Genomic DNA, 42,069 nt, shown 5'->3' on the forward strand with positions numbered 1-42,069 from the left:
AGGATCAAACTCTCAAATTAATATTTGAAAATTTAATTAGCTCTTAAATTACTTACTAGCTTTTTATAAAGTTCGCAAGTTACTCAATTAAAATTAACGAGTTTCTTTCGTCTTTTTACACTGTTTACTTTTCAAAGTCCATTGCTGCGTTCGAAGCAGCTTATACATACTATCACAATCTTGTTTTGCTGTCAACACTTTTTTATATTTCTTTTTTGCTGCTTTATTTTCAGCAGTTTTTTGGCGACAGCTTATTAAATATACCATCTTCTACGACTTATCTCAACACCATAAAAGATTATTATATGCACTTTAACTTAATTTATTCTTTTTATTCTTATTAATCCTTCAATATAATCCTTCTAAGTTAAAATTACTTTGGATTCATTATTTATTTTTAAGTATGCCTTTAAGTTTTGTGATATCCTCCATATATACGTCCTGCAGACTGGCATTATAGATTATACTGGCAGGGTGATATAAAGGATAAATGGAGTATTCCTTATCAAGTATCTGAATCTTTTTAAGTTCACCATGGACACTTCCAATGTTTATGCCTTTGTCTCCAGTGACCATCTTTAGCGGTACGTTTCCTAATGTCACTATAATCTCTGGTGATATGATTTCAATTTCCTTTAAAATGTACCTTTGATTTTTTTCTATTTCCTCCTTTGTAGGAGGTCTGTTAACTATACGTCCTGATTTGGGGTTTACCTTGGAAAGCCTGTACTTTATAGAGTTTGCAACGAAAATGCTTTCTCTCTCCAAACCAATTACATCAAGAAACTTGTTCAAATTTTTACCGGCTGCACCTACAAAAGGCTTGGACAGCTTTACTTCATCCTTTCCCGGTGCTTCCCCTATCAGTATTATACGGGAGTCTATATTACCGCAATCCAATACAATTTCTTCCCCCTGGAACTCTTTTTTGTATTCTTCAAATAAAGTATTTATCCTATCTTGTTTTGACATATCTCATCCAACCTTTGTTTTACTTTTTTCATATCCTGCCACATCAGAATTTTCTTTGATTCATCACGCAAGAGTGCTGCCGGATGAAACGTTGGCATTATCCAATAGCCCTTTCTTTCGATCCAAGTTCCTCTTATCTGCGTAATTCTGGCCTCTTTGTCTATAATATACTTCATAGCTGTTGCACCGAGGCATACTATTATCTTCGGCCTAATCAGATAAACCTGATTTCTTAAATAAGGAAGACATTTTTCCGCTTCCTCATCAAGAGGAACCCTGTTTGCCGGGGGTCTGCATTTAACCACATTTGCGATATAGTATTGATCTTTGCCTATTTGTAATGCATCCAATAAAACATCAAGCAGCTTTCCCGCAGGTCCTACAAAAGGCAGACCCTGGTTGTCCTCCTGTTCTCCTGGGCCTTCCCCGACAAATAAAAGCGGGGCATTAATATTTCCTCTTCCGACCACTATGTTTTTTCTTGTCTTCCCCAGTCCGCACTTAAGACAGCCAGAGCATTCTCCAATTAATTTTTCCCAATCCAGCATCTTTTATTAAACCCCTCTTTTATCCACTCCCCAAATAACCTTATGGAGTTGGATCTGAAACCTTACATCCAGCCTGTCATTCAGAATCCAACCAATCAACTCACTGTAATCTATTTTGCCAAATACAGGTGATATTGTTATTGTTCCCTTCCTATGATTCTCTCTTATTATAGATTTTGACCACTCATAGTCCTCCCTGGATTCTACTACAAACTTTATCTCGTCCTTCATGGACAGGTATTCGAAGTTTGAAAGCCTCATTTCCTCCGAAACCCCGCTGGAGAGACTTTTCATGTCCATGACATATGAGTGCTTCGGACCTAATTCCAGCAAACTTATATCCATAGAGCCGTTTGTTTCTATTGTAACACCATAATCCTTCAAAAGCACCAAAAGCTTTTCCAAATCCCTTTGTAAAAGAGGTTCTCCTCCGGTAATACAAACCCTCTTATAGAAATATTTTTGTATCTCTAGAAATATCTCTTCAGGCTCCATTTCAACACCATCTTCATAAGCATATTCGGTATCACAATAAGAACACCTGAGATTGCAGCCGCTAAAACGAACAAAAACAGTGGGAAGGCCAGTATAAACGCTTTCCCCCTGTATGCTAAGAAAAATTTCATTTACCTTCATATTTATTTATCATCCTATCTTTAAACCATATCTTTTCTGTCAATTGTAATAAAACTAGTAGGAGTTTCCCACAAAACTACCTTCTCAAGAAAGTATTCCTTCCTCTTTAATGATACCTCCATCTTATCCCATATCCAAAGTCCCAAGAGCTCACATGTAGGATTAAAGTCAAAAATATCATTAAGGTACTTATGATCAACTACTGAAATAACCTCATCCTCAACAATCCTGTTAAGATCATGAAAATCTATAACAAACCCGTTTTTATCTATAGGTCCCTTTAAAGTTACTTCAAGCTTGTATGTGTGTCCATGGGTATACTTGCATTTCCCCTCATAATCATTCAAGTGGTGTGCACTATCAAAAGTAAAAACCTTTGTAATGCTCATTAATCTCTTATTCATATTTGTTCCTTTCCAATAGCTGCACCTTTTTTCTCAGCCTCACTGCTTCCTGCAATATCAACACCTATATCAGGCTTTAAATATTCAATAGGATCCTCAATTCCTGCTTCCTCAAAGCCTTTCAAGCGAAGGACACAGCTATCACAAACTCCGCATGCCTTTTCATCACCCTTATAGCAGCTCCACGTTAAATGCAGCGGTGCACCGTTATCGCATGCCAGCTTAATTATTTCCGACTTGGATAAGTCCATAAGCGGTGTAACTATTTTTACACCTCTGCCTTCAACCCCGCTTTTTGTGCCTACAGAAATCATGCTTTGGAATGCAGTTATAAACTCAGGCCTGCAATCAGGGTATCCACTGTAATCTATAGCATTTACTCCAATGTAAATCGCCTCTGCATTTACAACCTCTGCATAGCCTACTGCATAACTTAGAAAAATAATATTTCTCGCAGGTACATATGTTATTGGTATAAACTTATCCCCTTTGTACTCCGGCACTTTTATGCTCATATCTGTCAGGGCACTTCCACCCACATTATCCAGCTTAAAAACATTGTAGCTTTTGAGTTTATAATATTTAGCTATGAGGCCTGCACAGTGAAGCTCCCTGCGGTGTCTTTGCCCATAATCAAACGATATTGGAAAAACTTCATAGCCGTCCTTTATAGCAGCTGATAAACATGTTGTACTATCAAGACCGCCAGAAAGCAATACAATTGCTCTTTTCATAATCTTCCTCCGTATCTTCATCTATTTGTCCAGTGCATATACACAACATCCTATGGCTCCGTTCAACTGTGGATATTGGGGCACTATAACCTCTTTAAAGTCTGTTTCGGCTTTAATAAACTCCAGTAGGGCATTATTTGCTGCTACCCCACCTGTTACCACTACACTTTCTGCAGGAAATCTTTCTATTAGAGGCTTTATCCTTTTAAATAAGGAATAATTTATTGAGGCTGCAAGAACTTCAGCAGTATATCCTTCTGAAATTTTACCAATAAGCTCCGATTCAGCAAAAACGGCACACGTTGAGCTTAACTCTGCAGGGTTTTGTGAATAGCCAGCTATTTCACCAACACTTAATCCTATAACCTTTGCCATATTTTCCAGGTACCTTCCACAGGATGCAGCACACTTATCATTTAAAATCATATCCATAATCCTTTTATTCTTAATATGAACTACCTTGCTGTCCTGCCCCCCCACATCCAATAGTGTAAATTCCTTAAGTCCGGTTTGCCCTATGGCACCGAAGGTATGAGCCTTAATCTCGGTAATTGTCTCTGATCCATTTATATTGATATTATTTCGCCCATAACCGGTACTCACAATCCGATCCGCTTTGCCGATATCAAGCTTCTCAAAATCGACAAATATTTTTCCTTCCATGTAAGTGCAATAGTTTCTGTAAAAATCGAAAGTATCAAAGATCAGACTTTTTTGAAAAACCCCTTCATAAAACGATACAAGCTTTACAGCTCTGCTGCCTATATCAAAACCCAAAACCATCATCTTTTACTACCCCTTACTTTAGCATTTCAATAAAGGCCTCTATTCTAAGCCTTGTTCTGGCATCAACGTTACCGGGCTTATCACCCTCTAATGTCAATGTCGGTACGCCTAGTTCCTTTCTAATTACAATATCCTCTATTCCCCTAAAACAAAAGGATTGGGTATAATGTATAACTGCATCTATATTTCTAATCTCTATTTGTTTCTTAATATCGTTAAGCCTTCCGTTAAGGCTGTAGGGATAAGTAAAGTTGGAGTAAACCTCGACCAAATCCCTTATTCCAATGCTGTCCGCCATTGTAAACTGCCTTTGAACCTCATTGTAAACAATCCTGGCCCCCTTCTCTTCCACAAAATCATACAGGTCTGTGTAAATAGGAGGAACACCAATATATCCTAGTCTTAACTTGCTCTTATTTTCATCTCTGGCCTCTATCTTATCGATCAAATCTGTAATATCCTTAGAAAAAACTGTATAATCCCCGTTAAAATCACTGCTTGACACCTGCCAAAGATGATTTTCAAATCCTGTAGCCTTATTGTGCTTCCATGTAAGCTCATCCAAATAAGCAAGCTTTTCTCTTATTTTATCAAGCTCAACTTTGACCTTGCTGCATTCATCCAAATTAACATTAAAATACTCGCAAAGTCGTTTAATTTCCAGTTTAAGTTTTTCAGCTGTATCAGTGCCAGGATATGAAAACGGAATACTCTTAATCCCCTTTAACTCCAATACTTCCAGCAGTGCCTTTGTATTAGAGCAGTCACCCTCTACCACTCCAATTATTGTATCGATGTCTTCACAGTTGATAACCCCTGAATAAATACCCTTTATCCATGCACATGTGTTCCTTGGAAATCCTGCATTTTCTGCTTGCTCAATATTCCTTTCGGGACTTTTCGCAGTAATAAAAACATTATTTAAGTCAACAGGAATCATTCCTGCTGCAAAAACTATCTCAACAGGAATGCTTGTAGTAAAACCAATCTTTTTCAAAATTCAGCACCTCAAGCCTACATTTTTGTTTTTTTAGTATACTTGGAAATCAGGCGTTTTTCCTTTCTTTCCAGCCTTTTTATGTAACCTTCGAACTTTTCTCTATTAATATTATCCATATCCAATATGTGAACCCCATACATGTTATTGGGCCAAATCACATCGCTCCATTTAATTTCACATTTGAAATTGATAATATTTTCACTGGAAAGATATACGTTCATATCGACTTTTTCACCGATTTCCATATAACCCTTTGTAATTATACTCATACCCGTGTTACTAAGATTGGTAACAACAGAATACACTTCACTAAAATCTTCCATCACCTTTAAGCTGGAGCTCAAATAAGCATCATACCTGTACGAATACCTGATATTTTTTATCCTTTTAATACTGTTCACATTTAAAATAACTGACCTAGAAGCAAATTTAATTCCCTGAACAGTTGATTCAAGAGTATAAAGATATTCTTTATCTGAGTATTTAATTAACAGATTATCACCGATCATTAATACTTTAACCATATAGTCTTCAACCTGCTCGACTTCAATACAGTTTCCATAAGCTTTACGGATAATTGTTGTCACCCAATCATAACTACCTGGATGTCTCGTCTTGATAATTGACTTTTCGGGCAGAACGTTTTCAATCTCAATTACATCATCCATGCTTATTTCACTCCTCATATTTCATATTATATTCTTTTTAATGTATCGGCTAAAACATATATTTATCTTACATTCATATTATAAAATAGTCTCCTTATAATATAGTGATGATCAAAAAACAACTTACACTATAAATTTCATTCATGCCATAGCATATATATCATATCAACATAAGAAGTTTTAATCAATACCCGCATTCCATATAATATCGGTACCACATTAATTATTTCTTCTATTATACATAAGCAGTAGATAAATGTGAAAAAATAAACTAAACCAATCTTTGCTACTAGCTGTTAATATGTTATAATTATATGCTTGAAGGTTGATTATTATTGAATTTCATACTTTTAAAAATATTTACATATACAAGTACCGGAGGTTAAATAAATTGATAATTGTAGCGGATGACTGGAAGGATTATGAGTTAATAGATGCCAAGGACGGCGAAAAGTTGGAAAGATGGGGCAAATATATATTAAGGAGGCCTGATCCTCAGGTTATCTGGCCTACCCAAAATAGTAGCAATCTTTGGTCAAACCCCCACGGCCACTATTTTCGCAGCAAAAGCGGTGGTGGAAATTGGGAATTTAAAATAAAGCTGCCCGAAAGGTGGACAATCAGCTATGACAAGCTTTCCTTTTATATAGAGCCAACCAACTTTAAACATACGGGACTATTCCCCGAGCAAGCTGTAAACTGGAAATGGATTATTGATAAAATACAGAATGCATCAAGGAAGATAAGCGTATTAAACCTTTTTGCCTATACAGGAGGTGCAACTGTGGCTGCTGCATATGCCGGTGCTGAAGTATGCCACGTTGATGCATCTAAGGGCATGGTTACATGGGCAAAAGAAAATATAAATCTTTCAGGCCTTTCAGACAGGAAGGTCAGATACATAACCGACGATGTAGTCAAGTTTGTCCAAAGGGAATATAGACGGGGCAATAAATACGACGCAATAATCATGGATCCTCCATCTTATGGCAGGGGCCCTAAGGGTGAATTGTGGAAAATAGAAGAATCTCTGTATATGATTATTGAAGAGTGTGCAAAGATTTTGTCCGACAAACCGCTGTTCATGCTTGTAAACTCATATACAACAGGCTTCTCCCCCATAATCATTCAAAATATACTTAATGTGCTCCTTGGTAATAAAATAGGAGGCAAGGTTACATGCGGAGAAGTGGGACTGCCCATAACAGCTCCGGGGCTATTACTCCCCTGCGGAATTTACGGACGTTGGGAGGCCTAGCCATTGAAAAATTCCATAAAAATTAACCTGATCTACGAAGATAATCATGTTCTGGTTATTGAAAAACCGGTTAATTTACCTACTCAGAAAGACCAATCGGAGGATTTGGATCTGCTGACCCTATTGAAGGATGATCTAAAACTTAGATATAACAAGCCAGGCAATGTTTTTTTAGGCCTGGTTCACAGACTGGATCGCCCCGTTGGAGGTGTAATGGTTTTTGCCAAAACATCAAAGGCTGCATCAAGGCTTTCCGATCAAATACGAAAGCGGGAGTTTAGTAAGGTCTATTACGCAGTGACAATAGGCACTCCAACAAAATTATCCGATACACTGAAACACTATCTGCTGAAAAACACCAGCACAAACCAGGTTAAATCGGTATCCCCCGGTACACCCGAGTCAAAGGAAGCAATATTAAGCTATGATATACTTTCTTCTATGGAAGGCCTTTCACTTGCGAGGGTTAAACTTCATACCGGAAGGCCCCATCAGATAAGGGTACAATTTTCAACCATAGGTCATCCGCTGTACGGCGATGCAAAATACGGTAGTGCCGGCAATGTAAAGGCACAGATAGCACTATGGTCTCGGGAAATAGGTTTTAAGCACCCTACCCAAAATGAAAACATGACATTTACGTCCCAACCGCCGGACTTATACCCGTGGAACCTTTTTCCCGCATATAACATATGAAACTTTATTGAACGGAGATACAAAAATGAGCAAACTACACTTAATTGCAACTTCAGCCTTCGGAATTGAAGCAGTAGTAGGAAGAGAACTGAAGTACCTCGGATACGAGGATCAGTATATAGAAAACAGCAAGGTTACCTTCTCAGGTGATGAAGATGCCATTGTAAAGTCAAATCTGTGGCTTAGAACAGCCGACAGGATTTTATTAAAGATGGGAGAGTTTCAGGCACTTACCTTTGACGAATTGTTTGAAAAAACAAAGGCTTTGCCGTGGCATGAATGGATACCCAAAAATGCAAACTTTCCTGTTGAAGGAAAATCCATCAATTCAAAGCTTTTCAGTGTACCTGACTGTCAGGCAATAGTAAAAAAAGCAGTTGTGGAAAAACTCAAAGAAAAGTACAAAATCAGTTGGTTTGAAGAAACCGGACCCACTTATAAAATTGAGGTAGCACTGTTAAAAGACATGGCAACACTGACCATTGACACAAGCGGTGCGGGACTTCACAAAAGAGGATATAGAAAGCTCGTTGCCCATGCCCCGCTGAAAGAAACTCTGGCCTCTGCCATGCTCCTTATAAGCAGGTGGAAGCACGATCGCGTCTTGATTGATCCTTTTTGCGGCTCCGGAACAATACCTATTGAGGCTGCCTTAATAGCAAAAAACATTGCCCCCGGGCTTAAAAGGGAGTTTATCTCGGAAAAATGGGATAATATAAACTCCTCCCTTTGGACTAAAGCAAGGGAAGAAGCACACGATCTTGTTAAAAATGATAGAGAGCTGCGAATCAGCGGTTCAGACATAGATAACGATGTTATGAGCCTTGCCAGATACCACGCCAAACAGGCTGGTGTAGAAAATGATATTCATTTTCAAAGACTACCCGCAGCTGACATCAAATCAAGATACAAATATGGTTTCATAATATGCAACCCTCCTTATGGAGAGCGTATAGGCGAAAGCAAAGAAGTTGAAAAACTATATCGTCAAATAGGACAGGTTTTTAAACAGTTTGATACATGGTCCTATTATATATTGACCTCACACCCTGAGTTTGAAAAGCTTTTTGGGAGCAGGGCCAGCAAAAAGAGAAAGCTTTATAACGGAAAAATACAATGTAACTATTATCAGTTTTATGGGCCTCCTCCGCCAAAGGACAATAAAGACATATAATATAAAAAGGCTGAAGCACTTGGTGCTCCAGCCTTTAAAATTATCATGAACTCTTTTTATTGAATTAATAAGTAAAACCGAATTTCTTAGCAAGAATTACTACGTCATTCATGTTAATAGCTCCATCATTATCAAGGTCGCATCTTGAGTCATATACTGAATCGCCTGCAACTCCATTAAATGCTCTAGCCATTGCTGCAACGTCCATCATGTTTACAGCCTTATCCTTATTGATGTCTTCTCTTACGCTTTCAGTAATACTTCCGCCAACTTCATCAAGGAATTCTGTTACCCAAACAAATGGTGCATTCCAGTTGATTGTTACTTCATTAGTTGACCATGATTCAATGTGGTCGATGAAGCATTTTTGTGGTGGCATTCCTTTTATTCCGGCTTCCTGAACATATGGATCTTCGGTACCTGAATTAGGTCCGCCGGATACAAATCCTGGAGGTACAGTTGGGAATTTGCTGTTCGCCTGGCGTGCGAAGAAACGATGGTGCGGATTTCTAAGTGGTTTTTCTCCGTATCCGGAAACATATGACTTATCATTAGGGTTACGTCCTAATAAGTAATCAAAGCTTTCGGTAATTCCGTTTATATACTTGCTATCCTTGGTTATATCGTAAGATACACCCATTACTATACATTCATTGAGAATAAATGAGTTTGAACCCCATGTGTAGTAACTTGGCTCTAAAGGTGCTCCATAGCCTTCTTTAGCTTGAACAGCCATAAAACTGTCAGCAGCAGCTATTATATTTCTTTTTGCAGTTTCCAAATCAGCCTGTGGAAGATTGTTTGGTGCTGTAACAAGTGTTAATGTACCCAATCCGTTTGTTACTGCCCAGTCGAAGCATCCAGTTATAGTTCCGAACTTGGATGGCATTTGGAGATAATACTCGGAACTCTTCATGTAATCCAAATACTTAGCTTTACCTGTTGTAACATATAATTCACAAGCAGCCCAGTAGAAATCATCTTTCACATTTGAGTCGCCGTATTCACCGCCGCCTCCGCCAAGAGCCTGAGCATACATTGCAGGATTTTCTACAGCCTTATCCCATGCCAACTCAGCTGCTGCTAAGAGTTTAGCAGAATACTTTGAATCCACAATATTCCATAAACGTGAAGCCTGTGCAGCAGTTGCAGCAAGATTTAATGTAGCAGCAGTGCTTGCAGGATACAAGTTACGTTCCTCTTTATCATCTGCTGGCTCAAGACCTAACATAGTCCATTTTTTATCATTGATTTTATGCAATGCCATACCTGCGTTCGGATATCCTTCGGGAATTTGCATCTTAAGAAGGAAATCCATTTCCCATTTACATTCATCGAGAATATCAGGTGTACCGTTATATTTTTCATTAACATAGATTGAAGATGATTTTGTATTTTCCGGTATAATAAGCTTACCATCTCTAAAAGCTGTGACAGCAGCTCCGCCTACCTGTTTTGATCTTTCATAAAGATTCAAAAGAGTCCAAACAGAAATACCACCGTTAACAACATACTTTCCATGGTCACCTGCATCATACCATCCGCCTGTTACATCAAGAGTATATTCTCCTGTCTGAGGCAATGCTATTCCGACATCAGGTTTATGTCCAGCTCTTCTAGCCCATTGTGGCTCTGTACAGTAAGGCATTGTAATTTCAATACCGCTTCTTGCGTGGTAGAAATATCTCATTGCATCATATTTCATAACTGAATACAGGCTGGTTGAAATATCAAAAGGATGACTAGTGCTTTTTCCTACAGTGATTTTATATTCAGTTCCTGGTTGCTTGTATGATGAAAAGTCAATTATATGGACCTTATCACCTGAAGCAGCATCAAGGCCTATTACTTTAGTATTTCCTGATGCAACAACTATATTTTCCTTGTCTCTTAAGTACCATTTTACAGGTGTAGTTGAATCACTAACCAAAGTAGCCTTTTTCTGTCCGTTAGGGAAATATCCTACCTGATTAACACGTACATCGGGTGCAGGAGCAAGTTCAGGTGGTATAGTTGGTGTAAACTGTTCATCCAGAAGATATACATCATCTATGGCAACAGTATATGGATAAATCTCGCTGGCCATTTCTCCGCCAAACTGGAATGCGAATTCAACACCGGAAATAGTGTTATCAGCCATTACAAAGGTTTGGGATACAAGTTTTTCTTCTCCGCCAATCAATTCAATTGGTGTATTGGCATTTGACCAGTATTCCTTGTAAGGTGTATCCTGATCTCCAACTTTTGCATATACCTTACAGTCAACTGCAGAACGTAATTTGAATTTTACTTCATATGTATGTCCCTTTTGTAAAGTAATGCCTCTGTGTCTGAATTGTACATCCCATTTGTTAACACCAGGATTTGTAATTGTCAAAACGTACTCACCGTTAACAATCTTTCCTGATGCAACTCCAGGTGCAGACGGAACAGTTGTCCAAGGCAAAGCAGTAGTGCCGCTAAAATCGCTTTGGTCCAACAGATTGCCTGCAAAGCAGGTCGTTTTAGCTGCCAAAATAATAAGTATCAGCAGACCTAAAATGGATAGCTTTTTTCTCATTTCTTTTACCCTCCTATAATTTTGAAAAATAAATAATATAAGTTTCAGTCTAAAAGAAAAACTTTTAAACTGATTATATACACCAGTAAACCTTTATACACTAAAATATACACTAAAACCACTTGGAAACTTTAGAGTTATTGCAATGAAAATCAAGTACTTCAAAGATATGATTTAATGTAATAGGTGTTTAATATCAAGGACGGAAAGGTGTAAGGTGATCTTCCTCTTGATATAAACCTTAACTTTGAACTGCTGATTGCTTTTCTGCAATCAGTATATAATGATATAATGTCCAGTGTTGTCACACAGGTAGATAAAAAGCCTGCGTAAGCCCTACAACTGTATAGTAAAACAAATGAAATATGTAGTTTGCCGAAAATATGCCATAAAGGTAAATTTATTTGCTATTTGTAATATTATTAATTAAATATGTACGTAAATAAAATAAAAAATCTTTTATTTCAGTTCAAAAGAAATATGTAATAATATTCCATTTTCAATGTTCAACTCTAAAATAATAAACTTATGCTAAATATGTATAAACATAAACATACACCACAAATTTATATGTGATGTTGTCTATAAACAACTGCTAGATAATTATTAATCAAATATTTAATATTACATGCATTTTTGTAATATTACTTTTTACTTAGTAACTTTACTGATATATTTTAATTTTACATGAAATTAGCCCATAGGTCAATTATAATTTGCTCATAGTTTATTAAATAATTATAAATAAAGTCGATCTATTTTATCAAATTCAGCTTCTTCATAACCTCCTCAAACTTTTCGGTATTGATTGGCTTTGTTGCATAAGCCTCACTTCCTGTCTCAAAGGAATTGTTTACAACATCCAACTCGTTTAATGCACTTGTCATAATAATTTTAACCTGTTTTTCCTCAGATATGCCCTTTTGCTTTTCAATTTCTCGGATTGTTTTCAGAACCTTTATACCATCGAGCTTAGGCATCATAATATCAAGGCAAATCAAATCATACTGCCTGCCTATATCAAAGGAAACCATAAACGCTTCGATAGCCTCCATTCCGTCTACAGTTATATCGCATTCGCCAAACTTTGATAAGAATCTGGATAAAAACTTTCTGCTTGCCATATCATCTTCTGCTATCAAAATTCTCATAAGAGGACCTCCTTTTATTTTATTAAACATATTTTGATCCTTAAAAATCAGTTAATTACTTCAAACCCTTAATTCTAAGCAATTTTATGAATTCATTATTTAATATTAAAGCTTCATTAATATCCTCTCTTCTTGATGCAAGCTCTATCCTGAACATCAATGTTTTTAGCTGGTCTATGCCAATCTCAGCTGCCAGTAGCTTTATCTCGTGTGCTACAGCCTCTATGGTATTAACATCTTTTGATATAATAGCTTTCCCCAATTCATCGGACTTTCTGCTTATTAACTCAAAGTTATCCAATTGATCATCTGATGTGCATGCTTCTATCCCGTCATTAATGCTTATGTTTACATTTTCCTTTATATTTTCTTTCTGGGAATTATTTGTATCAATAAGACCTTCAATTTTTTTAAAAAAATCATTCATAATTATAGGCTTTGATAGATACTCATCCATTCCCAAACTTAAAAACCTTTCCCTGTCACCATGAAGTGCATGTGCAGTCAGAGCAACTATGGGTATATGCTTTCCCGCCTTCTTTTTAGATTCCCTTATTAGCCTGGTTGCTTGAATTCCATCCATTTGGGGCATTTGGATATCCATAATACAAAGATCAAAGTCCTTTTCTATAAACTTTTGCACCGCTTCAATGCCATTATCGGCCACATCATATGTATATCCTTTCTCGTCCAACATTCTGCAAATGACTATCTGATTTACCTTATCATCTTCAGCAACGAGTATATGTGCCCTATACTGGGATTTGCAAATCCTATTATCCTCAGTATATTGGGTAAAGTTACCCTGGCCGATTCCAAAGTCAAGCATAAATGAAAATGTGCTTCCAACATTTTTTTCACTTTGTACACTAATGGTGCTTCCCATCAAATTTAAAAGCTCTTTGGAAATCACCAACCCCAATCCGGTTCCTCCATATTTTCTTGTATGGGAACCATCAACCTGGGTAAAGCTTTTAAACAATTTGTCCATATCATCCCTTGATATGCCTATCCCGGTATCCTTAATGATAAACTGCAGCTTTACAGAATTATTATTTCTGCTAACAAGAGAAATATGTATATCAACTCTGCCCTTCTCGGTAAATTTCAATGCATTGTTGATTAGATTATTCAAAACCTGATTCAGTCTGTTTGGATCTCCAATTAATTGAAGGGGAACTTCTTTGTCTATGTCGTACTTCAAACAAAGCCCTTTGTCCCTTGCCTTTAATGCGTGAGCTTTGATTATGTTATCGCATATATTTTTAAGATCGAATCTTATTTTCTCTACAATCATTTTGCCTGCTTCAAGCTTTGAAAAGTCAAGGACATCGTTTATTATTCTCAGCAGCGAGTCTGCACATGCTTTTGCAGTTTTCAAATTGTCCCTCTGAATTGGAGTAAGGTCAGTAGTTAAAGTTAGATCAACCATACCCACAACACCATTTAAAGGCGTTCTTATTTCGTGGCTCATATTTGCAAGGAACTCACTTTTGGCTTTATATGCTGAATTAGTAGCCTCCATTGCTTTTCTCATTTCCCGCTGTGCCCTTTTTTCCTCGCTTATGTCGGAGCATATCAATGCAAAATACTCCTTCTCGTTTGAGTATACTAACGAACTTAACCATTTATCTTCATTACCTGACATTTGCTGTTCAAACCGTATAACTTCACCACTTAGGGCTACCTTGCTATATTCCTCAATCATATCAATCTCAGCATTTCGAAATTTGCCAAATACCTCTGAAGCCCTTTTTCCTACAACATCTTCTTTTGATTTCCCTACCATCCTGCAAAATTCGTCGTTAGCCTCCATTATCAGATAATCAACAGGTTTTTTTTGGGGGTCCAGAATAAGCTTATTATATGAAAAACCGTTCAGCATATTCATAAACAGGTTTCTGTATTTTCTTTCATTTTCCTTTAATTCATTCTCAATTTTTTTCTGATTTGTCACATCCTCTACAACAAGCATTGCACAGTTAACATCTGAAATCTTTATGGGTACGGCACTTATCTTGAAGTGATGTCTGATAAAAACCCCATTTTTATAGAGGTTATAGGTAACACTGCAATCACTTACAGGTTCTGCTGTGCTCATTACTTTCCTGATTGCATTATGCAGTGCACATGCCGAGCACTTAGGACCATTTTTGCATCCTCCTATTTCACTGTTTTCACAGCTTATACCCTCACCAAAAAGCTTACCGTTAACAGACTCAATATCTTTATCTATAATTCTTAAAAAAGCGTTATTTACGTCCAATATTATGGAATTATTATCTACTATAATAAGACCTACAGGAGCGTATTGAAAAATACTCCTTAAATTATTCCTCTCGTCCCTCAGCTCATCTTCTATTTTTTTTAATCTTGTTATGTCCCTGAATACTCCAACTGCTCCGCTGACTTCACCGAGTCCGCACTTTATAGGTGCAATGTTTGCTGATAAAAGTTTTCTGGTTCCATCCTTTGATACCAATGCATAATAACTGCCCAACCCGCTTTGGATGCCGGTTTTAATCACCTTTTCAAATGGGTTTTCAAGGGTTTCTCCTGTTATAAAATGAACAAGTGCAAATACATCGGAAATCTTCATTCCAGAAGCACCTTTAAAGCTCCATCCTGTCAGCAGCTCTGCAGCTTCATTCATAAACAAAACATTTCCTTCGGTATCGATACTGATTATTCCGTCAGCAATACTTGTCAATGTCTTCTGCAGGTCCTCGAAGGAAAAGCTTCCCTGTTTTATTGTCAGATCCCTATCGTTTATACATTTCATAACCAAAAACCTCTCAGCTAAATATTTAAGGGTAAATAACTCACCTTGACTTCTCCTGAATCGGAATATAATGTGACAGTTCTGCTGCTGCTGCCACCTATATCACTGTAAGATACACATAGATTTAAAAGACTCAATGCCTTATTTACTGCTTCTACATTTCTCCTGCCTATTTTAAATATATCTGACTTATTTCTAGACTCAGCTCCTCCAAAGATTTTTATTTCAAGTTCATATTTATTACATTTATAATTATCGCAAACCTTCTGGATAAGCATAGGAACCGCAGTATCCGCATATGCCCATGGATTAATGCTTTTGAGTGCCGGCCGTTTGGAATACTCCGGAAGATATACGTGTACCATTGCCGCCACATACTTATCAGGTGAATATACCGTCACGGCAACACAAGAAGAAAGGGCATATGTTATAATGATTTCTCCATATTCATTTGTAACCGCATGTTCACCTATCCCTATAATAATCAAATCATCTCTCTCCCAATTTTACAAACAGCAGTTATTCTTACTGTATAGTTTTCTAGGTAACCGATTTTACATAAGAATACACAACCCGGGCAATATCACTAACCGGGGCTTGTTTTTCAACAGCACCTATGTCATATGCAACTTTTGGCATTCCATAAACCACGGAGCTAGCCTCATCCTGCCCTACTGTCTTAGCACCCTTGCTCTTCATCTCCAAAAGTCCCTTGGCACCATCATAACCCATTCCGGTTAAGATGATACCTATTGCATTCTTTCCGGCTACTTTTGATACCGAATCAAAAAGCACATCAACCGAGGGACAATGACCGTTTACCTTATCACCTTTAAAGCACTCTACAGAATATATACTGCCACCCCTTTTCAGCCTCATATGGCTGTCACCGGGAGCAATAAGTACAGTCCCAGGTACAACCAAATCACCGGTCTTAGCTTCCTTTACAGTTAATGAACATGTGTTGTTTAGCCTTTCAGCATACATTCTTGTAAAAACAGGAGGCATATGCTGCACAATAACCACTCCGGGCATATCCTCCGGAAATTTCCTTATAACCTCATATATTGCTTCAGTGCCCCCAGTTGATGCACCTATTGCAATTATTATATCTTTATTCCTGGCATTTGCACTATCCAATGTCTTGTCATTTGGTTTATTGTTTTTCCAATGCCCCAGCTTGGCTGTAGATGCAATTTTTATTTTGATAACAAGCTCGTTAATAAGGCTGTCCATATTGGTCCCATACCTCACATCAGGCTTTGTAACAAAATCCACAGCTCCTGCATTCAAAGCATCAAACACATTACTGCTGACAGCACTTACCACTACTACTGGCAGAGGGTATTGAGGCATAAGCCTTCTTAGAAATTCAATACCGTCCATTTTGGGCATTTCAACGTCTAATGTCATAACATCAGGCTCAAATTCTATAATCTTATCCCTTGCCATAAAAGGATCAGACGCTGTAGCCACTACCTCCAGCCCCCTGTCTTTTGAAATACCCTTTGCGAGGGTTTCCCTAAAAACCAATGAGTCATCGACGACCAAAACTTTTATTTTTCTGTTATTCATAGCATCACCTATTTTCTATATACTGCTGGCATTATATATTTATACCGCGACTGTTCCCTGCCTATGGACTCTGAGTGACCGATAAAGAGGTAGCCTCCTGGCTCTGTCATATCATAAAATTTATTAATCAAAGTCTTTTTTGTATTTTCATCAAAGTAAATCATTACGTTCCTGCAAAATATAACATGGAATTTTTTCTTGAACGGAAAGATGTCCTCCATCAAATTAAACCTCCGAAAGATCACATTATCCTTTATGTGCCGTTTAATCCCATAATTCTCATCGTTAATTCTGTCAAGATATTTAACCTTCCAGTTTGCAGGAAGCATTTCTATCTGCTCATTTGAATAAATACCTGCTGCGGCTTTATTTAATACTACTGTGGAAATATCAGTGGCAAGCAGTTTTGTATTCCACATTCCTTTTTTTCCTTCAAAATGGTCATTTATAAGCATACTGAGGGTATAAGGTTCCTCTCCTGTCGAACAACCAGCACTCCAGACCCTTAAATCCCTGTCCCTTATGCCATTCTCCAACCAAGGTAAAATTGTATTTCCGAAGTATTCAAAGTGATCACTTTCTCTCATAAAAAAGGTATGATTTGTTGTAAGTTTATCCACTAAATTCACTACTGCTTCACCTGTCCGATCAGCAATGACATAATCATAAAGCTCTGAAAACTTTGTAAACCCCTTATCCTTGAGTAAGGATCCCAACCTGCTTACTAAAAGAGACTTTTTCTCCGGTCCGATCCTTACCCCGTAATTTGTCTTTAAAAAGTCAGTTATAAGCACAAACTCTTTATCGGTTATGCTTTTTGAAATATCCAAATCCAACCGAATCACACCTTATCTATTTTTTATCTTACCCTTAATACTTTCCAAAATCATTATCGCTTAAATTTATATTTAACTTTCCTGCAGATGTCTCAGCTTTATGCTTTGTGTTTTTTTGTTGCTTTTTCTTCAAATGATGTTCCTGTGCCATCGCATTATCATTATTAACTTCAAGGCCAATAATGGCATTTGACTTTCTTAATTTGAACCTTGATACCATCTCATTTAAAATTTCTGCCTGGCTGGAAAGTTCTTCGCTTGCTGCAGCACTTTCTTCAGCAGTAGCTGAATTGGACTGGGTTACCTGAGATACCTGGCTAATTCCCTGATTAACCTGGCTAATGCCTATCGCCTGCTCATTTGAAGCCTTGGCTATATCTCCTACCAGCATTGTAGCTCTTGTTACACCTTCTACTATCAAATTAAGTGCTCCTGCCGTATCATTTGCAATGGTCGTGCCGTCTTCTACCTTACGCACTGTACCCTCAATAAGAGAAGTGGTTTCTTTTGCTGCATTGGCACTTCTTGCTGCCAAGTTCCTTACTTCCTCTGCTACTACAGCAAATCCTTTACCGTGCTGCCCTGCCCTTGCCGCTTCAACAGCCGCATTAAGAGCAAGAATATTTGTCTGGAACGCTATTTCATCTATTACCTTTATTATTTTGGATATATTTGCAGAAGCTAAATTAATTTCCTCCATTGATCTAAGCATGCCCTTCATTCTCTCATTTCCCTGTACTGCATTATCCTTGGCACATATAGCCAAATCATTGGCCTGATTCGCGTTCAGTGCATTTTGCTTTGTTTGCTCGGCTATTTCTGCCATAGATGCGGTTAATTCCTCTATGGAGCTTGCCTGTTCGGTAGATCCCTGCGAAAGTGCCTGGCTGGATTCGGATACCTGCCTTGATCCTGCAGCAACTTGCTCAGCAGCATTGTTCATTTGTCCAAGAACGTCATTGAGAGATATGATTATATTATTTAGCGAATCCCTTATTTCGATAAAGTCTCCGAGATAATTGGCAGACATAGTAACATTCAGGTTCCCGTTTGCCATTTCTGTCAACACGCTTGAAATTTCATTAATATACCCTGCTATTGTGGATAATGTAAAGTTCATTGCTTCTTTTATCCTGGCATGATCACCTTTATAGCTGCCGGCTACCCTGGCCTGCAGATTGCCCTTTGCCATTTCATCAAGAACAGAAGCGGCTTCCAATATGGGTTCAACGATCTTATCGATAAGTCCGTTCAAGCCCTTTATAAGAGATGCCCAGTCTCCGGCAAAAGCCTTATCGTTTCCTCTCTCGCTGAGCCTTCCTTCCTCTGAAGCCTCTATCAGTTTGCTAATTTCACTGTTAACGTCTTTCAAATTCTTTCTCATGGCTTCGATGTTTTCATTTATAAAAGCCTTTTTACCCGGAAATTTTTCCAATTCCGCATTAAAGTTTCCCTTTCCAAACTCCGATAGACATGCCATAGCCTTCTTCATGACTGTTATATGGCCGTTAACCATTGCATTAACACCCTTTGCCATCTCTTTGTATGCCCCTTCAAACTTATCCTCAGGAACAACAACATCAATGTCACCTAAGTCATGCTGCTTTGACATATATTCCATACCCTCTATAAATCTGTTAAGGTTGTCTATCAAAGTGTTTATATTATTCTTTATCTCGTTAAAATCTCCATAATAAGTATCTGTAATCTTATGAGGTATGTCACCCTTGCTTATTCTGTCCAGATAGTCGGCAGTAACATTGATAGGGGCTACAAAAGCATCAATGAGGCTATTTATGCCAATGACCAATTCCCTCCAACTGCCGGAGTAGACAACAGCATTTCCTCTTGTATCAAGTTTTCCTTCCTGAGTAGACTTAATAAGGCTTCCTGTATCACTAATAATCCCTCTTATGGTTTCAATGGTTTTTTTGATTGCTGGTGAAATCTCATCCTGTGGGTCTTTTGGTTCTACATTTACACTCACATCGCCCTCGGCAATTTTTTTCATGACCCCAACAACATTATTCTGCAAATCACTAGCAAACTCATCCATTGCAGCAGCCATTTGCCCCACTTCATCTTTTGTACCAAGCCTGAGCCTTCTATTGAGTATCCCCAGCTTCATTTCATCCAGCATTACAACAGTTTGTTTTATGGGCCTTGATATCGCTCTGGATATAATTATTCCAAGTATAACTGCTAGTGTCATACCTACTATTATCAGTACCACCATGAGAATGATAGCTGAACTTGCCTGTTTGGTGTTGTTACCCGATCTTTCCTTCGCTGCATCAACCTTCATCTTGGACATCTTTTCTATGAGGTCCCTTTCAGCCACTGCAGCCTTGTTCATCTCACCGTTCAGATAATTAAATGCTTCTGAGTCTTTATTTGCCTCAGCCAACAGTATCAGCTTGTCCAGGTGCTTACTGTACTCGTTTCTTGATGCAACAAACTCGATAAATATTTTTTCAAACTCTTTAGAAACAATTGTTTTTTCTACCTCTGAAGAGAAAGCATCTATTTCTTTTCTTAAATCTTCAATAGTTTTAGTGATAGCTGCAATCTCTTCCTTTGAATTTACAATTATTAAATCCCTGGTTTCCACCCTAATCCTTTGAAACAATGTTGCAATACTTGCAACTTCATTTAAAGGCACTGTGTATTTTTCATAAAGCAGCGTATTGGATTCGTCGAGATTCTTCATATTAATTGCTCCAACAATACCTACCACACCTGCAATAATCGCTACCATTATAAATCCTGTAAGCAGCTTTGTGCTTATCTTAAGATTGTGAAACCATTTCATTCAGGAATCCTCCTTATTTGTACATAAAAGTACCCGTCAATATACTCATCCCTGCATAAAGGACAAAAGTCGTGCTTCTGCAGCTGCTAAATATTCAAAAGCAATTGACCGTCATCATCATTAATTAGTTTTTCACAGTCCAATAGCAGCTTAACATCGCTTCCAACCTTTCCTATCCCCTTTATATATTTGTTATTGCTATTTGCATTAACCTCCGGGGGAGGAACAATATCGGAAGAAGATATATCCAACACATCGGAGACAGCATCAACTATCAATCCTATAAATACATCTCTTACCTCGATTACAATAATACATGTCCTGTCATTATACTCGTTTGCTTCTTTTTTAAACCTTAGCCTTACATCCATAACAGGTATTATTTTTCCTCTCAAGTTTATGATACCTTTAATATAATGCGGCAGTTCAGGTACTTCTGTAATGGGTTGAATCCCAATTATCTCCATTACATATCTTATCTCAACTCCATAAAATTCTTTTCCCAGTGAAAATGTCAAAAATTTGTCCCTCTGAGAATCCTCTCGATCTAATTCCATTTCTTCCATTAATTGAGCCATAATTATTCTCCTTTCAGTTTTTTATCATAGAACAGCTTATTTATTTTTTACAATTGCTGCAATATCAAGAATAAGGCTAATGGTTCCTTCTCCAAGCAGCGTACAGCCTGCGATTCCTCTGACCTTCTTAATATATTGAGGAAGTGCCTTAACAACTACCTGCTGTTCGCCTAAAAGCTCATCCGCAAAAAGGCATACTGTATTCATTTCACTTTCTACCATAATTGTAATACCTTCATGTATATTGGTTATGGAATCATTTATATTAAATAGCCTGTGTATCCTAATGACAGGATAGCAATCTCCCCTGACCATTATCATTTCATTTCCATCCGGATCTGTTATAAGTTCATTTTCTTTTATCCTAAAGGATTCTTTTATTGATGTTATAGGAATTGTATATGTTGAATTAGCAACTCTTATATTCATACCGTCAATTATTGCCAAAGTCAGGGGTATCCTTATAGTCATTGTGGTTCCTTCATCAACTGTGCTGTCTACATTAACAATTCCGCCGATTTTCTCAATGTTGTTTGACACAACATCCATACCCACACCCCTGCCTGAAAACTCCGTCACATTCTCCTTTGTGGAAAACCCCGGCAAAAATATCATTGAAAAAATCTCCCTCTCGGAAATGTCTTTGCCTGTATCCTGAATAAGTCCGTTATCAATTGCTTTTCGAAGTATCTTATCCTTGTTTAGTCCTCTTCCGTCATCCTTTACAATGATTATTACTTCTCCGCCCTCATTTTTAGCTTCCAGGGTTATTTTTCCCTTTGCACTCTTACCTTTTTGTTTTCTCTCTTCCTTTGTTTCGATACCATGATCAATTGAATTTCTTATAAGGTGCATTAATGGGTCGGATATATTTTCAATTATATTTTTGTCAACTTCTGTTTCCTCACCTAGTATTTCAAGCTCTACATCCTTATTGAGCTTCTTACACATATCTCGGACAATTCTATTCATTTTGTGGAAAGTCCCAGATAGAGGTACCATTCTAATAGACATGACAATATCCTGAAGCTCACTGGTGATTTTCTTCAATTGGTTTGCCGCCTTGCTGAAATTATCAAGGCTCAAGCCTCTCAAATCAGGATTGCTTGTAACCATTGCTTCAGAAATAACCAATTCCCCAACCAGGTCCATAAGTTTGTCAAGCTTGCTTACATTTACGCTTATTATGTTTTGCTGCGTGGATTTACCAGCCTGCTCCTTTTCCCTTTCAGGTTTTGCAGACTCAGGCATAACAGGTTTAGGGCTTTCAAGATCTATTATCGGTTTTTTCTTAATTGCTGGAGCCGCCTCGCCCTTCTCCACAACTTCCAACTCAAGCTTTTTTAGGAATATCGTCTCTTTGAGGATCTTTTCAATGTCTTCAAAGGAGCTGTTGCTGTTAAAAAACATCTTGAACCCGTTTTCCCTTATAACTTGGGCACTTTCTTCATTTTCAATAATATCCGATGGCTCACTCATTATATCTTGTGCTACATCCTTCAAAGAATGTAGGACTGAAAAGGCACGAATGTTCTCCATTTCGCAGCCATCGTCAAAATACAAAGCAGCCCTGAAGCAAGTTTTTACAGTATCACCATTTAAGCTATAGGTAATATAATATTTCTGTTTTTTATTATCAGCAGTCTTTTCCTCGGAACTGGCTGCTTTCTCAGATGCTGAAATGCCTCCAACTCCTTTCAAATCCCCAAGGTATGTCTTGATGTTATTTACCAGATCTCCGGAGTCACCATCCGGCTCAATCCCCCTCTCAATCTTTGAGAGCTCTTCCTTGATAAAATCCGTACAGCAAAGAATAAGATCACTTAGTTTAATGTAATCCACCTTAGCAGGCTTTGATTCTCTCAGAAAAAAAAACAAATCCTCTATTGAATGTGCCAGAGTAGAGATTCCATTAAAAAGCATCATTGCAGATGAGCCCTTTATTGTATGCATAATTCTAAAAATCTCATTAATGGCTTCCTGAGAATAGCAACTGGATTTTTCGCTTGAGATAATAAGCTGCTCCAACTGCTCAATAAGTTGATTTGTCTCAAATTTGTACATTTCCAACATAGGCTCTCTGTAGTTATCAGACAATTAAACCACCTCTTCTTATTATGTGTTAATAAAGCAATACCGGGATATTACAATGAATTTAAAACTTTCATGACATGATCTTCCTTGAATGGCTTTACTATAAAATTCTTGGCACCTGCTACTACAGCATCCCTCACATATGCCTCCTGCCCCATTGCCGATACTATGATTACTTTTGCTTTTGGATCCAATTCCTTAATCTTTTTGGTTGCTTCTATACCATCTAGGATAGGCATTGTAATATCCATTGTAACTATATCGGGCTTTAGCTCTACATACTTCTGAATACATGCGACTCCGTTCTCTGCTTCTCCCACAACGGTAAAACCATTCCTTTCAAGCATCAGTTTCAGCGATGTCCTCATGAATGCTGCATCATCAACTATTAAAACACTTGGCATATGATCACACTCCCTGATTATTTTTATTCCTTAATTAATTTGAAAAATATTACATTGTATAGTATATTAAAAATAGCAGTTTCAATTTGTCACCGTATGTTTTCAATAGCTAAAACATAAGTCTATACTAATATCGTCACGAAAATGGTTAATGTTTATATGAAAATGAATCATTTGGACAACAAAATCAGTTAAGGAGGAACATTATGAATCAACCCTATGATATGCCTTTAAGTGAATTAAAAGAATATTTACCAGCTCTGACAAGAGAGAAAGATTTCAACGCATTCTGGGAAAATTCTCTTTCCGAATTAGAATCTGTCCCTTTGGAGTATTCTCTTGACCCCATTGATTATCCTGCCAAGGGTATAAAAATGTATAAGCTCAGCTTTAAGGGCTTTAATAATTCCCATATATCAGGATGGTTTGCAATTCCACAGACCCAAGGTCCTCATCCGGGTATACTGCATTTTCATGGCTATAACTGGGCTTTTGACGGCAGGCATCATGATGTGGCTAATTATGCCCTTCGTGGATATGCCGTACTTTTTATGTTCTGCAGGGGCCAGCAGGGAGACAGCATTGATAATGTAGTATCCACCCATGGACACAGCACAGGCTGGATGACCAAGGGCTTGCTATCACCTGAAAAATACTACTATCGAGCGGTTTACATGGATGCGGTTAGAGCTGCGGAAATATTGGCATCTATCGAAGGCGTCAACAAAGACAAAATAGCAGTAGTGGGAGAGAGCCAGGGTGGTGCCTTAGCTTTAGCTACTGCAGCATTATCGCCAATTCCGGTACTTTCTGTTACCGAATACCCATTTCTGTCTCACTTTAATAGGGCAATAGATATTTGTCCAGAGGGGCCATATGGTGAATTGAATGAATTTTTCAGGCGTAATTCAGCAGATCCTCAAATTGAGATTGAAGCCAAAAAGACCCTCTCATATTTTGATATGATGAATCTTGCACCTAATATTAAATGTCACTGCCTCACATCAATAGGACTTGTTGACACAATTACTCCTCCATCAACCGTGTTTGCCGCATTCAACCATATGAAATGCTCAAAGGAAATATCTGTGTTCAGATATTTCGGTCATGAATATATACCCGGGTTTCTTGATAAGAAGCTTAAGACATTGATGGAATTTCTTCTTTAATACTTCCAAGAACCGATTAAAGGTGGTAAGATAATAATGTTGTCAACTTTAATATTTCAAATAAAACACGAAGAAAGGTGAAAAACATGTCTACAAATGAAAACAATAATATTGAGGAAATCTTAGAGGTTTCTTCAGACATTATCGAAAAAAAACAAAACTGGGCTGGATTTGTTGAAACAACCGTTGTTAATTTTTTTGTTGAATGCAAGCTTGAAAAGCTCAATATTGAAGACGGAAGAGGGAATAAAGCAAAGCTTGCAAGGCAGAAAGACGACACAATAAAGGTGGAATACACCTCCACAACAACATTATAAAATAGAACAAATAATAATTTTAACCGGATTTGAAGACCAAATCCGGTTAATGCTTTAATTAGATTAAAAGTGCAAAAAGCTTACATTTGACTACTTTTATCTGCAGATCAGTGTTTATGTTTCCCCAGATGATCGCTGCAGTATTCATAATCACTTCCGCAAGTTCGGCAATAGCCAAATTTCAATTGAGGGTAATCCTCTGATGTTCTTCCGCAAACCCTGCACCTATGAACAATCTTAAAATTTCTCTCAGGCACAATAACCTTGAATTTCCTTCTTTTTTGCTGCTTTATCAACTTCTTAACCTTGGGCCCCACCCATCTTTGATACATATCACTGCCAAAGAACATAATGAAGCTGGTAAATGATAATATTGCTGCAATCTTAACATACAGGTAACCAAACATTATGGTGTACAGCACATACAAAAGCTCAAACCAAGCAAGGTATTTAACCTTAACCGGTATAATGAAAAACAAAAGAAGCTTAAAGTCAGGATTTATATAAGCAAATGCAAGGAAAATGGACAGAATGATAAACTCAGATGTCCCGTATCCTGTTATAAAAGCAGCTATTATTGCTGAAACCATACCGATAAAATAATAGAGCGTCAGCCTGAAACTGCCCCAGTACTTTTCCATAGATGTACCAAACATATAGAATATGTAAAGCATAAATATAACTGCTATGATACCCAAACCCGGAGGAACAAAAATAAAGGATATCAATCTCCAGACTTCCCCGCTTAAGACTCTTGAAGCATCCAGTGCCAATAAACCAAACACACTGTTACTTCGAGAAAACTCATTTACCGCGAACAATATGGCAGTTACTATAACTATATACCTTACCAACCCGGGAATGGAAAAACGTTTGTACTTCCTTTCAAGCTTATCTATCCAGTTCATTCAAACATTCCTTTCATTTGATAATAGATTATGTATAACTAAAGTCTGTCACTTCTAGTCATCCAGATTACTGCCCGTTTCAAAATTTACTCCTACCTCATATCCTTTTTGAACTTCCTTGCCCGGTAAAACTGATTGGGAAACAGCAAAACCTTCCCCATTGACCTTTATATTAAGTCCAATATCATTAAGTGTATTTATGGCCTCCAAAACAGTTTTCTTGCTTAAGTCAGGTACCTTTACCATTACAGGCTTATCGGTTTTATACATATACAGTGTAATAAATGAATTCTCCCTTACTATTGTCCCCGGCTTTGGGTATTGGGATATAACCTTTGTGTTCTTAACATCTCCCAAATCTTCCTTTATAAAATCAAGCTTGCTTTTTTTCAATTCTGCAGCAGCGTTTTCAATATCCATATTTCTTACATCAGGGACAGTGTATTCCCTTGGAATAAGCTTCTTATCACGCTCTGTGTATTTTCTTTCAACACCTAAATGTTCCAGTGTCTCTTCAATAATTTTTCCAGCTACGGGAGCCGCTACATACCCCCCTGTGTGTTCTTTCATATTGGGATAGTCCAGCGTAACCAATATTGTAATTACAGGGTTATCGATAGGTGCAAGCCCTGCAAAGGAAGCCACATATCTTTCTTCATCCTTATAATCAATGGGCACGGCCCATGGAATATTCAGGTTTTTAGCCAAGTCAGGCAAGCCTAATCTGTTTGTATTTTTTGTTGTTTCAGCTGTACCTGTTTTACCAGCAACACCATACCCTTTTACGTATGATTTCCCTCCTGTACCGTTAGGGTCACTGACAACACCTAATAGTATATCCTTTAATGTTTCACTGGTCTGCCTTGAAATTACATTTCTAACAACCTCAGGTTCATTTCTTTCAATTATATTTCCATCCTGGTCTGTTATTTCTTTTACTATATGAGGTTCCAAAAGTTTTCCTCCGTTGGCAATAGCCGAGTATGCCGTTATTAGCTGAAGAGGCGTTATTGTAAACCTCTGTCCAAAGGAAGCAACAGCCATATCCAACTTTGTAGGCTTCTCCTGAAATATACCGCCAAGTTCTTCAGGAAGTTCTATACCTGTCTTATCATAAAACCCAAAGGCTTTCATATACCCATAAAATCTATCTAATCCAACATCCTGAGACAGCTTTGCGTATACAGGATTACAAGACCTATACATACTGAGTCTGAAGCTTTCAACTCCATGCCTGTTGGGTAGGTGACAATCTATTTTAGGTGAATTGGGAGTTAGTCTGTATGTAAAATCGTTAACAGTTGTATCGGGAGTAACCAGTCCTTCTTCTATACCTATGGCAGAAGTAATGGTTTTAAATGTTGAACCAGGCTCATAAGTGTCAGCAAGTGTTTTATTTTTCCATATGTAATTCCATAAGAATTTCCCTTCATTCTCTCCGGTACCTTTCCATTTGGTTGGATCTGCCCCTTGCGGCACACCGGTGGGCTTATTCAAATCGAAATCAGGCTTTGAAACCATCGCAAGAATTTCACCTGTCCTGGGATCCATTACAATTGCAGTCCCCCCGTTAACAACCTTAAACTGGGTTATAGCTTCACTCAAAGCCCTATCTGCTATATCCTGAATCACTTCATCAATTGTAAGGACTATATTTGACCCATCCCTTACATCGATGACCTTGCTTTCTCCAGGCATTACTCCCTGACCGCCTGCATCAACCTCACTCAAAATTTTACCAGGTTTTCCTTTCAGGTATTTATCCATGGTTCTTTCAATACCCAGCACCCCACTGTTTTCAAAGTCTGTAAACCCAATAACATGTGAAGCTAAACTGCCAGCAGGATAGTATCTTTTCGGCTCTTCTTCAAGATAAACACCCTCAATCTTTTTTTCCTTAATCCAGGTCTTAATCTTTTCGGAGGTATCCTTATCCACTTTCCTTTTTATAAGCTGGTATTTACTTTTTTTGTTTGCCAGCTTTTTTGAAATTTCGTTTTTATCGGTCTGAAGAATCTGGGACAACATTGATGCTATTTCGTCCGCATCCTCCTTCAGCTTGTGGATATTCTCAGGGCACACGGATATTGTATAATAGGGTATACTCACTGCAAGCTCTTTTCTATTCCTGTCATAAATATTCCCTCTTCTTGGGGATATCAATGTATCTCTTGTCTGCTGTGCCAAAGCCGCTGAACTTAGCTTGCCGCCTTCAATGATCTGAAGCCAGACAAACCTGCCAATCAAGGCAGTTATCATGGCTACAAATATGAATAATACAAAAGCAATTCTCCCCTTTTTTATCTTTTGTAATGAGCTCAAAAAACTTCACACCTTTCCAAACAACTTACTCTTATTAAAAAACACTTTAAATTTAAAGTGTTTTTATTTGATAAATGAATATATTCTAAATATCGGCACATTATTAATTTTTACATAGGAAAATCTTTATCGGTTTTTTTATGTTTAAATGTCCTTACATGTTTTGAGTAATCATCTACTATATGACCATTTCCAATGAGCTTGTATTTGTATATTATAAGACCATCCAACCCAACAGGACCTCTCGCGTGAATTTTACTTGTGCTTATACCTACCTCTGCACCAAAACCATAACGGAATCCATCAGAAAACCTTGTTGAGCAATTCCAAAATACATTTCCCGAATCCACAAGACTCATAAACCTAGCTGCCTTATTTTTATCCTTCGTAATAATTGCATCGGTATGTCCCGATCCATAACGATTTATATGCTCAATCGCTTCGTCCAAATCCTTTACTATCTTAACGGACAGAATATAATCAAGGTACTCAGTTGCCCAATCATCCATAGTTGCAGACTTAGCATCAACAATCCCCCGAACCTTCTCACATCCCCTAAGCTCAACATCCTTTTTGTCAAGTTCTGCCTTAAGTGCAGGTAGAAAATCCCTTGCAATCTTTTCATTTACAAGGAGTGTTTCAGCTGCATTGCAAACTGCAACATACTGAGTTTTGGAATCTGTAACGATCCTTACAGCCATATCTGTATCAGCATCTTCCTCAACATAACAATGGCATATTCCGTCAGCATGCCCCATTACAGGAATCCTGGAATTATTCATTATATGCCTTACAAACTCATTTGACCCCCTAGGAATAATAAGGTCTATATAACCGTCCATTTTCAGCATTTCACTTACATCCGACCTTGTTTCAATTTGACTGATCCAACCCTCTGGCATGCCGGCCTCAATAGTTGCTTCATCTATAATCTTTGTCAAAATCCTGTTAGTTTCCTTCGCCTCTGAGCCACCCTTTAATAAAACACTGTTTCCGCTCTTTAAGCAAAGTGTGGATATCTGAACCAATGCATCAGGTCTTGATTCAAAAATTATTCCTATCACGCCGATAGGGCATGTAACTCTGTAAAGCTCCAAACCTTCATCAAGCTCAGTAGAAGATAGTGTTTCCCCGACAGGGTCTGGGAGACCTATAAGACTTTTTATACCCTCTATGACATCATTTATTTTGCTTTCATCGAATTTAAGCCTCTTTAATAAAGGAGCTGCAAGGTTTTCTTTTTCGCTCCTTTGCAAATCTTCCTTGTTAGCCTCTACAATCTCATTTTTTCTTTCTCCAAGCTTTATCGCAATGTTCTCCAAGGCTTTATTCTTCAATTCTCCACTAACAGCAGAAAGCTTAATGGAAGCCTCTTTAGCCTTTATGGCAATCTCCTGCATATTCAATACAACCAACTCCTTGTAAATTTATGTTCCAACGACCAAAGAAGAAAATCACTTGAGATTTTGCAACCTTTAGCCTTATAATATCCTTTTTGCACACTGTTGGGAATTTATTATATTCTAACATAAACCATTTGTTTTGAAAAACATTTTTGCTTATTTAATGTATGATTAAAAAATTACATTCGCTTTCTACGTATCTGGTGGTTTAGCTTCACTAAACTGCTCGCCATGCACCCCGGGTGTTGACGAGTTAATTCAACACCTGAGCGAAATTTATAGCGGAAGTTATTTTTTGTTCCTGCCTAAGAATATTTCCGATAGACTAGTTTAAAATGGTTCTAATCTATCAGCTCAATCTTTGCGTCCCCAATTATCTTTGTTTCACATGCAAGCCTGTATCCCTTCTCAATCTGCTCATCACTTAAAAACTTTTTTTCAGCTTTTGACAACTCCGAAACCTCTCCGTCTGCTACCCTGACCATGCACTTTCCACACTTTCCCCTTCCGTCACAACTCGCCTTTATCTTTAAATTTAAGTCCAAGGCTACATCCAATATTGATTTTTCTTTTTTTATTTTTGTTTTTTTAATGAATTTAACCTTCATAAAACCAATCCTCCATAGCTTAATAAAATCCATTATCCATCTATACTTACCACTATTTTATATATTTCCTCCAAAAAAAATATCTAAATAATATAAATAATAAATAAAAGAAGATCCTGGTCATCCACGATCCTCTTTTATTTGGATTTGTACGCTCCCTATAAAGGTTTCCTAATCACTTATGGAACACTATTATTTTTCTGCCCTCAAGTTTGATTATTGTTCTCCGCTTCCTTTAATACTTCTTCGAAACTTTCTTCGAAGTCGGAATTCTTGCTATAATACTTTATGTTTCGAGCCATTTTTTCAAGCGTATTCAAAGAACTGGCACCTGTAGCATTCTCCAACTTATCATGACTGTCCGACATCAAACTTAGCGAATCTTTATATCTTTCTCTGAATTTACTTTCAAATTCCTTATTCACATTGTCAAATGAAACTTCATTTATATTAAATTGCTGACTGAAATTCAAACCTTGGGTGTTATTACCTTCCATAATCCCTTACACTCCCTCATGTATTATTGGGTCCCTAACTATTCCTTTGTATTATTCTTTTCTTCTGATGCCCTTTTCTTTTCATTTTCCTTTAGCTCAGATGTGCTTTCATCTTTTCCATATTCTTTGTTGAAGGGTGACTTCTCTAAGAAACTTCCAATTTCCATATCAATCTTTCCAAAAGGGTTCCATCCTTTCATAACAAAACCTCCTAATGGATAATGTTTTTATAATGTTTATTTAATAATATTTTGTATCATTATCATGAAAATTATATTTGTTAATAATGCTAAAAAAGCCTTAATGTACGAAAACACTTCCCACTTAATTCCATAACATTTAAAAGTGTTTATTCAATATTTGGATATTACTATAAAATAAGATAATTCCCTAAAAAATAAAAATGACTTATTCATGTGAATAAGTCATTTTTATTTTAGTTGCGGGGGCCGGATTTGAACCGACGACCTTCGGGTTATGAGCCCGACGAGCTACCATACTGCTCCACCCCGCGATATGAAAATCGCATTATAAGTGATGTTAGTGCCGGAGACCGGAATCGAACCGGTACGGAGGATTAGTCCGCAGGATTTTAAGTCCTGTGCGTCTGCCAGTTCCGCCACTCCGGCATATCTGCATCACTTATCAGCGACTTTTACATTGTAATACATTAATTGTTGTTTGTCAATAACTTTTTAATGTTAAATTGTGCTATTTTTATATTTCTATAAAAGCTTAATTGCTATCATGAGAAATTGGGTGTAGAGTACACCATCATTCCCCATATATACACAAATATCCGGGTAATTTACCCGGATATTTAATATAATCAATTAAGTTGATATCATTTAAAATTGAGCAGATCTTCTGTACCCACCACTGCCCCTTTTGGATTCAAAATTTTTCTTTAAATCATGAAGCTTTTCATCACTATCCTTCATGAACTTTGCCAGTCGCTCTTCGAATGACAGGTTATCAGTGCTATTTCTGTTCCAGTCAATATCAACAGGCTTAACAGTTCTGTGATTAGTATTGGATTCTTGAGCTTTCTTAATAGATAAACTAATCTTACCGTTTTTGTCTACTGAAATAATCTTCACTTTAACAACTTGATTTTCTTTGAGATGTGACCTTATGTCTTTGACATATTCCTCAGCAACTTCAGAAATGTGCACCAGACCTGTTTTTCCTTCCGGCAGTTGAATAAAAGCCCCAAAACTGGTTATACCGGAGACCTTACCTTCAACTATCTTGCCAACTTCAACCAGCATAAAAAATATTATCCTCCTTGGAATATAAATAGGGTAAGTTAATTATACCTCAAAAAATGCATTTCGTCAATACCCTATTAAGCTCCCAAAACTCCTAGCAGACAGTTACATTATCTATTCACATCAATATATACTCTTTCATTCTTTTTAACCATTCCAAGCTCTTCCCTTGCCATCTTTTCTATGTACTCATCACTGTTGACATTTTTCATTTGCTTTTCCAAATCTGCACCCTGCTTTTTCTGAAGAGTAATCTTGTTCTCCAAATCTGCATGCTGTTCTTTCTTAGAATCTAAAAGCCCTTTAAGGCTAACACTTATGTAGCCTGAGTATAAAAGAATCAAAGCAATAACGATGAACCAAAATTTACTCTTTCTCTTTTTCTTCATAACCATAACTCCTCTTTTGTACAAAATCGCTTGCGATTTTGCATCCTTGGTTATTGTCGTGAGAAATTGTGGTGTAGCATACATCATAATTTCATAGACATTAACAAACATTTTAACACCTATATTTTATAATTCAATAACTTATTTGTAAATCCTTCTTTGATACTTATATTTTTTTTCTTTTGTTTCTAAAGATTCTATTTGATATTTTATACTTATCCAAATTTATCCTTGCTACCCTTTTTGAGTTCCTTAAAATTCTTGTAAAAATTTTATATATAAAAATGCATGGTATTGAGAAGAACCTGAAGATAACTCTTATAGGATAAATAAGTATTCGCCATAATGTTTTTAGTACCCTTTTGAGAAATTCAATAACTCTTAAGGATACATACATGACCACCTTACTTAATAGAAGTATATATAAAACCGCCCCTATAATGGTTCCAAGAAAAATATATCCCCTGATTTCACCTTCGTTTCCAATGTATACAATGGTAAACATAATCGCTGCCGATATGCTCCAGTATAGAAGGTCCTCAATATATGTTATTATGTTGTTAGTCTTAATGGTCTTCCTTTTGATTCTGAATATGTCATATACAAAAGATATTAACATTCCTCCAAAAACAGACCATAAAAAGATATTTACTTGATTGCTTATCGACATATATTATCCCAACCATTAGTCCTTTAGCTATTATCAAAAATACAATTTATCCTCAGGCAGTTTATTTAAACATCTTTGCCCAAAAACCACCTGACTTGCCGCCTTCTTTGTCACTGTATTCCAAAGAACAGATGTCACCTTCGATATCAAGCTCCGAATTATCGAGATTAAGCTTGTTAATATGCAAATCTTCGCCTTTTACTGTCAGAACTCCAAGTTCAGTATCTACTATAACGCACTCATCGTTAAAGCTTTCAACATCTAAAACACCGGAAATGCTAAGCCTCTCCCTGTTTTCAAGTATTAAATTTTGAACTTTCTGCTGTTTTATACTTTTTTTGTCCTCAATCATAGTCTTTCTCCCCTTTAATAGATGTGTTTTAGTTTGTAATACCATATGATTTAGTATTACGGTATTTTATCCACATATCTATTCCTATGCTTGGGAGCATCTAAAAATACCTTATAAATGGACATAGACATAAAAAATCACAAAGTGATTTTTAACCTTGACCGTTGTCGTGGGAAATTGTGGTGTGTATACACCATAATTTCCTAGACATAAAAAAAAGTGATTATATCAATCACCTTTTTCTATGTACATTCCTTTAGCATCACTTTTGGAGACTGTTTCAGATATGGATGCTACTTCTACCTTCACATTGCTGTTACCGAATTGAATTTCTATCGTATCTCCAACCTTAACCTCGTTTGAAGGCTTTGCTGTTTTTCCGTTAATCTTTACTCTTCCCTGATCACATGCTTCACTTGCCAATGTTCGTCTTTTAATAAGTCTAGATACCTTAAGGTACTTGTCAATCCGCAATTCCTTCACCCCACTTACTTAAATTCATCTTTGCAAAAATGGGCGACCTTCCACGGCTCGCCCATTTTTACCTTCTTAGAATAGCTTATACATATATAATACTATTTATTTACTTCGTCTTTTAAAGCTTTTCCAACTTTAAATACTGGAGCCTTAGTTGCTGGTATTGTTATTTCTTCCTTAGTCTGAGGATTTCTTCCCTTTCTTTCAGCTCTTTCTCTAACTTCAAAAGATCCAAAGCCTACCAACTGAACCTTGTCACCATTTTTAAGTGCTTCTTCAACACTTTCAATAAATGCGTTAAGTGCTTTTTCTGCGTCTTTCTTTGACATATTACTCTTTTCAGCAATGCTAGTGATTAAATCTGATTTGTTCATCTTTTTCCTCCTTAAGTTTTGATTGCTATATATAACCATCTTCGAAAAGTGCAGCTTAGTATGCTTTATCAAAATAAAACTTATTATATAAAAGTTTTATCTATTTTAAAGCTGATAAGTTATGTAATAAATCCCAACTACTTTCCAAAGATAATTGCTAAATTAAATACTTTTATCCTTTGCCATATCCCACAACTTATCCATTTCTTCCAATGTCATTTCCTCAAGATTTTTACCGGCTTTTTTGCCCTCATTCTCTACGAATTCAAACCTTTTAATAAATTTATTAATAGTTCCCGTTAAAGCCAATTCAGGTTGAATCTTTAAGAACCTTGCAAGATTAACAACGGAAAATAGCACATCACCAAGCTCATCAGTTATTCTTTCCACATTTTTACTCTTATATACATCTTTTAATTCAAGAATTTCTTCATCCAGCTTTCTCATTGCATCCTCAGTCTTGTCCCAGTCAAATCCTACCTGAGCTGCCTTCTGCTGTATCTTGTAGCTCCTCATTAATGCCGGAAGATTAGAGGGCACATCCTTTAAAACACTGGTTTGGTTGGTAAGTCCCTTTTCCTTCTTTTTGATAGCTTCCCAGTTGTCAACCACTTGATCTGCAGTTTCAGCCTTATCTTCACCAAAAACATGAGTATGTCTTAAAATCATTTTCCTTGAAACTGCTGTTATTACATCACCAATATCAAAAGTGCCCTCTTCCTTTCCAATCTGGGAATGGAATACAATTTGTAAAAGCAAATCTCCCAATTCCTCTGTTGTTTTATCCTTATCCTTCAGATCAATTGCTTCTAGTACTTCATAGGTCTCTTCTATCAGATATTTTTTTAAGCTATCGTGAGACTGCTCCCTATCCCATGGGCACCCATTTTCACTTCTTAAAAGCTCCATAATGTCCACAAGATCTTTAAATTCGTACTTATCCTTAAGCATAATTATTCTCCCGCCAATACCTTAGTTTTTATATAACAATACTGTAGAAAACCTAATAAAAAGTGCAACTTTTGTTAATATAGTTTTCTTTCTGAAAAATAGTATAATTTATTAAATGTAAATATGCAATAAAAATAAATAAAAATCAACATTTACTTTCAATATAAAAATAACAGGTATTCTTTAAAATCCTGTTATTTTAATTAATGGACTAGTAAAATATTACTTCCGCCTTTAATATATAGCAAAATTTATAGCGGAAGTTATATTTTAGCTATTTCCAAGTTTAAGTGATTATTAAATATCATGGCAATAATTCGTTTAATAATATTACTGCTCCATTTGCTTCCCTAAGAATCCGGATGCGGACTGTGCAAGTTTTGCCTCTACCTCTCCCATTCTTGTATTAGGATCCATGGATAAAAGAATAACAGCTCCAATAGGATCTCCTTCTGATATTATAGGTGATACAACCTGAGCAGTATACCTTCTGTCTCCCGGCTCATCAGCTACAATAGAGATGGTTTTTTCATCAGGTGATTTAACCAGGAAAACTGACTTTTCCTCTATAACCTTTTCTATGTCGGAACTTAATTGTTTTTCCAAAAAGTCTCTTTTTGAAGCTCCTGATACTGCAATTATTGAGTCCCTGTCAGCTATGCAAGTAATATGACCTATTGTTTTATGAAGGGTCTCAGCATATTGAGCTGCAAATTCTCCCAATTCTCCTATCGGAGAATATTTCTTTAGGATAACTTCGCCTTCTTTATCAGTAAATATTTCAAGAGGATCCCCTTCTCTTATTCTCAATGTTCTTCTTATTTCCTTAGGAATTACAACTCTTCCAAGATCATCTATCCTTCTTACTATTCCAGTTGCCCTCAAAATTATTACCTCCTATTAATTAGATTTTCAGTACAATTTTATTATTGATAATTTATTGGAGTTTTATACATTATAGGTTGATTTGTGAAAAGGTTATTACTAAAAGATCAGAACAATACCATAAAGCGATTCTGCACCCTTGATGTTATCTCGAGAAATTGTGATGCTCTACATAATTATCTAGACATAAAAAAACCGACAGTTTTTTTAAACCATCGGCCAAATTTATTAAATATTAGTACAGTTTTATTGAGTTTAGTGCACCCTTATTAACATTCATCTTGTAATGATCATCCTTCATCCATTCCTCAAGCTTCTTGTTTACTTCATCCAATTGATATGTCCTCTTTAAACTATCTTTTAATTCATCAAATCTAGGTCTTTTAATTACATAATAGCCTCTATTGGTGGTTACAAGCCCAATATCGCCTTCCTTGGCGTTAAACACCCAATCTATATATTCCTGAGGCATTTTTTCGTCTCTGGTGACTGAAAATTCTCCGCCGTTTTGCTTTGCACCAACATCATCGGTATAATTGGCCACAAGTGTGTCAAAATTTTCTCCATTTTTGGCCTTGGAATATACCTCCTTGGCAAGATCTGTCTTTTCTTTGACCTTATCATTTGCAAGCGGCTTTCCTGAAGAAGGGTCAACTGTCTCTAAGAACACTTCCCAAACAGTTATCTTACCCTCTTTATTCATAGCTTCGGTATATTTTTTTAGAAGCTGGGAATCGGTAATTCTTATGCTATCTGCTTCAATACTTGCATATTTCCCGAAAGCCAGCATATAATTCTTATAAATAGCATCATATTCAGAGAGGGTTATCCAGTATTTCTTTTTTATATTCTTCTCCGCCTGGGCTTTATCCCCATCTCCTTCTGCAAGTACAATATTATCCATTGTCTGCTTGGCCTTATCAAGGTCTGTATTGTCTAAAGTTATATTTGCTTGCTTTGCTTTCATAAGCATAATCTTAAACTTTTGAACTTCCAGTAAGGCATCATTTTTTGCAGTTACCTCTGCTGCTTCACCCTTATTGGTTGTGGTTTTCCAAAAATTCTTTTTTGCATCATCGGACTGGTAATCTACACCAGCCTTTGTTTCATAATTGTTTTTAATCATCCTTAGAAAAAACTTAAATTCTGCAGTTGTTACTTTTTCACCGGCTACAGTTGCTACGTAGCTATTGGAGCTTTCATGAACCTGGTAAGCTATCGTACCTCCAACAACTATGGCAAGCACCAAAAATACTGCAACAATAACTATCCTGGTATTACTTATCATTTTCAATTTCCCCTCTACCAAAATTTGCCGGCATTTTCTCTCTATTTTAAGATGATGTAATATATTTGTGCTTGAATAATAATAATTTGTTGGCCAACTTCAATTATGAATTTGAGAACATGCCTAATATAGATTATAATAGATTATTTCCCATCCTGCAAATTTTTAATGTTCATTAGGAGGTTTTTAATATTTTCTAATATCTCCTCTCCCTTTAAGCCTTTAATGAGGAGTGTCAGGTATGGCTTACTGCTGGCATTAAACATTATCTTTCTTCTGTAGTTTTCCATGAGTTTATTGATTATGGATAAATCCATAAAGGACTCATTTACATAGTGGAAAATTACAGAACCATTCTTTTGGGCAATTGAAGAAAATCCACATTCCCTGGCAAGAAATTTTATATGGGCAATGGTTAGAAGATTGCTTACATACTTTGGTAAGCTTCCATACCTGTCTATAAGTTCGTCTTCAATTTCGCTAATATCCTCCTGGCTTGCTATAGAAGCAATTTTTTTGTACATATCGATTTTCTGATTTTCCACGCCAATATAATCATTATCTATATACGCACTTATGTTAATATCAATTGCTATCTCCTGGTTATTTATATCAGGACTCTCGCCTTTCAGCTCCATAACAGCCTCATCCAAAAGCTTGCAGTACATATCGTACCCTACAGACTCCATTTGTCCGCTTTGCTGAGCTCCTAAAAGATTTCCGGCACCTCTTATTTCAAGATCCCTCATTGCAATTTTAAAGCCAGAACCAAGGTCTGTAAACTCCCTTATTGCCCGGAGCCTCTTCTCTGCTATTTCGGATAATATTTTATCTTTTTTATATGTTACATAAGCATATGCAAGCCTGTTGGACCTTCCTACTCTTCCTCTTAACTGGTAAAGCTGTGCAAGGCCCATCCTGTCAGCATCTTCGATGATTATTGTATTCACATTCGGCATATCAAGGCCTGATTCAATTATGGTTGTGCAGACGAGCATGTCATATTCTCCATTTATAAAATTGTATATTATATCCTCCAGTTCTTTCTCATCCATCTGACCATGCCCTACAGCTATTCTTGCATCCGGCACCAATGCCTGCAATTCCGATGCCTTTTTTAAAATGGAGTCCACCCTGTTATAGAGATAAAATATCTGCCCCGTTCTTGAAATTTCACGTCTTATTGCATCCCTTATTATTTCCGGATCGTATTCCATTACAAAGGTTTCTACGGGCTGTCGTTCTTCCGGAGGATCTTCAATGACGCTTATGTCTCTTATCCCGACTAAAGACATATTAAGGGTCCTGGGAATAGGTGTTGCAGTCAAAGTCAATACATCAACATTTGGAGCAATGTTTTTGATTTTCTCCTTATGTGCCACTCCAAATCGCTGTTCTTCATCAATTATGAGTAACCCTAACTCCTTAAAATGCAAATCCTTCTGTAGAAGCCTATGAGTCCCTACAAGCACATCTATGCTTCCATCTTTCACATTCTTTAATATCTTCTTTTGATCGGACTGTTTTCTAAAGCGGCTTATAACATCCACAGTCACTGGAAACTCCTTCATTCTCTCTGCAAAATTGTTGTAGTGCTGCTGGGCAAGAATTGTAGTAGGTACAAGGTAGGCCACCTGTTTTCCATCCATAACAGCCTTAAAAATGGCTCTTATAGCCACCTCAGTCTTACCATACCCCACATCACCGCATAGAAGCCTATCCATAGGCTTTCCCATTTCCATATCCTGTTTTACTTCTTCAATACACTTAAGCTGGTCGTCAGTCTCCTCATAGGGAAAAGAGTCTTCAAATTGTTTTTGCCAGACTGTATCTTTAGAAAAAGCATATCCTTTTGTAGCCTGCCTTTTTGCATAGAGTTTGACAAGCTCTTCTGCAATCTCTTTTAATGATTCCTTAACCCTGCTTTTTGTCTTTGCCCAATCAGTACCATTAAGCTTATGGAGCTTTGGCTCCTTTCCCTCAGACCCTATATATTTCTGGATCAAATCAAGCTGATTTGTAGGAATATACAAAAAGTCACTATCATGATACCTGATTTTAAGATAATCCCTTCTTACATTGTCCACATTAAGCTGCTGAATCCCAACATACTGACCTATACCGTGACTTTGATGAACCACATAGTCGCCTACGTTTAGTTCGGTAAATATATTAATTTTGCTTCCCTTGTTTTTTCCTGAAGCTTTTCTGTGCTTCCTGTCTCTACCGAATACCTCTTTGTCACTCACTACAACAAAACCCAATTTGGGGTATTCAAAGCCATTGTTAAGGCTTCCTGTGGTGAGCATTACCTGCCCCGGCAGTATTTCCTCAGGCGGGGATTCTTTAAAAACAGATTCTACCCCTTCAGCTGCTAATGTTTCCTTAAGCTTTTCACCCTTTACCCTGGTACCTGTCAGCACTAAAATCCTGTACTTGCGTTCCTTCCAATCACGTATATCGCTAACTAGGAAATCCATGCGGTTTAAATATGAGCCTGTAGCTTTGGAAGATATATCAAACCTTTCTGCATTATAGGCGTTACTGCTTCCAGTTAGAAATGTATTTAAGTAAACTGTATTATTTTCCCTTAAGACCCTTTCAATCCTCCCAAATTCATACTTTGAACAAAAGCAACCCGGCAGGAGCCTTCCTTTCTCCATCAACCCTTTGCAGGATTCTTCCAATTCAAAATTGATATTCTCCACCCTGTTTTTCATTTTCCCGCTCTCATCGGCAAACACCAAACAGCCGGAAGTGAAATCAAGCAGAGTTGAGGGTTTATCAATTATGTAATTTATATATCTGTCAATTCCCTCAAAATAATAGCTGTCCTTAAATCTGCTAATATCGTTGGTGATGTTTTGACGGATTAAGGCTTTGTATTCCTTACCGGCTTTTATTAGGACTTCGTTCAGGTCTGCTTCAATAGCATTTACTATGGCATCCCTCTTATCCTCATTGTAAATAATCTCTCTTGCAGGAATTATCTTAATACTTTTCAACTGCTCTACCGATCTCTGTGAATCTGGGTCAAACTCCCTTATAGAGTCTATTTCATCATCAAAGAGCTCAATACGGACTGCCAGGTTGTAATTTATAGGAAAAATATCTATAATTCCTCCACGCACGGCAAAGTGACCTTTATTCTCTACCACCGAAACCCTTTCATATCCCATGGTTACCAGCCTCTTTTGCATCAGAGACAGATCTATTCTTTTTCCGACCTGCATCTCCAATATGCTTTCAGCAAACAATTCTGGCGGTATAAGCTTATGAACCAATGAATCAACGGAAACCACAACAAGCCTGTAATTGCCTTCCATAATCCGGTTTAACATTTGAAGCCTTTCAAAAACATTATCCCTGCTTTTTGCCTCCACATCATGAAGGGTAATTTCCTTTAACGGAAAATAGAGCACGTCCTCTTTGAAGAACAGGTAAAAATCTTCATATATCTTTCTCGCTTCAAACTCATCAAATGTAATATAAATCCCTTTTTTATCGGCGTGCCGGCATATTGAATATGCCACGTGAGCTTTCTGGGAATTTGCCAGTCCCGTTATCACAACCGACTGGCCTTTACCTATGGAATTAATTATTCCGCTATACTCACTTAACTCCAATAATGGATTAACTAAAAAATTCATGAATATTTTTCCGCCTTCTTAATTTATTATGTTGATATTACTTATTAAACTTGTTCATTGCTGCATCAACACCTGATTTTAATATTTCAGCAACTGCTTGTGCAGCATTTTTAATGCTGTCATTAATAGTCCCTCTTTCTGCAGGGCTAAATTTACTCAGCACATAATCAGCCAAGTTCCAGCCTTCCGGCGGCCTGTCTATACCAATTCTGACCCTGGGGAATTCGTCAGACTGTATCTGATACAAAATGTTTCTCATTCCGTTATGGGTTCCCGAGCTGCCCTTAGGTCTTATTCTGATCTTTCCAAGCTCCAGATCGATATCATCAAACATTACTATTATATTCCGAGCAGGTATTTTATACCATTCTATTACTTCTCTTAAACTCTCACCGCTTAAATTCATAAAGGTTTGAGGCTTTACAAGTATAACTCTCTTTCCTTCTATATTTCCTTCCCCGATAAGAGCCTTAAACTTGACCTTTGATATGCTTATGTTATTCAAATAAGCCAAAAGATCAACAGCATCAAACCCCACATTATGCCTGGTATTGTCATATTTATTTCCCGGATTGCCAAGCCCTGCTATTATATATGTATTATCCATTTAACACCTCAATCTTATAATACTCTTAATATTTATTTACTTTTACAATCTATTTTATTATAGTACAAAATCGCTTGCGATTTTGCAACCCTGATCGTTGTCGTGAGAAATTATGGTGTAGAATTCGGTTCTTCCGCAATTTTGGGTACCATCGGGTATAAAAAAATGGTCTTGGTATAACCTTTGCTCTCAAAAGTGGCAATTTTGCCCTCCCATACATGAGCCGCTTTATCAACTTAAGTCTATGATTATTTCCTTCTGTA

General features: G+C 37.1%; 40 protein-coding genes and 2 tRNA genes. 5 read left to right on the plus strand and 37 right to left on the minus strand.

The genetic code is table 11. The features are described 5' to 3' along the window. Positions 1-387: 387 nt before the first annotated feature. The 8 genes from VIO64_RS16225 to VIO64_RS16260 are packed head-to-tail and all read right to left on the minus strand — an operon-like array spanning position 388 to position 5,748. A complete protein-coding gene (locus tag VIO64_RS16225; RefSeq protein ID WP_331920123.1) occupies positions 388-972 on the minus strand; it encodes a uracil-DNA glycosylase in 585 nt (194 codons plus the stop codon). Next, the gene (locus VIO64_RS16230; protein ID WP_331920125.1) at positions 951-1,520 is read right to left on the minus strand and encodes a uracil-DNA glycosylase; all 570 of its coding nucleotides are present in this window, start codon (positions 1,518-1,520) and stop codon (positions 951-953) included. The genes VIO64_RS16225 and VIO64_RS16230 overlap by 22 nt, the downstream gene beginning before the upstream one ends. Positions 1,521-1,526: 6 nt before the next feature. After that, positions 1,527-2,156 carry a radical SAM protein gene (locus VIO64_RS16235; protein WP_331920127.1) on the minus strand — a complete coding sequence of 210 codons (630 nt, stop codon included), beginning with the start codon at positions 2,154-2,156 and terminating at the stop codon, positions 1,527-1,529. Positions 2,157-2,176: 20 nt separating this feature from the next. Then, entirely contained in the window at positions 2,177-2,560 is a 384-nt protein-coding gene (gene queD, locus VIO64_RS16240; protein WP_331920129.1) for a 6-carboxytetrahydropterin synthase QueD, read from the minus strand. Then, on the minus strand, positions 2,557-3,294 hold the full coding sequence (gene queC / locus VIO64_RS16245; RefSeq protein ID WP_331920131.1) for a 7-cyano-7-deazaguanine synthase QueC: 738 nt from the start codon (positions 3,292-3,294) through the stop codon (positions 2,557-2,559). The genes queD and queC overlap by 4 nt, the downstream gene beginning before the upstream one ends. Before the next feature lie 21 nt (positions 3,295-3,315). Further along, entirely contained in the window at positions 3,316-4,080 is a 765-nt protein-coding gene (locus VIO64_RS16250; protein ID WP_331920133.1) for an acyl-CoA dehydratase activase, read from the minus strand. A gap of 13 nt (positions 4,081-4,093) precedes the next feature. Next, positions 4,094-5,077 carry a 2-hydroxyacyl-CoA dehydratase family protein gene (locus tag VIO64_RS16255; protein ID WP_331920135.1) on the minus strand — a complete coding sequence of 328 codons (984 nt, stop codon included), beginning with the start codon at positions 5,075-5,077 and terminating at the stop codon, positions 4,094-4,096. Positions 5,078-5,094: 17 nt separating this feature from the next. Then, positions 5,095-5,748, minus strand: coding sequence for a PilZ domain-containing protein (locus VIO64_RS16260; RefSeq protein ID WP_331920137.1), 654 nt, complete (start codon positions 5,746-5,748; stop codon positions 5,095-5,097). 394 nt (positions 5,749-6,142) lie between these two features. On the opposite strand from VIO64_RS16260, the gene VIO64_RS16265 reads away from it, so the two are divergent. Genes VIO64_RS16265 through VIO64_RS16275 form a run of 3 tightly spaced genes read left to right on the plus strand, consistent with a single transcriptional unit; the run spans position 6,143 to position 8,876 of the window. Beyond that, positions 6,143-7,006: a class I SAM-dependent methyltransferase gene (locus VIO64_RS16265; RefSeq protein ID WP_333783865.1), complete on the plus strand. Its 864-nt coding sequence runs from the start codon at positions 6,143-6,145 to the stop codon at positions 7,004-7,006. Between the two features lie 3 nt (positions 7,007-7,009). Beyond that, complete coding sequence (locus tag VIO64_RS16270; protein ID WP_331920141.1) at positions 7,010-7,702, plus strand: RluA family pseudouridine synthase; 693 nt, start codon at positions 7,010-7,012, stop codon at positions 7,700-7,702. A gap of 25 nt (positions 7,703-7,727) precedes the next feature. After that, positions 7,728-8,876 carry a class I SAM-dependent RNA methyltransferase gene (locus VIO64_RS16275; protein ID WP_331920143.1) on the plus strand — a complete coding sequence of 383 codons (1,149 nt, stop codon included), beginning with the start codon at positions 7,728-7,730 and terminating at the stop codon, positions 8,874-8,876. A gap of 64 nt (positions 8,877-8,940) precedes the next feature. Here VIO64_RS16275 and VIO64_RS16280 read toward each other — a convergent pair whose 3' ends face one another. The 10 genes from VIO64_RS16280 to VIO64_RS16325 form a co-directional block, all read right to left on the minus strand. Further along, a complete protein-coding gene (locus VIO64_RS16280; protein ID WP_331920145.1) occupies positions 8,941-11,436 on the minus strand; it encodes a glycoside hydrolase family 9 protein in 2,496 nt (831 codons plus the stop codon). Between the two features lie 755 nt (positions 11,437-12,191). Beyond that, positions 12,192-12,587 carry a response regulator gene (locus VIO64_RS16285; RefSeq protein ID WP_331920147.1) on the minus strand — a complete coding sequence of 132 codons (396 nt, stop codon included), beginning with the start codon at positions 12,585-12,587 and terminating at the stop codon, positions 12,192-12,194. Between the two features lie 55 nt (positions 12,588-12,642). Next, positions 12,643-15,369 carry a PAS domain S-box protein gene (locus VIO64_RS16290; protein WP_331920149.1) on the minus strand — a complete coding sequence of 909 codons (2,727 nt, stop codon included), beginning with the start codon at positions 15,367-15,369 and terminating at the stop codon, positions 12,643-12,645. A 17-nt stretch (positions 15,370-15,386) separates the two neighbouring features. Beyond that, positions 15,387-15,857, minus strand: a complete 471-nt coding sequence (locus VIO64_RS16295) for a chemotaxis protein CheD (RefSeq protein ID WP_331920151.1) — start codon at positions 15,855-15,857, stop codon at positions 15,387-15,389. A gap of 52 nt (positions 15,858-15,909) precedes the next feature. After that, complete coding sequence (locus VIO64_RS16300) at positions 15,910-16,944, minus strand: chemotaxis response regulator protein-glutamate methylesterase (RefSeq protein WP_331920153.1); 1,035 nt, start codon at positions 16,942-16,944, stop codon at positions 15,910-15,912. Between the two features lie 8 nt (positions 16,945-16,952). Then, positions 16,953-17,780, minus strand: a complete 828-nt coding sequence (locus VIO64_RS16305) for a protein-glutamate O-methyltransferase CheR (RefSeq protein ID WP_331920155.1) — start codon at positions 17,778-17,780, stop codon at positions 16,953-16,955. Positions 17,781-17,814: 34 nt separating this feature from the next. Next, a complete protein-coding gene (locus tag VIO64_RS16310; RefSeq protein ID WP_331920157.1) occupies positions 17,815-20,592 on the minus strand; it encodes a methyl-accepting chemotaxis protein in 2,778 nt (925 codons plus the stop codon). A gap of 86 nt (positions 20,593-20,678) precedes the next feature. Beyond that, positions 20,679-21,170, minus strand: coding sequence for a chemotaxis protein CheW (locus tag VIO64_RS16315; protein WP_331920159.1), 492 nt, complete (start codon positions 21,168-21,170; stop codon positions 20,679-20,681). Positions 21,171-21,206: 36 nt separating this feature from the next. Further along, entirely contained in the window at positions 21,207-23,267 is a 2,061-nt protein-coding gene (locus VIO64_RS16320; protein ID WP_331920161.1) for a chemotaxis protein CheA, read from the minus strand. A 47-nt stretch (positions 23,268-23,314) separates the two neighbouring features. Further along, positions 23,315-23,668 (minus strand): response regulator, encoded by a 354-nt coding sequence (locus tag VIO64_RS16325; RefSeq protein WP_331920163.1) that lies wholly within the window; start codon positions 23,666-23,668, stop codon positions 23,315-23,317. Between the two features lie 206 nt (positions 23,669-23,874). On the opposite strand from VIO64_RS16325, the gene VIO64_RS16330 reads away from it, so the two are divergent. Continuing rightward, complete coding sequence (locus VIO64_RS16330) at positions 23,875-24,837, plus strand: acetylxylan esterase (protein WP_331920165.1); 963 nt, start codon at positions 23,875-23,877, stop codon at positions 24,835-24,837. Positions 24,838-24,923: 86 nt separating this feature from the next. Further along, the gene (locus tag VIO64_RS16335) at positions 24,924-25,154 is read left to right on the plus strand and encodes a hypothetical protein (protein WP_331920167.1); all 231 of its coding nucleotides are present in this window, start codon (positions 24,924-24,926) and stop codon (positions 25,152-25,154) included. Between the two features lie 107 nt (positions 25,155-25,261). Here VIO64_RS16335 and VIO64_RS16340 read toward each other — a convergent pair whose 3' ends face one another. From VIO64_RS16340 to pth, 19 genes are all read right to left on the minus strand, one after another. Continuing rightward, complete coding sequence (locus tag VIO64_RS16340; protein WP_331920169.1) at positions 25,262-26,062, minus strand: hypothetical protein; 801 nt, start codon at positions 26,060-26,062, stop codon at positions 25,262-25,264. Positions 26,063-26,116: 54 nt separating this feature from the next. After that, the gene (locus VIO64_RS16345) at positions 26,117-28,384 is read right to left on the minus strand and encodes a penicillin-binding transpeptidase domain-containing protein (protein WP_331920171.1); all 2,268 of its coding nucleotides are present in this window, start codon (positions 28,382-28,384) and stop codon (positions 26,117-26,119) included. A gap of 110 nt (positions 28,385-28,494) precedes the next feature. After that, a complete protein-coding gene (locus VIO64_RS16350; protein WP_414705294.1) occupies positions 28,495-29,784 on the minus strand; it encodes a glutamate-5-semialdehyde dehydrogenase in 1,290 nt (429 codons plus the stop codon). A 344-nt stretch (positions 29,785-30,128) separates the two neighbouring features. Further along, the gene (locus VIO64_RS16355) at positions 30,129-30,395 is read right to left on the minus strand and encodes a 2Fe-2S iron-sulfur cluster binding domain-containing protein (RefSeq protein ID WP_331920175.1); all 267 of its coding nucleotides are present in this window, start codon (positions 30,393-30,395) and stop codon (positions 30,129-30,131) included. 206 nt (positions 30,396-30,601) lie between these two features. After that, positions 30,602-30,892: a hypothetical protein gene (locus tag VIO64_RS16360; RefSeq protein WP_331920177.1), complete on the minus strand. Its 291-nt coding sequence runs from the start codon at positions 30,890-30,892 to the stop codon at positions 30,602-30,604. A 38-nt stretch (positions 30,893-30,930) separates the two neighbouring features. After that, entirely contained in the window at positions 30,931-31,092 is a 162-nt protein-coding gene (locus VIO64_RS16365) for a hypothetical protein (protein ID WP_331920179.1), read from the minus strand. A 240-nt stretch (positions 31,093-31,332) separates the two neighbouring features. Beyond that, positions 31,333-31,406, minus strand: a tRNA-Met gene (locus tag VIO64_RS16370). 30 nt (positions 31,407-31,436) lie between these two features. After that, positions 31,437-31,521, minus strand: a tRNA-Leu gene (locus VIO64_RS16375). Between the two features lie 219 nt (positions 31,522-31,740). Continuing rightward, entirely contained in the window at positions 31,741-32,163 is a 423-nt protein-coding gene (locus VIO64_RS16380; protein ID WP_331920181.1) for a S1 domain-containing RNA-binding protein, read from the minus strand. A gap of 110 nt (positions 32,164-32,273) precedes the next feature. After that, complete coding sequence (locus VIO64_RS16385) at positions 32,274-32,552, minus strand: septum formation initiator family protein (protein ID WP_331920183.1); 279 nt, start codon at positions 32,550-32,552, stop codon at positions 32,274-32,276. 166 nt (positions 32,553-32,718) lie between these two features. Continuing rightward, positions 32,719-33,222: a spore cortex biosynthesis protein YabQ gene (gene yabQ / locus VIO64_RS16390; RefSeq protein ID WP_331920185.1), complete on the minus strand. Its 504-nt coding sequence runs from the start codon at positions 33,220-33,222 to the stop codon at positions 32,719-32,721. A gap of 61 nt (positions 33,223-33,283) precedes the next feature. Next, positions 33,284-33,574 carry a sporulation protein YabP gene (yabP, locus tag VIO64_RS16395; protein WP_331920187.1) on the minus strand — a complete coding sequence of 97 codons (291 nt, stop codon included), beginning with the start codon at positions 33,572-33,574 and terminating at the stop codon, positions 33,284-33,286. Between the two features lie 228 nt (positions 33,575-33,802). After that, on the minus strand, positions 33,803-34,048 hold the full coding sequence (locus VIO64_RS16400; protein WP_331920189.1) for an RNA-binding S4 domain-containing protein: 246 nt from the start codon (positions 34,046-34,048) through the stop codon (positions 33,803-33,805). Positions 34,049-34,149: 101 nt separating this feature from the next. Then, the gene (locus tag VIO64_RS16405; protein ID WP_331920201.1) at positions 34,150-34,464 is read right to left on the minus strand and encodes an HU family DNA-binding protein; all 315 of its coding nucleotides are present in this window, start codon (positions 34,462-34,464) and stop codon (positions 34,150-34,152) included. A 123-nt stretch (positions 34,465-34,587) separates the two neighbouring features. Next, positions 34,588-35,376: a nucleoside triphosphate pyrophosphohydrolase gene (gene mazG / locus VIO64_RS16410; RefSeq protein ID WP_331920191.1), complete on the minus strand. Its 789-nt coding sequence runs from the start codon at positions 35,374-35,376 to the stop codon at positions 34,588-34,590. Positions 35,377-35,706: 330 nt separating this feature from the next. Further along, entirely contained in the window at positions 35,707-36,261 is a 555-nt protein-coding gene (spoVT, locus tag VIO64_RS16415; protein ID WP_331920193.1) for a stage V sporulation protein T, read from the minus strand. A 235-nt stretch (positions 36,262-36,496) separates the two neighbouring features. Then, positions 36,497-37,549 (minus strand): peptidylprolyl isomerase, encoded by a 1,053-nt coding sequence (locus VIO64_RS16420; protein ID WP_331920195.1) that lies wholly within the window; start codon positions 37,547-37,549, stop codon positions 36,497-36,499. 143 nt (positions 37,550-37,692) lie between these two features. Beyond that, the gene (mfd, locus tag VIO64_RS16425; protein ID WP_331920197.1) at positions 37,693-41,199 is read right to left on the minus strand and encodes a transcription-repair coupling factor; all 3,507 of its coding nucleotides are present in this window, start codon (positions 41,197-41,199) and stop codon (positions 37,693-37,695) included. Positions 41,200-41,236: 37 nt separating this feature from the next. Further along, positions 41,237-41,806: an aminoacyl-tRNA hydrolase gene (pth, locus tag VIO64_RS16430; protein ID WP_331920199.1), complete on the minus strand. Its 570-nt coding sequence runs from the start codon at positions 41,804-41,806 to the stop codon at positions 41,237-41,239. Between the last annotated feature and the right edge of the window lie 263 nt (positions 41,807-42,069).

It is taken from the genome of Pseudobacteroides sp. (genome assembly GCF_036567765.1).
Taxonomy (GTDB): Bacteria; Bacillota; Clostridia; order Acetivibrionales; family DSM-2933; genus Pseudobacteroides.

Excerpts from the sequence above, each read along its gene's own strand:
- VIO64_RS16225 (WP_331920123.1), bottom strand. The coding sequence starts at position 972 with ATGTCAAAACAAGATAGGATAAATACTTTATTTGAAGAATACAAAAAA.
- VIO64_RS16230 (WP_331920125.1), bottom strand. The coding sequence starts at position 1,520 with ATGCTGGATTGGGAAAAATTAATTGGAGAATGCTCTGGCTGTCTTAAG.
- VIO64_RS16235 (WP_331920127.1), bottom strand. The coding sequence starts at position 2,156 with ATGAAGGTAAATGAAATTTTTCTTAGCATACAGGGGGAAAGCGTTTAT.
- queD (WP_331920129.1), bottom strand. The coding sequence starts at position 2,560 with ATGAATAAGAGATTAATGAGCATTACAAAGGTTTTTACTTTTGATAGT.
- queC (WP_331920131.1), bottom strand. The coding sequence starts at position 3,294 with ATGAAAAGAGCAATTGTATTGCTTTCTGGCGGTCTTGATAGTACAACA.
- VIO64_RS16250 (WP_331920133.1), bottom strand. The coding sequence starts at position 4,080 with ATGATGGTTTTGGGTTTTGATATAGGCAGCAGAGCTGTAAAGCTTGTA.
- VIO64_RS16260 (WP_331920137.1), bottom strand. The coding sequence starts at position 5,748 with ATGGATGATGTAATTGAGATTGAAAACGTTCTGCCCGAAAAGTCAATT.
- VIO64_RS16275 (WP_331920143.1), top strand. The coding sequence starts at position 7,728 with ATGAGCAAACTACACTTAATTGCAACTTCAGCCTTCGGAATTGAAGCA.
- VIO64_RS16280 (WP_331920145.1), bottom strand. The coding sequence starts at position 11,436 with ATGAGAAAAAAGCTATCCATTTTAGGTCTGCTGATACTTATTATTTTG.
- VIO64_RS16285 (WP_331920147.1), bottom strand. The coding sequence starts at position 12,587 with ATGAGAATTTTGATAGCAGAAGATGATATGGCAAGCAGAAAGTTTTTA.
- VIO64_RS16290 (WP_331920149.1), bottom strand. The coding sequence starts at position 15,369 with ATGAAATGTATAAACGATAGGGATCTGACAATAAAACAGGGAAGCTTT.
- VIO64_RS16300 (WP_331920153.1), bottom strand. The coding sequence starts at position 16,944 with ATGAATAACAGAAAAATAAAAGTTTTGGTCGTCGATGACTCATTGGTT.
- VIO64_RS16310 (WP_331920157.1), bottom strand. The coding sequence starts at position 20,592 with ATGAAATGGTTTCACAATCTTAAGATAAGCACAAAGCTGCTTACAGGA.
- VIO64_RS16315 (WP_331920159.1), bottom strand. The coding sequence starts at position 21,170 with ATGGCTCAATTAATGGAAGAAATGGAATTAGATCGAGAGGATTCTCAG.
- VIO64_RS16325 (WP_331920163.1), bottom strand. The coding sequence starts at position 23,668 with ATGCCAAGTGTTTTAATAGTTGATGATGCAGCATTCATGAGGACATCG.
- VIO64_RS16330 (WP_331920165.1), top strand. The coding sequence starts at position 23,875 with ATGAATCAACCCTATGATATGCCTTTAAGTGAATTAAAAGAATATTTA.
- VIO64_RS16335 (WP_331920167.1), top strand. The coding sequence starts at position 24,924 with ATGTCTACAAATGAAAACAATAATATTGAGGAAATCTTAGAGGTTTCT.
- VIO64_RS16340 (WP_331920169.1), bottom strand. The coding sequence starts at position 26,062 with ATGAACTGGATAGATAAGCTTGAAAGGAAGTACAAACGTTTTTCCATT.
- VIO64_RS16350 (WP_414705294.1), bottom strand. The coding sequence starts at position 29,784 with ATGCAGGAGATTGCCATAAAGGCTAAAGAGGCTTCCATTAAGCTTTCT.
- VIO64_RS16355 (WP_331920175.1), bottom strand. The coding sequence starts at position 30,395 with ATGAAGGTTAAATTCATTAAAAAAACAAAAATAAAAAAAGAAAAATCA.
- VIO64_RS16360 (WP_331920177.1), bottom strand. The coding sequence starts at position 30,892 with ATGGAAGGTAATAACACCCAAGGTTTGAATTTCAGTCAGCAATTTAAT.
- VIO64_RS16365 (WP_331920179.1), bottom strand. The coding sequence starts at position 31,092 with ATGAAAGGATGGAACCCTTTTGGAAAGATTGATATGGAAATTGGAAGT.
- VIO64_RS16380 (WP_331920181.1), bottom strand. The coding sequence starts at position 32,163 with ATGCTGGTTGAAGTTGGCAAGATAGTTGAAGGTAAGGTCTCCGGTATA.
- VIO64_RS16385 (WP_331920183.1), bottom strand. The coding sequence starts at position 32,552 with ATGAAGAAAAAGAGAAAGAGTAAATTTTGGTTCATCGTTATTGCTTTG.
- yabQ (WP_331920185.1), bottom strand. The coding sequence starts at position 33,222 with ATGTCGATAAGCAATCAAGTAAATATCTTTTTATGGTCTGTTTTTGGA.
- yabP (WP_331920187.1), bottom strand. The coding sequence starts at position 33,574 with ATGATTGAGGACAAAAAAAGTATAAAACAGCAGAAAGTTCAAAATTTA.
- VIO64_RS16405 (WP_331920201.1), bottom strand. The coding sequence starts at position 34,464 with ATGGTTATATATAGCAATCAAAACTTAAGGAGGAAAAAGATGAACAAA.
- mazG (WP_331920191.1), bottom strand. The coding sequence starts at position 35,376 with ATGCTTAAGGATAAGTACGAATTTAAAGATCTTGTGGACATTATGGAG.
- VIO64_RS16420 (WP_331920195.1), bottom strand. The coding sequence starts at position 37,549 with ATGATAAGTAATACCAGGATAGTTATTGTTGCAGTATTTTTGGTGCTT.
- mfd (WP_331920197.1), bottom strand. The coding sequence starts at position 41,199 with ATGAATTTTTTAGTTAATCCATTATTGGAGTTAAGTGAGTATAGCGGA.
- pth (WP_331920199.1), bottom strand. The coding sequence starts at position 41,806 with ATGGATAATACATATATAATAGCAGGGCTTGGCAATCCGGGAAATAAA.